This window comes from Parachlamydia acanthamoebae (assembly GCF_000875975.1).
GTDB classification, from domain to species: Bacteria; Chlamydiota; Chlamydiia; order Chlamydiales; family Parachlamydiaceae; genus Parachlamydia; species Parachlamydia acanthamoebae.
Genome location: NZ_BAWW01000025.1, coordinates 1 through 57,671, shown reverse-complemented (window position 1 = coordinate 57,671; position 57,671 = coordinate 1). Strand labels below are relative to the sequence as shown.

The 57,671-nt window shown below is 39.6% G+C and carries 45 protein-coding genes and 1 tRNA gene (1 of these 46 running past the window's edge); 24 read left to right on the top strand and 22 right to left on the bottom strand.

Features of this window, described 5'->3' with window-relative positions; translation table 11 throughout:
* Together AOM43_RS06450 and AOM43_RS06445 are read left to right on the top strand one after the other, a co-directional pair.
* A protein-coding gene (locus AOM43_RS06450; RefSeq protein ID WP_059359512.1) for a hypothetical protein crosses the window boundary here: on the top strand, positions 1–1,007 show its 3' portion. Its footprint begins 283 nt before the window's first position; the window shows 1,007 of its 1,290 coding nt (coding positions 284–1,290); the start codon falls outside the window, past its left edge; it ends in the stop codon at positions 1,005–1,007.
* A gap of 100 nt (positions 1,008–1,107) precedes the next feature.
* Entirely contained in the window at positions 1,108–1,452 is a 345-nt protein-coding gene (locus AOM43_RS06445) for a hypothetical protein (protein ID WP_006341415.1), read from the top strand.
* 1 nt (position 1,453) lies between these two features.
* On the opposite strand, the gene AOM43_RS06440 is transcribed toward AOM43_RS06445, so the two are convergent.
* The 4 genes from AOM43_RS06440 to AOM43_RS06425 form a co-directional block, all read right to left on the bottom strand.
* Entirely contained in the window at positions 1,454–3,910 is a 2,457-nt protein-coding gene (locus AOM43_RS06440) for an FtsK/SpoIIIE family DNA translocase (protein WP_006341416.1), read from the bottom strand.
* Between the two features lie 53 nt (positions 3,911–3,963).
* Complete coding sequence (locus tag AOM43_RS06435) at positions 3,964–4,734, bottom strand: undecaprenyl-diphosphate phosphatase (protein ID WP_006341417.1); 771 nt, start codon at positions 4,732–4,734, stop codon at positions 3,964–3,966.
* 139 nt (positions 4,735–4,873) lie between these two features.
* Positions 4,874–4,947: transfer RNA gene (locus AOM43_RS06430), tRNA-His, on the bottom strand.
* 362 nt (positions 4,948–5,309) lie between these two features.
* Positions 5,310–6,344 carry an FAD-dependent oxidoreductase gene (locus AOM43_RS06425; RefSeq protein WP_039377759.1) on the bottom strand — a complete coding sequence of 345 codons (1,035 nt, stop codon included), beginning with the start codon at positions 6,342–6,344 and terminating at the stop codon, positions 5,310–5,312.
* Positions 6,345–6,748: 404 nt separating this feature from the next.
* On the opposite strand from AOM43_RS06425, the gene AOM43_RS06420 reads away from it, so the two are divergent.
* Positions 6,749–8,122, top strand: coding sequence for a hypothetical protein (locus AOM43_RS06420; protein WP_059359508.1), 1,374 nt, complete (start codon positions 6,749–6,751; stop codon positions 8,120–8,122).
* A 216-nt stretch (positions 8,123–8,338) separates the two neighbouring features.
* Here AOM43_RS06420 and AOM43_RS06415 read toward each other — a convergent pair whose 3' ends face one another.
* Positions 8,339–10,570, bottom strand: a complete 2,232-nt coding sequence (locus AOM43_RS06415; RefSeq protein WP_006341420.1) for an ATP-dependent DNA helicase — start codon at positions 10,568–10,570, stop codon at positions 8,339–8,341.
* Between the two features lie 59 nt (positions 10,571–10,629).
* Positions 10,630–12,270, bottom strand: coding sequence for an RNA polymerase sigma factor (locus AOM43_RS06410; RefSeq protein WP_006341421.1), 1,641 nt, complete (start codon positions 12,268–12,270; stop codon positions 10,630–10,632).
* A gap of 452 nt (positions 12,271–12,722) precedes the next feature.
* Here AOM43_RS06410 and AOM43_RS06405 point away from each other — a divergent pair, with 452 nt between their 5' ends.
* Complete coding sequence (locus tag AOM43_RS06405) at positions 12,723–13,565, top strand: competence protein CoiA (RefSeq protein ID WP_059359506.1); 843 nt, start codon at positions 12,723–12,725, stop codon at positions 13,563–13,565.
* Here the strand turns inward: AOM43_RS06405 and AOM43_RS06400 are convergent.
* Genes AOM43_RS06400 through AOM43_RS06385 form a run of 4 tightly spaced genes read right to left on the bottom strand, consistent with a single transcriptional unit; the run spans position 13,562 to position 18,333 of the window.
* The gene (locus tag AOM43_RS06400; RefSeq protein WP_059359503.1) at positions 13,562–14,788 is read right to left on the bottom strand and encodes an ABC transporter permease; all 1,227 of its coding nucleotides are present in this window, start codon (positions 14,786–14,788) and stop codon (positions 13,562–13,564) included. The two genes, AOM43_RS06405 and AOM43_RS06400, sit on opposite strands and share 4 nt — an antisense overlap.
* Positions 14,778–15,455, bottom strand: a complete 678-nt coding sequence (locus AOM43_RS06395; protein ID WP_006341425.1) for an ABC transporter ATP-binding protein — start codon at positions 15,453–15,455, stop codon at positions 14,778–14,780. The genes AOM43_RS06400 and AOM43_RS06395 overlap by 11 nt, the downstream gene beginning before the upstream one ends.
* Positions 15,452–16,936, bottom strand: coding sequence for an efflux RND transporter periplasmic adaptor subunit (locus AOM43_RS06390; RefSeq protein WP_226987430.1), 1,485 nt, complete (start codon positions 16,934–16,936; stop codon positions 15,452–15,454). The genes AOM43_RS06395 and AOM43_RS06390 overlap by 4 nt, the downstream gene beginning before the upstream one ends.
* Positions 16,927–18,333, bottom strand: coding sequence for a TolC family protein (locus AOM43_RS06385; protein ID WP_158308670.1), 1,407 nt, complete (start codon positions 18,331–18,333; stop codon positions 16,927–16,929). The genes AOM43_RS06390 and AOM43_RS06385 overlap by 10 nt, the downstream gene beginning before the upstream one ends.
* Before the next feature lie 219 nt (positions 18,334–18,552).
* Here AOM43_RS06385 and AOM43_RS13940 point away from each other — a divergent pair, with 219 nt between their 5' ends.
* Positions 18,553–19,608 carry a collagen-like protein gene (locus AOM43_RS13940; RefSeq protein ID WP_013925563.1) on the top strand — a complete coding sequence of 352 codons (1,056 nt, stop codon included), beginning with the start codon at positions 18,553–18,555 and terminating at the stop codon, positions 19,606–19,608.
* Between the two features lie 56 nt (positions 19,609–19,664).
* Here the strand turns inward: AOM43_RS13940 and AOM43_RS06375 are convergent, their stop codons facing one another.
* Positions 19,665–21,197: an NADAR domain-containing protein gene (locus AOM43_RS06375; protein ID WP_059359501.1), complete on the bottom strand. Its 1,533-nt coding sequence runs from the start codon at positions 21,195–21,197 to the stop codon at positions 19,665–19,667.
* A gap of 241 nt (positions 21,198–21,438) precedes the next feature.
* Here AOM43_RS06375 and rpsT point away from each other — a divergent pair, with 241 nt between their 5' ends.
* The 6 genes from rpsT to AOM43_RS06350 all read left to right on the top strand — a co-directional run bounded on the left by rpsT (position 21,439) and on the right by AOM43_RS06350 (position 26,623).
* On the top strand, positions 21,439–21,729 hold the full coding sequence (gene rpsT, locus AOM43_RS06370; protein WP_006341433.1) for a 30S ribosomal protein S20: 291 nt from the start codon (positions 21,439–21,441) through the stop codon (positions 21,727–21,729).
* Between the two features lie 192 nt (positions 21,730–21,921).
* Complete coding sequence (pgtP, locus tag AOM43_RS06365) at positions 21,922–23,280, top strand: phosphoglycerate transporter protein PgtP (protein ID WP_006341434.1); 1,359 nt, start codon at positions 21,922–21,924, stop codon at positions 23,278–23,280.
* Between the two features lie 215 nt (positions 23,281–23,495).
* A complete protein-coding gene (locus AOM43_RS13935) occupies positions 23,496–23,672 on the top strand; it encodes an HAD hydrolase-like protein (protein ID WP_264358350.1) in 177 nt (58 codons plus the stop codon).
* Positions 23,653–24,171, top strand: a complete 519-nt coding sequence (locus tag AOM43_RS06360) for an HAD-IA family hydrolase (protein WP_264358349.1) — start codon at positions 23,653–23,655, stop codon at positions 24,169–24,171. The genes AOM43_RS13935 and AOM43_RS06360 overlap by 20 nt, the downstream gene beginning before the upstream one ends.
* 88 nt (positions 24,172–24,259) lie before the next feature.
* Positions 24,260–25,906, top strand: a complete 1,647-nt coding sequence (locus AOM43_RS06355; RefSeq protein ID WP_006341437.1) for a CocE/NonD family hydrolase — start codon at positions 24,260–24,262, stop codon at positions 25,904–25,906.
* Positions 25,907–25,921: 15 nt separating this feature from the next.
* A complete protein-coding gene (locus tag AOM43_RS06350; protein ID WP_006341438.1) occupies positions 25,922–26,623 on the top strand; it encodes a phosphocholine cytidylyltransferase family protein in 702 nt (233 codons plus the stop codon).
* Here AOM43_RS06350 and AOM43_RS06345 read toward each other — a convergent pair.
* The 4 genes from AOM43_RS06345 to AOM43_RS06325 all read right to left on the bottom strand — a co-directional run bounded on the left by AOM43_RS06345 (position 26,581) and on the right by AOM43_RS06325 (position 31,073).
* Positions 26,581–27,342, bottom strand: coding sequence for a lipoate--protein ligase family protein (locus AOM43_RS06345; RefSeq protein ID WP_006341439.1), 762 nt, complete (start codon positions 27,340–27,342; stop codon positions 26,581–26,583). The genes AOM43_RS06350 and AOM43_RS06345 overlap by 43 nt on opposite strands.
* A gap of 7 nt (positions 27,343–27,349) precedes the next feature.
* The gene (mnmG, locus tag AOM43_RS06340) at positions 27,350–29,188 is read right to left on the bottom strand and encodes a tRNA uridine-5-carboxymethylaminomethyl(34) synthesis enzyme MnmG (RefSeq protein ID WP_006341440.1); all 1,839 of its coding nucleotides are present in this window, start codon (positions 29,186–29,188) and stop codon (positions 27,350–27,352) included.
* 655 nt (positions 29,189–29,843) lie between these two features.
* Positions 29,844–30,614, bottom strand: a complete 771-nt coding sequence (locus AOM43_RS06330) for a hypothetical protein (RefSeq protein ID WP_059359499.1) — start codon at positions 30,612–30,614, stop codon at positions 29,844–29,846.
* A 132-nt stretch (positions 30,615–30,746) separates the two neighbouring features.
* The gene (locus AOM43_RS06325) at positions 30,747–31,073 is read right to left on the bottom strand and encodes a hypothetical protein (RefSeq protein ID WP_226987429.1); all 327 of its coding nucleotides are present in this window, start codon (positions 31,071–31,073) and stop codon (positions 30,747–30,749) included.
* A gap of 468 nt (positions 31,074–31,541) precedes the next feature.
* Between AOM43_RS06325 and AOM43_RS06315 the strand changes: the two genes are divergently transcribed.
* On the top strand, positions 31,542–32,414 hold the full coding sequence (locus tag AOM43_RS06315) for a hypothetical protein (protein ID WP_006341445.1): 873 nt from the start codon (positions 31,542–31,544) through the stop codon (positions 32,412–32,414).
* Here the strand turns inward: AOM43_RS06315 and rpoN are convergent.
* The gene (gene rpoN, locus AOM43_RS06310) at positions 32,394–33,896 is read right to left on the bottom strand and encodes an RNA polymerase factor sigma-54 (RefSeq protein WP_059359497.1); all 1,503 of its coding nucleotides are present in this window, start codon (positions 33,894–33,896) and stop codon (positions 32,394–32,396) included. The genes AOM43_RS06315 and rpoN overlap by 21 nt on opposite strands.
* A gap of 145 nt (positions 33,897–34,041) precedes the next feature.
* Here rpoN and AOM43_RS06305 point away from each other — a divergent pair, with 145 nt between their 5' ends.
* The 6 genes from AOM43_RS06305 (at position 34,042) to ptsP (ending at position 41,563) form a co-directional block, all read left to right on the top strand.
* A complete protein-coding gene (locus tag AOM43_RS06305) occupies positions 34,042–36,075 on the top strand; it encodes an anti-sigma factor antagonist (protein ID WP_006341447.1) in 2,034 nt (677 codons plus the stop codon).
* 80 nt (positions 36,076–36,155) lie between these two features.
* On the top strand, positions 36,156–37,361 hold the full coding sequence (locus AOM43_RS06300; RefSeq protein WP_013925559.1) for a hypothetical protein: 1,206 nt from the start codon (positions 36,156–36,158) through the stop codon (positions 37,359–37,361).
* Between the two features lie 107 nt (positions 37,362–37,468).
* Entirely contained in the window at positions 37,469–38,323 is an 855-nt protein-coding gene (locus AOM43_RS06295; protein ID WP_006341449.1) for an SMI1/KNR4 family protein, read from the top strand.
* Between the two features lie 253 nt (positions 38,324–38,576).
* Positions 38,577–39,527, top strand: coding sequence for an HPr(Ser) kinase/phosphatase (gene hprK / locus AOM43_RS06290; RefSeq protein ID WP_006341450.1), 951 nt, complete (start codon positions 38,577–38,579; stop codon positions 39,525–39,527).
* On the top strand, positions 39,524–39,793 hold the full coding sequence (locus tag AOM43_RS06285; RefSeq protein ID WP_006341451.1) for an HPr family phosphocarrier protein: 270 nt from the start codon (positions 39,524–39,526) through the stop codon (positions 39,791–39,793). The genes hprK and AOM43_RS06285 overlap by 4 nt, the downstream gene beginning before the upstream one ends.
* Positions 39,794–41,563 carry a phosphoenolpyruvate--protein phosphotransferase gene (gene ptsP, locus AOM43_RS06280; RefSeq protein WP_006341452.1) on the top strand — a complete coding sequence of 590 codons (1,770 nt, stop codon included), beginning with the start codon at positions 39,794–39,796 and terminating at the stop codon, positions 41,561–41,563. It abuts the gene before it with no gap.
* Between the two features lie 444 nt (positions 41,564–42,007).
* On the opposite strand, the gene AOM43_RS06275 is transcribed toward ptsP, so the two are convergent.
* A complete protein-coding gene (locus AOM43_RS06275; protein ID WP_006341453.1) occupies positions 42,008–42,322 on the bottom strand; it encodes a YbaB/EbfC family nucleoid-associated protein in 315 nt (104 codons plus the stop codon).
* A 14-nt stretch (positions 42,323–42,336) separates the two neighbouring features.
* The gene (dnaX, locus tag AOM43_RS06270) at positions 42,337–43,875 is read right to left on the bottom strand and encodes a DNA polymerase III subunit gamma/tau (RefSeq protein ID WP_013925558.1); all 1,539 of its coding nucleotides are present in this window, start codon (positions 43,873–43,875) and stop codon (positions 42,337–42,339) included.
* A gap of 177 nt (positions 43,876–44,052) precedes the next feature.
* On the opposite strand from dnaX, the gene AOM43_RS06265 reads away from it, so the two are divergent.
* Positions 44,053–45,873: an ankyrin repeat domain-containing protein gene (locus AOM43_RS06265; RefSeq protein ID WP_006341455.1), complete on the top strand. Its 1,821-nt coding sequence runs from the start codon at positions 44,053–44,055 to the stop codon at positions 45,871–45,873.
* Here AOM43_RS06265 and galE read toward each other — a convergent pair.
* Positions 45,870–46,841 (bottom strand): UDP-glucose 4-epimerase GalE, encoded by a 972-nt coding sequence (gene galE, locus AOM43_RS06260; protein WP_006341456.1) that lies wholly within the window; start codon positions 46,839–46,841, stop codon positions 45,870–45,872. The two genes, AOM43_RS06265 and galE, sit on opposite strands and share 4 nt — an antisense overlap.
* Positions 46,842–47,040: 199 nt before the next feature.
* Here galE and AOM43_RS06255 point away from each other — a divergent pair, with 199 nt between their 5' ends.
* From AOM43_RS06255 to AOM43_RS06240, 4 genes are all read left to right on the top strand, one after another.
* Entirely contained in the window at positions 47,041–49,200 is a 2,160-nt protein-coding gene (locus AOM43_RS06255; RefSeq protein ID WP_013925555.1) for an HD family phosphohydrolase, read from the top strand.
* 4 nt (positions 49,201–49,204) lie between these two features.
* On the top strand, positions 49,205–50,026 hold the full coding sequence (locus tag AOM43_RS06250; protein ID WP_059359495.1) for an SDR family NAD(P)-dependent oxidoreductase: 822 nt from the start codon (positions 49,205–49,207) through the stop codon (positions 50,024–50,026).
* 92 nt (positions 50,027–50,118) lie between these two features.
* Entirely contained in the window at positions 50,119–51,045 is a 927-nt protein-coding gene (locus AOM43_RS06245; protein ID WP_059359493.1) for a DMT family transporter, read from the top strand.
* Positions 51,046–51,151: 106 nt separating this feature from the next.
* On the top strand, positions 51,152–52,813 hold the full coding sequence (locus AOM43_RS06240; protein WP_059359491.1) for a hypothetical protein: 1,662 nt from the start codon (positions 51,152–51,154) through the stop codon (positions 52,811–52,813).
* Here AOM43_RS06240 and AOM43_RS06235 read toward each other — a convergent pair.
* The 3 genes from AOM43_RS06235 to AOM43_RS06225 form a co-directional block, all read right to left on the bottom strand.
* Complete coding sequence (locus tag AOM43_RS06235) at positions 52,773–54,137, bottom strand: multicopper oxidase family protein (RefSeq protein ID WP_059359488.1); 1,365 nt, start codon at positions 54,135–54,137, stop codon at positions 52,773–52,775. The genes AOM43_RS06240 and AOM43_RS06235 overlap by 41 nt on opposite strands.
* A gap of 61 nt (positions 54,138–54,198) precedes the next feature.
* On the bottom strand, positions 54,199–55,689 hold the full coding sequence (locus tag AOM43_RS06230) for an ABC-F family ATP-binding cassette domain-containing protein (protein WP_013925550.1): 1,491 nt from the start codon (positions 55,687–55,689) through the stop codon (positions 54,199–54,201).
* Positions 55,690–55,777: 88 nt separating this feature from the next.
* Positions 55,778–56,524 (bottom strand): SDR family NAD(P)-dependent oxidoreductase, encoded by a 747-nt coding sequence (locus tag AOM43_RS06225; protein WP_013925549.1) that lies wholly within the window; start codon positions 56,522–56,524, stop codon positions 55,778–55,780.
* 92 nt (positions 56,525–56,616) lie between these two features.
* Here AOM43_RS06225 and AOM43_RS06220 point away from each other — a divergent pair, with 92 nt between their 5' ends.
* On the top strand, positions 56,617–56,964 hold the full coding sequence (locus AOM43_RS06220) for a hypothetical protein (protein WP_013925548.1): 348 nt from the start codon (positions 56,617–56,619) through the stop codon (positions 56,962–56,964).
* Positions 56,965–57,671: the final 707 nt, after the last annotated feature.

The following is a 57,671-nucleotide window of genomic DNA, read 5'->3' as shown; positions in this document are numbered from 1 at the left end:
AAAAAAAATTATTAGAGGAGGAGCTTAAATTACTGTCCTCAGCCCCAGTTTCCGAAAAAACACCTTTCTTTGAAGAGTCAATTCAGCAACATCACGAAAAAAATATTGATGATTTTATAAATCTAGCTCTGTTAGCACAGCGAGAAAATGATAAGGGAACAGAACAAGTCAATGCGCTATTAGCACAGTTAGCGATTCTTAAAAAAACAAATGGCCAGCCGACAAAATCTGAAGAAGACAGAATTAAAGCGGAGCTCAATCAAATCATCCGTGCCCAATCTCAAAGTACAAGCCAAACGTATCCTGGCGTTATGCTAGAGGAAGATGAAAATGCTTTAGTTGAAGATATCGTTATCCAAGCTCAGCAATTAAGCGAGGGAATGAATGCAGCCTACAAAGATGTGGAAAGACTCCTGTTTCTTTGCAAAAGTTCGGGTGTCCCTTCTGAAAAAGATGTGAGAAGGGGGGCGGGCTATTTTAGTTCGTTTTTGAAGACTAAGAAAGCGGCCAAAGATCCAAATGCCGTCTTAAAATTGGCTGTTTATACGAAAGATCATGTCGTATTTGTTGAGGCTATGCAAGTAGTGGCTCAACTGGCGGAAGGGGTTCGTCTAAAGGCCTATCGTGAAGCGTTAATTAGTTCAGTAAAAAGTTGCTATTCGCCCTTCTTTGAAAAACTTCTCCAGGAAGTGACTATAGATGATCCCCTTTTAGCAAAAATATGGGATGCCGTTCTTAGTGGTAAATCTATTGATATTGGTTCTTATTTATTGAAAAATTATGGCGACGAATCAAAAAGGTATTTTTTACCTCTCTACGAAAAATTTCTTAACGATAAGGATTGGCTTGAATTAGTCATTCTTATGATTGAAAAAGATCCGGAACTATTTTTTAAGAAGACGCAAGGCGAACGCCCTTACGATATTGCACTAAAGCGAGGGGAGCTTGAGATTATTGGTATAGTAATGAAAATGGATTCAGTAAAGGCATATCTTTCTAGGATTTAAAATTTTTTGAGCATGGCGGTAATTAGGCCGTCATGCTTGTTTTTTTATAAAGTGGCATGCAATTTTCATAATTCTTAATTAAAAACCCGAGGTCTTTATTATGAAAAGTGAAAATATCACTCTCATTAATCACATCGAACTTATTCTAAGGGAGTTAGTTGAGGTGGCCGAAAAACTCAATGTTTTATCCACACAAGCTCCCCTGGAAGAAGAAATCAATCGATTACAGTTATTGGAATTCGATTTGCTTAGTAAATTACAGGAGTTGGATCAAGAATTAGCGCGTAGCCATCTATCACATAGCTTTGATGCTGAGACACAAGCACACATCAAGGCAATGCTGGAACGTTTTGAAAAACTTAACCAGCATTTCATTGATAATTTAGACTCGCGGGGGGGATTACTCAAGTTTGAGAAGAAAAAATTACCCGCTGATAAAAAATAACTTACTCATCATCGATAGCGATTGCATTTTTGTGAGAAATTTCTTCCCCCCCATTTTTTCTAGAGAGGAGAACTTTTCTTGGCTTGCTGCCTTCATTTGGTCCTATCACACCTTGACTTTCTAAAAGATCAATCAAACTAGCTGCCCTGGCGTATCCTATTTTCAATTTACGTTGTAAAAATGTTGTGGATGCATTGCCTGTGCTTAGCACAATTTCAAGGGCATTATCATAGAGTTGATCAGCGGGGGATTCTGCTTGACTTGCTTGAAAATCTTCAAAAGATCCTTGATCAAAAGAGTTAATGACGTAATTTGGTGGGGCTTGATCACAAATTTTCTTCACCACACCCATAATGTCTTCATCTCGAATATAAGCGCCTTGAGCGCGAATGAGGTGGGAGCTTCCTGGGGGAAGAAAGAGCATGTCTCCATTTCCAAGCAGAGATTCTGCACCTGTTTCGTCCAACACAATCTGACTGTTCACTCGGCTAGCCACTTTAAATGAAATCCGCGTCGGAAAGTTTGCTTTGATAATCCCTGTGATTACTTCGCGAGAGGGGCGTTGGGTCGCAAGAATTAAGTGAATGCCTACAGCGCGAGCCATTTGTGCAATTCTGGCAATTGGAGTTTCAATGTCACTGCTAGACACCATCATCAGATCGGCAAGCTCGTCAATAATCCCCACGATATAAGGCAGTTTTTCGGGGATTTCTTTTTCTAAGCTTTCTTCAAAAGCAATGTCACGTTTGCGTTGATTAAAAGATTCAATATTTCGAACGGATAAAATTTTTAAGAGCTCGTATCGATTTTCCATTTCTTTTACAAGCCAATTCAATGCGGCACAAGCTCCGTGCGGTTCTGTAATGACAGGGGCTAGCATGTGTGGTAAGCGGGTATAAGGAGTCAATTCGACTTTCTTCGGATCTACCATAAGCAATTTGATTTCATCTGGCTTTGCGTTGAGCAAAATCGACATCACAATGGTGTTAATGCAAACAGATTTTCCGGATCCTGTGGCACCTGCAATAATGCAGTGGGGCATTTTTGCTAAGTCGCTCATTACATACTCTCCGAGAACCGTTTTTCCCAGGAGTACGGGTATGTGAAATTTTCTGCCACCTTGCTGGTAAGCATGCAAAATATCTTTAAACGCAACTTCTTGAGGATTTTGATTTGGTACTTCAATTCCCACGGCGGCTTTGCCTGGAATAGGTGCAATAATGCGGATAGACTTGGCTTGCATATTGAGGGCTATGTCATTTTCAAGCGTGCGAATTTTTTGCACTTTGACGCCGATGGCAGGATGTACCTCGAACAATGTAATGGTTGGGCCACAGTGAATCTGTCCAACTTTTGCTTCAATGCCAAAACTATTGAGGGTTTCTTCAAGAATTTCGGCTTGGCGTTGTAAATCTTTCTTCAGCAGGGTTTGGTCAATATTTTTGGGATTTGTTAAAAGCGTGTCTTCTGGGACTTCGTAATTGGTGAAATCCCCGTTGTAAACTTTCTGAGCGGCTATTGCCGCGTCTTTCTTGTTGAGCTCAGATGTTTCAAAATCCACATTTTGCATAGAGGAGGGGGGCATCAGATCATCATCATTTTCTATGGGGGCATCAGGCATGGGAAGAGCCATGCGGGGGGCTTCTCCAAAGGTGTTTTTTAAGATGGGATCGAAGGCGTATTTCCGTGCAAAGGAGGGCCGATTTTTTAAATCATTTTCCTGAAAAGGAACGGTTTCTTCCTCTTCAGCTTGTAAAAAAGATGATTTTGAAGATTTAGAAACGGGTTCTTCCGCATATTCTCGAGGGGCAAATAGGGCATCCCACTTCTCTCTTGAGATTTCTTTTATAAGAGTAAAAAAGTTAGTCAGCGCTTGCAAGATTTGGTCTGGAGTGATTTTTGCCAAAGAAAGCAACGAGGCAACAAGGGTGCTAAAAAAGACTAAGCCGACTCCTGTTGTATTGAGCATGCGGACAAGATTAAAGGAGGGCATGTCGCGATAGAGGTAATAGAAAGGGGCTCCCCCCAAGTGGTAGCGTTGTTTTTTGAACCAGGAATACGTGTAAAAAGAGTGGCCCAAAAATGTGCGGATCGTAGGAAATTGCTCTTCAATGAGAGAAAGGAGAATGGATAAAGAGCCAACCACAATGGCAACAGCTAAGGCTTTTTTCGCAAGGCGATTAATGGGATGATTAAAGAGAAGGCGCCAGCTGATCCATCCAAGAAAAATGAGGATTAAATAGCTGCTTAATCCAAATAAAGCATGGAAAATCCATCCAATGGTATGTCCGATCAGGCCTAGCCAGTTTTTAGACTCTTGTCCATACGCGAAGCTTAAAAGGCTCAAAGCTAATATGATGGATACACTAAAAAAGAAGATGCCTCGCATTTCGGTATTATAGGGAGTGACATCTTTCGTAGATGCCGATGTCATTTTTATTTGTTTTTTTTTAGCCATTTTTTCCCTTAATGATTTTTACAAGGACGATCATCGGTGCGTCAATTTGTAAACTAAAAGTTGAAATAAATAATTGCAAATATTCCTAAAGCAAAACAGTACCATGCAAAATAAATAAAGCGGTGATGCATGGCTATTTTTTGCAAAAAAAATAAAGAAGCATATCCCACACAAAGAGAGGTGAGGAGTCCTGCTGCATATGCAGACAGAGAAATGGAAGGTGCTGCCGAGGCTGTGGTCATTAATTTGAGCGTTTCAACGGCAATTCCTCCAAGAATGGCGGGAATCGCCATTAAAAAGGAAAATGTCAAAGCATCCCGTATATTCCATCCGAGCAATTGTGCTCCAGAAATGGTCGCGCCACTGCGGGAAATACCGGGAAAAATTGCGAGAGCTTGAAAACAACCAATTAAAAATGGTGTTTTCCAAGGATGTTTAGGAGGTGTTTCTTTTTGGTAACGTACACCTAGAAATAGGAGAAGAGAGGTGATGAGAAAAAAGAAGCCGAGTAAATGAGGTTTTTGATAAATCGATTCGATCGGTTTAAGAAAAATCACCAGGGGAAATAAAGGGAGCGTGGCAAGTGTGATTTGTAATAAGCGTGTTCGATTCGATGTGAAGGTTTCTTTGATCTCTTTAGAGAAAAAAAATAAAATGGCGCATAAGGTTCCCAAGTGGCAGACTAGATCGAATAAGATGTATTGATCCAAATTTTGAAGCCCCATTAAAGTTTGCATGAGCTTTAAATGGCCAGAGGAACTGACGGGCAGAAATTCGGTTAATCCTTGGATGATACCAAGAAAAATCGCTTCAAGTGTGGACATCGGTTTATTCCTTCATGCGAGAAAGTCGGAAAACTTGCAACGCTTTCCCCATTTGGACGTGGAAGGCGTAGATAGCCCTTCAGGGTGCCATGAAAGGGATTTTTCAACAAGGATAATTTAATGGGGGGAGAAAAAAGAGGGCGAACGACGGGATTCGAACCCGCGACTTCTGGAACCACAATCCAGCGCTCTAACCAACTGAGCTACGATCGCCGTAAAAATGAAAAGATTGGCTGAAAAGACGATTTTCGTCAATAGCTTTTCTTCTTTTTTTATGAAAAAGAAAAAAAAGCTGCTGAAAGGGGCTAAGAAGCTGGCGTGATCAACACGGCTTGTAAAGGTGGGTTCACTCCCCAAAGTTCAAGATGAAAACACACAAGTGTGTAGCTATCCCTTTGGCGTTGTAATCCCTTAACAAAAAAAATATCGTTGATAAGCTTAATAGCTTCTAGTTATCCCAAGCAGCAGCAAATAAATACATTACTTCATTATCGAATTTTTCGCATTAAAATAATTGTAAAGTGTTAATTTTTAAAACAAAAGCCAATTAAATCTTACTATATCATGAACATCCATTAGGACGCGCATTGTGAAAATAAGTAGGCGCTGTAATCGAGCAATTGCTTCGATGCCGCTTCCATTTTTTGATTAAATTTTTTATAGGATCTATCTTTATAGGGTTTGCTAAAAAAATCTCCCGCATAGACTGCGCTTTGTAAGGCTGTATTTAATCCAATACAGTCAAAGAAAGTTGCAGATGCCGCGGCCTCTCCCACAAGAAGAATCCGACTTTCTTTGTTGGAGAAGGTTTGAGCTTTTTGCAAAAAGACACTCATATTATTTTCGTAAATAACATTAGGGTTTCTGGCTCGGATCATTTCTGCTTCCAAAGTCCAGCCTTGTGCCAGAAGCCTTTCTCGAAATTGTGCAAGTGTATAATTTGAAAAAAACTTAGGATCATAACATACACCCTGCAGGCTAATTGCACTTCCTCCAGGCAAAAGAATTCGACGGATATAATAATATTGCTGATCAATAATTTCTGACGTAATAGCCCCTCCCGAATTGTCGAATGGGAAGAAGGCCCAAGCTCCTACTGTTTGATAAGAGGGATCGCAGTCCATGCCTAATTGCTTGCGTAAGTGGCTTTGAGAACCATCGGCAGCGACGATAAAATCGTAAGGAATGAATATTTTTCCATTAAGTGTGTTTATCTCAGCAGTAAAATTACTTTCATCAACCGCGATGAATTTTCCCAATGTTCTTTCAATTCCTAGTTCTTTGACTCGATTTTTGAGAGCTCGGTTAAGATACTTAATTTGGACTAATCCGGTTGATTTGCCCTCAAATTGGACCATTGTCATTTCAGGAATTGTCACCTTCCACTTGTCTAGTAAAGATAAAGAAGCTTTTGTAAGAAAAACCCAATAAGCGTGGAGGCAGTCTTTTTCCTTTTCCACGACTCTCACATTCATCCCTTTTTGGTAGGCTTCAATGGCGGTACCAAGACCGGAGGGGCCTCCGCCAATGATCAGCACATCTGTGGAATGTGCGGCAATTGTATACATCAATAAAAAAATCACAAATAACATGTTCTTAAGCTGTGTCATCGGTTTCCTCTCATTTTTTTGTGATAAAATAGAGTCTAACAAAAAACTATAATCTTAAGAAAGAGGAGCTCGATGGACCGCTCACTTTTTGGAGGGTAGCAATCAATGTTAGATAAGCGTTTTCTGCGACTCATGTTTTACTTTGGAGGGGATTCAAGACATCCAGATGAGGAGTCTTCATAACTGTACGCAGATTATTTCCTAAGACTTAAAGGGGTCATGTGTGGTTATTGAAAAACATATCTTTTTTTTCAGAAATTTTTAATGTTAAATTCAATTAATTGAAAAATTTAAGAACTAGTCCGCTTTCTTATTGTTGGGTTTTTTGTAGTTTTAAGTTATTGTTATTTTATTTATAATCTTTATTATTATTTATCGTTTAACAATTAAAAAGGTGAATACCCATGCATAATTTTTCTGATTACGGTTCTTATTATCCTAAGCCAAGTTATTTTCCACCTGCAATTAATTATTCCTATTCTTTGCTTGAACGAGTGAAATCCTTTCGCAGTGAGGAAGATAAGCGTGATTTTATAAAACAATTGAGCGTTTATGAGGGCATTTATCTTTATGGAGGAAAAGAATATCTACTAGAGCAAGATCACGAAGGAAAAACCTTTATTGAGAATCCCCATCTGTCAATTGACGATCGTGTTAAATATTTAGAAATTTTATATAAAATTTATAAAACACATGAATTGAAAGATGTTGTTCTCTTGCGTGAAGTTCTTATAAAGGTTCTTAATTCTTATTTTCTTGATTCTTATCTTTATAATTCTTACGAAAAATGTCTGCCTTGTCGAGAAATGTTCCATGATCAAAGGCTTATACAAAATTATCAGATTGCGGAGTGTCCAATTAAACATCCCATTCCGGTTAATCCTGTAACACCTCTAGAATCTTTCACACGTATTCCAAATACTATAAGAGATGTGATTCATATGAGTGTTGATATTCGCCCATTTATGCAAGAAATGAGCCTCACTTATTACGAGCAAGGAAGATTTGAAGCCGATATTGCTTCTTTGCAAAAAGATGTGCGAGCAAGGTTGATAGATATGCATTTATTTTCTGAATTTGATTCCCATGAAAGACGTTATGTAAGAGAGGGTAACAATTTTGCGCTTGAAAATCTTTACAAGATTAAAGTAGATTTTTCTCTCTCGATTATGCATGAGGTTCGCTTAGCTGTTCTTCGAAAAATCATGAAATTTGATCAAAAAGGGAGAATCGATCGAATTGCTTTGCCTATGTTTGATAAACATTTTGAAGAAATAAATAAGAAAAAGCGGGAATTTGAAGTCCCTACTGCAAAAGTGGAGGACGACGTTATTGCAATCTGTCAGAGGAAAGGGGAATTTGAACGCTACATGGACGATGAGAAAGAAAGAATCAAAACTGGGATTAGAGAGCAAATCGGAGAACTGTACACGAAGATTATGCAAAACAAAGGATCTAGAATGTTTCAGTGCATTCTTCAGATGCCAGATCAACTCACCCCAAGAGTTGCTGTTCAGGGTCTAAGGCAAGATGCTTTTTTAAGATTGCCTCCCATTGCTCAAATTCAGAATTTGCATAATTCGCTTCACGAGAGTCGCTTTGAAGATGCTTCTTTAGCTGATTTATTCTCCATTGTTCAAAATCCTTCTTCTCTTCAAACTCAGCAAGAACTCCATGAATTCCAAGTACGTTTGGGCCAGTTAAAGCAGTTGCCAACAAGCTCGCAAGATTTGTTGCGCAAAATTCAAACTCATCTTGTTCAACGTATTCTTAACTAACCAAAGCGGGTCCATTAGTATTATTATTTCAGGCTTCTTTTTGAAGCCTGTTTCATTTTAATGGTTATGGACACTATCAAATGTTTGGCTTGGCTAGCAACTATTGATGAGTAGGCATTCAAAGGTGAAGTGAGCTTTTTTTTCTGGTGATATAAGAAATTAATTGAAAGCAAGAAGCTCGCACTAAGATAACGTCTTCTTGCTTAAGGAACTTAATTACTGCTTGTTTTTTACAAAATGGTAGGTTCTTTTATAGAACTCATCCAGCTTCATTTGTACATGCTCACTTTGTGTGAGCAATACCTGGCATGGAGGCAAGCTATTGATAAATGAAGAACCATAAGATTTTGATACTAACCGAGAATCTAGGCAAACCACACACCCGCGATCATTTTTATCCCGAATCAGCCTTCCAAAACCTTGCTTGAACTTCATAATCGCTTGAGGAAGGGCATACTCTCCAAAAGGATCACCTCCGCGCGCTGAAATAGCTTCGGCTCTTGCTTGAATCAATGGCTCATTGGGTACTCTGAATGGTAATTTCACGATGATGACACAGCGCAAGTCTTCGCCGATCACATCCACACCTTCCCAAAAAGAATCGGTTCCAAATAAAACAGCTCGATCGGCAGCTTTAAATTTCTGCAGTAGGGATTGACGATTGTCATCACCCTGTTTAAATAAGCGAAAGCGATTGTCTTCTAATCTTTTTTGCAGTATCTGATAGCATGTTTTTAGGTGTGTATAAGAAGTGAATAAAACAAAGGCATTTCCTCGGCTTGATTGAAGGGCTTGCCAAATTTTTTCACAGGCTTGTTCTTGGTACTTAGGATGGGCAGGTTCTGGCAAATCCACAGGTACAACCAGCATGGCTTGTTCTTTGTAGTTAAAAGGAGATCCATAGATTTCTTCTTTAATGGATCGACTGGCCAGAGCCTCGGCTGTGAGGCCAAGGCGCTTACGGATAAAATCAAAGCGATTATTGGTCGTTAATGTAGCGCTGCATAAAACAATGGTCGAAAAAGGTTTGAACAAATAATCTACAAGTGCTTGAGAAACATCTAAATCGGCATGTACAAGTTGAATGGATGGAATCATTCTCGTCGATTGAATTTCAATCCAACGAACCTTTGAGGGAGAAAATTCTGAAGAGGTAAAGGATTCTAGGGCTTTTGTGAAGAGGGAGAGGCGTTGCGATAATGCGGCAATGTCGAATCGAATCCCCTTGGTTTGTTCATTTAGCTGATCGTTATCTAAAGCTTTTAAATCCATTTCCAGACTTGAAAGAGCTGTAGTATAGCGTTGAGCTTCTTCTAGCGTGAGTTTAACATGCGGTAGAATTTTTTGATTCCAGTCTGGGTGCGTGACATGGAAGGGGAGAAGGCGTAGCTTATTTTCTTTCCAGTCTTGATCTTGGGAAGCGTAAGGAGATTGGAGCGTTTGCACAAAAGAACCAAAGATATGAAAAGCGTCGACAATAAATTTCAGCAAATCTTTTCGGAGCGCAGGCAAATCAATTTGAAGCCGATTTAAAAGGGAATTGACCTCATGCGTGGCATTTTTTTTGCAGCATTCTTGGATCTTTTCTTTTAGCAGTGGTAATTTACCATGCACTTTCCCTTGTTTTTCAGCTGTGAGTCGGGCCATGACGCGTAGAATGCCAATCTGTGAAACACGTGCGGCAAAAAAGTCTGTAGCAATATCCTCAATATGATGGGCTTCATCGATGACGATCCGATGGTAGGTGGGAAGCAATGCAGGATCATCAAAGTGCTCATTCTCACTTCTAAAGAGAAGATCTGCAAAAAGCATATTGTGGTTGGCAATTAACAATTGAGCTTCATTAGCTTCTCGTCTAGCTTTAATAAAATGGCAGTCTTTATAGTGAGGGCAGGCCATGTGATTGCACGTGTCGCTTTCTGCGCAAACCTTTTCCCATGTGGTAGACGAGGGGACAAAATGTAGGCTAGATCGAGAACCATCAGTTGTTTGTTCTGCCCAGGCCTCGATTTGTTCAAGTTCTTGGCTTTCCTGGTCGGGTAGTAGACGAAATTCCTGGCGAGCTTCTTCTAATTTTCTTAAACATAAATAGTTGCTCATTCCTTTAACCAAGACAGCATGGATTTCAACACCCAATGCTTTGACAAGAGTCGGGATGTCTTTCAAAAGGAGTTGTTCTTGCAGAGTAATTGTGTGTGTAGAAATCAGGGTGCGTTCTTTATTCTGAAGTGACCACAAAATAGCTGGGATCAGATAAGCCATGCTTTTTCCCGTACCTGTTCCCGCTTCAATGAGTGCAATTTCCCCTTGATTGTAGGCTTGGAGGATATTTTCCATCATTTTGATTTGAGGTTCACGTACCTCAAAACCTTTGACGCTACGGGCTAGCAAACCCTCTTTTTTTAAAAGAGAAAGGGCTTGTTCGATATCTAGTTTGCGGGAAGACATGGGAACCTTTGGGGAAATGGAGCTAAGCCAGGATACTGACTTAGCCGGAAATTCGATGTTTATTCGACATCTAACAAATCTAGGAACGCTTTCAATTGTTTAGAACGCGTTGGGTGGCGCATTTTTCGCAGGGCTTTAGCCTCAATTTGACGAATACGTTCACGGGTTACATTAAATTCAACGCCCACTTCTTCCAAAGTCTTGGGTTTGCCATCTAAAAGGCCAAAACGTTGAATTAAAACTTTGCGTTCGCGATCAGTCAATGTGGCTAATACTTCATTCATTTTGTCTTTTAAAATGGAATAGCCAGTTGCTTCCGCGGGTGAGTCTGCTCCTGTATCTTCTAGAAAGTCCCCAAATTGGCTTTCACCGCCATCACCTACTTCAGCTTGTAGCGAGATCGGATGTTGGGCAATTTTGTAGATTTCACGTACACGTTCAGCTGTAATGCCAAGTTCATTAGCGAGTTCTTCAGGGCTTGGTTCACGACCAGTTTCCATCATTAGTTTCTTTGCGCCGCGCAAGACCTTATTGATCGTCTCGATCATGTGCACCGGAATACGGATTGTTCTTGCTTGGTCTGCGATGGCACGTGTAACGGCTTGTCGAATCCACCAAGTCGCATAAGTTGAAAATTTGTAACCGCGACGATATTCAAACTTTTCAACCGCTTTCATCAGACCCATATTGCCTTCTTGAATTAAATCAAGGAAGGATAGGCCGCGGTTTGTGTATTTCTTGGCGATCGAAATGACTAAGCGCAGGTTGGATTCAACCATTTCTCTTTTTGCTTCTTGGCTTTTATCCATCCAACGTTGAAGCATGCGCACATCTTTTTTGAAATCTTCTAAAGAACGTCCCGCCGCTAATTCCCGTTTTTTGAGCTTGCGCTTGGCTGCATTCAATTTTGCAGCGGCATATTTATTACGCTCAGCACGTGGTTTAAGCTCATTGATATCTTTTTCAAGGGCTAAGAAACGGTCGTAAGCCCGTAAAATCACTTCACCAAAGTCTTCAATGACGTTATGTCGACAGTGGAGTCTACGTAAATAGGCTTGTGTGCGGATTCGGCATTTTTCAATGTCTTCTTCCAATGTTTCTGAGAGTGGCTTCAGTAAAAGCTGTTCTAGAATGGCATCTTCATCTTTTAAAAGATCACAAAGCTTTGGAAGGAGGTGCAAAAATTCTTGCTTATTGACCACTTCTTTTTCTGTAATGCATTTATCAAAGCGCTCTTTTCCTTGAATAAGGTAAGAGGCAATCGAAATGGCTTCGGCTGTGGAATAGCGGAAACGCATGATGATTCGTTCGATTTGAATTTGCGCTTTTTCGATCCGTTTGGAAATCTCCACTTCTTCTTCTCTGCTGAGGAGAGGAACAGATCCCATTTCTTTTAAATACATTCTAACAGGATCGTCCGGGGAACCTTCAGATCGCTTAGGAAGCCCTTCCATTTCTTTGGCTTCTTTCTTCTTCTCTTTTTGCCTCTCGACTTCCGCTTGATTCAGAACTTGAACATCCATCCCGCTTAAGAAAATCAGGACTTGGTCAATTTGATCTGCGTTGTCAAAAGTCATTGGGAGGATTTCGTTAATTTCCTCGTAGGTGATGTATCCCTGTTCTTTTGCAAGCGAGACAAGTTCATCAACTTTTTGTTGGTGATGCTGGGAGAATGTTTGTGAAAAATTTACTTTGCTCATGTTTTCCTAAAAGTTTTTGTTTCCAGGCGCAGTTCCTATTCAGGAATGCGAACAATAAATTCAAAAAAAGGGCGAAAAGTGCGAAAATAAGAAATCAGATCGTGTCTGAGTGAGAAATCGAAAGAGGAGGATTTAAAGTTAGACGCAAGTTTTTTGTTCAATTAACATCCTCAATTGTAGAAGAGACACAGCACCATTGTAGGTTACCATTATTCGAATAATTCTTTGAATATTCATCTTGACAAAATGCGATGAATCCTTCATCAATATACGTTTGTTTTTTCCGTTCGCCCGAAAAATCAGTAGAGCAATTTTGTGACGATTGGGTAGTTTTTGTCAAGGTTGAGCTGATTGCATTATAGAGAGTTGGAGATTAATCTCAAGATTATTTTAAGTATTTGTATAAAAGTTTTTGACTAATCGGTGTGTTTACTAGCCATATGAGGTGCATTATGCAACTTTTTGCGTTCAATCTTCACAATCAATTAGTAGCCGCGGTTCATGCTGAAAAACATTGCGATTATATTTGTTTGGAATGTCAAAAGGCCGTTCGATTAAGAGGTGGCCGTCACAGACAGAAGCATTACTATCATTTGCAAATCAATCAAGCCTGCTCTTTGCATCGCAAAAGCATGGAGCATATCCAGGTTCAAACCTACCTTTATCGCTTACTTCCCGAAAATGATTGTGTGCTTGAATGTCCTTTTCCTACCGTTTCTCGCATCGCGGATGTGGTTTGGAAATCTAAAAAATTGATTTTCGAAGTGCAATGTTCACCCATTACACAAGAAGAGATGCAAAATCGATGCCAGGATTATCGAAGTTGCGGTTATGAGATTATTTGGATTTTGCATGAGAAAACCTTCAATCGGTGGAAGTTATGTGCTGCAGAAGTTTTTTTACAGGATCAAACCCATTATTTTACCAACATGAATAAGGAAGGGAAGGGGATGATTTATGACTGCTATGCCTCGATTGAAAGGGGGGTACGAAAAAAGCGGATGAAACCAGTGGAAGTCCAGCTGAATTTGCCTACTTTACTCAACGAATCCGGAAAAAATCTTCCCCAATTCTTGAAAAAGCGTTTGGAAACGTGGCATTTACATTTCGAAGGAGATCTTGTAACCCGATTTTTTAATCAAGCTTATGATTTTCAAGAAATCATCTCAATCGAACAAAAAAATGAGACGAAACCGCTAACGTGGATTCAGGCCGCGAAATATGCACTATACTTCTGTATAATGCGCCCTTATCGTTTAGTTTTTCAGCTTTTCTTAGAAAAACATTCCAACTAGAAATGGCGCAAAGCATTAATCGGATTCATACGAGCCGCCTTAACAGCAGGATAAAGTGCAGAGCATAAACCCACAAGAGTTGCCATGCTAACGGCTAGCAAGACAGACCAAAGGGTGATCAAGGATTCCCATTCTGCATAATAGGTAATCAGTTCTGTGAGAGCAAGAGCACCCAAAATTCCTAAAAAAACTCCAGAAAGAGTTAAAAGCAGAGATTCCACTAAAAATTGCTTCGCAATATGGTACTGATTCGCTCCAACAGCTCGACGAATTCCGATCTCTCTGGTTCTTTCTGTGACGTTTGCTAACATGATATTCATAATTCCAATCCCCCCGACGAGAAGAGAAATCGCCGCAACACTCCCAAGAACAATATTGAATGTCATTTGTGTGCGATTAGCTTGATGCTGAAGCTCTTGGGGGATCACGACTTGATAATCCTCAATTCCTTTATGGGTGCGATTTAAGATATGGTGAATCGTTTTGGCCGTTTGGTTGATATCTTGATTACTTTTTACCTGAAAAGCGATCTCTGTAAGGGCATCATCGTGTAACCAAGTTTTACGCGGAAGCGTTTTATCAATGCCCAGTGGGACATAGATAATTCGATTTAAATTGCGTGAAGTCATCACGTTCGTTTTTCCAGGAATCCAGTGCTTGTGGTCTAGGATCCCCACAATTTTAAACGAAATATGATCGATCGAAATGTTTTGAGAAACGTGCCCTTTTTTTCCCAATTCTTTAGCCACATCATAGCCTAAAATGCAAACATGCTGTTTTTGTTGCTGGTCCAAAGGGCAAAGTAAGCGTCCTCGGTTAACGTCGAGGCCTTTGAGTTCAAAAAAAGAAGGGCTTACGGCTAAAATTTCGGGTGTAAAAGCTTGGTTTTCAATTTGCAAATTTCCCTTGAGGACTTTAAAACAGGCGTTTGCAGAGATGCAGGAGAGGTTGGAAATGATCTGGGCGTCCATGAGTGTTAAGCCTTTCACATATTGCTTTTGCCTTTCCTGCTGTTGTGCTTCTGTTAAGTCGGTTTGGCGCAAGATAATGTGATTCATCCCAAGCTGTTCAATTTGCCGCAATGTTTCTTGTTTTGCGCCTTCCCCAATTGCCAGCATGGCAATGAGAGCAGCGACACCAAAAAAAATTCCTAAGGCACTTAAAAATGTGCGTAAACGTTGTAAGAGGAGGGAACGGATTCCTTGCTTAATGTCATTGATCATGGATGATTTGTCCGTCCCGCATTTTGATTGTTCTTTGACAGTGTGTACTGACACTCGGATCGTGCGTAATGATTAAAATGGTGACCCCTTGTTGATTGAGATCTTCAAAAAGGGTGAGGATGGAATTGCCTGTTTCCGTATCGAGGTTTCCTGTAGGTTCATCTGCCAAGATAAAGGTTGGGTTAATCGCAAAAGCACGCGCAATAGCTGTGCGCTGCATTTCACCCCCAGAAAGCTGATTGGGACGGTGTGTCAGACGATGGGAAAGGCCGACTTTGTCAATTGCATATAAAACGCGCTCTTTGACCTCTTTCGGATGTGGTTGATATAAAAAAGGCAGCGCTACGTTATCATAGACGCTTAACTGAGAAATTAAATTAAATGACTGAAAAACAAAGCCAATCTGGGTTGCCCGAATGGTCGAAAGGGTGATGTCACTCAAGTGCGCGACATTTTGATCCATTAAAAAATATTCGCCTTTCGTTGGTGGATCGAGACAACCCAAAATATTCATTAGGGTGGATTTGCCCGAACCAGACGGTCCCATAATTGCGGTCAAAGTGCCGATATGTAGCTCTAAAGACACATTTTTTAAAGCATGGATCTCTGTGTCACCCATGACAAACTTTTTATCAATCTCTTTCAGAATGGCAAAAGGTTTTGTCATAATGGCTCTTCGGTTTTGGTATAAGAGGGAGGTTCACTTAGACAAATCACATCATTCTCTTTCAATCCATCTAAGATTTCTACCCATTGTTGATTGGCTTTCCCCACTGAAATGGGGTGGCAAAGATACTCGTCTTCTGACGAGAGATAGCAATAATGTTGTTTTTCCATTTCAAAGAGGGCATAGATTGGAATGGTTAAGGCATTGTCGATCTGATCTGAGTGGATGGTGACGTGAGCCGTCATTCCGGGTCTTAAGCGAGAGTCATTTTTATCGAGCGCGATGGTAACATCAAAGTATTTTTCATCACCCATTTTGGTGATATCTGTTAAAGCGAGGACCCCAATTGCATGTACTTTTCCGGAGAAGAAAAGATTGGGATAAGAGTCAATACTGATGGTTGCCTGTTTACCGATGCTTACCTTATGTAAATCGATTTCACGGATGCGCGTTTTAACGAGCATCGAATTAAGGTCGGGGAGGTCCATAATAGGCTGATTTTTTAAAACATTGTCTCCCACACGTGGTTTACGTCGTTGTCCTTGTCTAAAGTCTTCTCGATGTACAACCATTCCTTCATAAGGGGAGAGAATTTCGGTATGTTTGAGTTCTTTGCGAGCATTTTCTAGAGACTCATGCAGGTGTGTGAGCTGCTGTTCAGCTTGGGCGAGAGTGAATTGGGTCGTTTGGATATTATAAGCTGTTGAACGTGCTGCTTCTTCGGCCGTTGAGCGCGCCCGTTTTAAGGCGGCTTCTGCTTTCATGATTTGCATGGGGAGCACGTGATTAACATAGCTTTCGTACTGCATGCGTGCATTTTCGTAGGCTTCCTTCTCTTCATTCAGTTTTTTTTCTGCCTGCCTTTTTTCGCTAGGGTTTAGAAAACCTTGTTGCTCAAGAGATTCTAGATCATTGGCATACCCTTGCATCTCTTCGTATTTGATGGCCGCTTTTTGGACAAGTCCTTGCAGTCTTGCCTTTTCAAGGGGACCATCTCCTTCAATAATCTTTTTAATTTCTAAATGAGCCGTGTCTTCTTCGAGGGTAGCCATTTTTTGATCATGTTCGGCTGCGGAAATATCCCATGCTAGCTTATGCTTCAGGCCAAGAATTTTGCTTTCCTGCTCTTTAACTTGCTGTTCGAGGTCTTCAATAGTTTCTTCGAAAGGTGTGGCATCGAGCTTGACCAGCAATTTATTTGCAGGGACACTTGTTCCGTCGGCAATTAAATAGATGATTTTTCCTAAATCCCCTCTGACAGCGGAGGCGATTAAGGTGGATTGAGCAGCCTCTAGCTCGCCAGTGGTTTCAACATTCACTGCAAAACTTCTTTTTTTGACTTCATAAGTCATCATTTCTGGAAGATTAGATTTAGGAGGATAGGGATGCTCTTGAAGGGAAAGAAAATAGATCCAAGTCGCTAAGCCCCCTACAAAAAAGCTCCACTTGACTAATCCAAACAAGACTTTTTTCATCGACATGTCTCTTCTCTATCAATTAAAACCCCCATTGCTGCAAGGAGTCGATATTCTTCTATAATGTGTTCGATAATGGAACTGATCAAACCGTTTTGTGCCATACGTGTTGATTTTTCGGCTTGAATAACATCAAAGTTGTTGGCCATTCGATGTTCAAACTTTGCTTTAGCTAGATGATATTCTCCTTGAAAGTTTTTAATTTGTTTTTCTTGGGAGGCTATCCGATCTAGCGTACGGTCCAGTGCTCGCATCATTCTTTTGATTTCTAGGATTAGATTATTTTTAACCATAAAAAAATTACGTTTGGCATTATCGACATTCATTTGACTTTGTTCGTAGGCATTTTTCTCATGGAAATTGTCAAAGTTTGCTGTGGAAGTGGTCAATCCAATCCCCCATTTGCTTTCCCTTTTTCCTGAATATGTACGTGTTAAAATCTCATCTCGAGCAGAAGAGCTGTAATCGACTAAAAAATTAAAGTCTGGAGTTAGATTGATTTTGGCTATTTTTGCCATTCGTTTGCTTTCGCAGACATAATCATGTGCTTGCTCGAGTTCTAGACGCTTATTTAAAGCTGTTTTAATGGCTTCATCGATTGAGATATCAACTGGAGAGTATTCGAGAGAGACGTTGGCTTCAAATTCTTGATCGCAATCCAAAAACAGAAGTTCTCTGACACGATCTTTAGCATCTTGTAAACGTTCTCTGGATTGTTCTTTTTGATCTTGAGCATGTCGGAGTTCAATTTCGGCGCGATAGACATCGAGCGCGTCAGACAATCCAATGGATTCTTTAACACGTGTGGCATCGGTAAATTTTTTTAAACGTTCATAAGATTCCGTATCCAGCACCAACATTTTTTCTTGTTTAACCACTTCATAGAGTGACTGGATAATTTGAATCATGATATTGATTTGTGTCAGAAGCAAGGAACGGGTTGCTGTGCGTACAGAAAACTGGGATGAATGCAGAGGAGATAAAAAGTAATCGTAATTAAAAGCTCTAAAGAGAGGCTGAGAGATACATGCGCGGAAGAGAGAGTCATATTTATGAGCAGCCTTCATAAGAGATGGAGAAATGGTGATTTCAGTTCCAAAGGGGAATTTTTTAACAAGATCGATTCCTCCCCCGATGGTCGCGCCAGATCCTGTTTTACCTCCCCCTACATAGCCAATATCTCCACGTCGAAAAACTTTTAAGCCGAACTCCTTTTCGTGCAGTTCAACACCTAGTTCCGCCGATTCTAATTTGGCGTAAGCATCTAAAACATTTTGATTTCTCTCCCAGGCTAAGTTAATTGCATTTTCAATCGTTAAATTTAAAATGCACTTTTCGTCTCCATATAAAGGCATAAAGAAGCAATGAAAGAGCGCGATTAAGCAGATGTAAGCTTTGGTCATACGAAAGTTTTTCTTTTGTGACATTAATTAATGCGTATCCTAGAAATAAAACTGATTTTGTGTAAACTTTTTTGTTCTGGAATGCTTTTTTCAAATTTTTTTGTTCCATAAATATCTAGTTTTCAAAGGAAATGAAAAACTAAACGATAAAAATATTTTTTTAATTTAAATAATTCTTTATATGCTGGTTTACACAAAAGAAAAACAAGGAGGTTATGTGTGAAATTAGCCAAAATATTAAACAAGGGAATGGGGATATTAGCCATATGCTCTACACTTTGTTTAAATCTACCAACAAATCTTCATGGAGTTGAATACGCAACCCCGTACGATTGCGAATTTCGAGATGAAGCTCAAAATCCGGCGAATGTGCCGCCTCAATTTATGCATAATCCGGAATCTCAATCCACTGGATGTGAATATCCTTGTTGTCCTCAACCCGATCCTTGCTGCAGAAGTTCTTCTCGGTGGCAAATCATTAGTAGTATCATTTTAGGTGCCGCTGCAGGTGCAATTGCTGGGTATGCTTCAGGAAATGGAAGAAGGGGGAGCAGAGGTTCTGACGGAATTCCAGGGGCGCAGGGTGATCCTGGGGCACAAGGCCCAGCTGGAGCAACAGGTCCATCAGGCGGGCCCCCGGGACCGACAGGACCAGCCGGTGCCACAGGGTCTCAAGGGCCTGTAGGAGCACAAGGACCCGCAGGATCACAAGGATTGATTGGGCCTCAGGGACCTCAAGGGATTGCCGGTAACACAGGCGCGACAGGACCAGCTGGACCGACAGGGCCAACTGGACCTGCTGGAGCAGCGGGCGCTATTGGGGCGACAGGAGCTACCGGAGCAACAGGTGCGACTGGGGCAACGGGTGCTACAGGAGCGAATCCCTTTACACCGGATGTTGGAGCAAGCTTAACCTTTAACTTCAACATGACACTTGGATTAGGTTTATTTAGTGTTGGACCAACTCCCTACGTGGTGACACCAGATGGTACGGTATTGACTGCACTACCATTTGATCCGACCATCATTATTTTGCAAAACAGACAGATTGTCGTGAACAATCCAGTGTTTGGAAACTACACAATGGGTGTGCAAACAGCACCGGCGTTGTTAAACGTGAGCTTGAGCTTACAGAATAACGTTGTGGCCTTTAGACCGCCGGCATCAACAATCACTGTTGCAGTTCCCTTGGCGATTACTCTAGGTGCATTGGCGCCTGCAACACAATTTGCTGCCGAATATGATTATGGACCAGCGGGAACAGTTCCCCAATAATCCATAGAATGATAAAAGACCTCTTCTAACAGGTTTGTCAGGAGAGGTCTTTTGCTTTAGTGAATTGAGTAAGGGGGATTAAAGCTATTGAACATTTGCTTAGCCAAATTTGCATAGCCTGATACAGGATCTTCTGTATCTTTCAAGAATCGCTTTTTTTCAGGGTCAGCTGGATCCAGGGGGGCAAATTTAGGCATAGATTGACGATCTCGGATATGCATCAACATTTTTCCTAACATGTTAAAACCTTCTCCATTATTGTTGTCAGACCAGTAATAATCTTTGCCTGTCTTATTATTGTGTTCTAACAAATAGGCATCGTTTGTCGCGCGGAGTAAGCCGTTAAAAGTTGGATCTTTGAACTTATTCTCTAAGATTTCCCACATGGCCTTATCTCTTTCCCCATTTCGCCAATTGACCGGAGATATTTTATACTTTTTCCAGGCAATCTCATCTAGTCTTCTGCTAATTTGGAAGGCACCTTCTCCATCCGAAGTAAAGAAGTTGTTCTGCGTGGATTTCATCGCTTTTTCCAGTTCTTTAGCTACGGGTTGACCTTTATTTTGTTGAATGATCAGGTCAAACTTTCTCCATTGAAAAGCGGCTTCAGCACAATCGAATTTTTTTCCAAAAACAGATAATTTATTAGGGCAAAGGGCAAAATTTCCAAGAAATTCAGATGGCCCAGATTTATAAAACCCAATCCAACCATATGCTGCAGCTATGGTGCTAATTTCTTTTTCTTTTAGTGTTTGAGTTGGCACATTGGTACTCCTACTGGTGCTCGATGAGCTTCCACTTTTTAAAAAGGGATCGGGGTCTTCAGACTTTCCAAATAGCTGGCCAACAAGCTTATTTGTTTCATCGACCTCCAATATGAGAAAAAGTTCTTCCTTCATCCTTTGTATGGGATTTTCAGAATCTTTTACTTGGTTATAAACCTCTATAACATGCCCAATTGATCGAGGATCAATGTTTAAATCTTGGCAAATCTTTCTGATTTTATCTTCAGAGATAGCTGTTGGATTAACCGAGCTAAAAAGCTCAATGATTTTATGGTTTTTAATAGCGCGGTAATCTTTTGAGCCTATAATTAGTGATGAAAGGCCATTCTTCATTGTTTGCTGTGGGTTTTCGCTGGCAAATGCTTTGTCAACTAGCTCCATTACTTGATCATATGCGTCTTTGCCGATCTTTCCATCTAATTTCTCCTGGATCATTTCACGAATTTTAGGCTCAATCCCTCCAAAAGCATTTGCAAAAACGTTTGAGATTTTCACGAGATGTTTGGGATGATTTTTATTGTGAATCAGAATTTTTGTGCCGATTTTTGCGTAAAAATCATTCCAGTTCATTTTCTTGTTGTGATTTTCCAGTGAAATGTGGTTTTTTTCAACAAATTTGACAATCTTATCTAGGTTATAGCTTTTGAAGCCGAGAAACATTTTAAAGCGAGTAAAAGCATTTTTTTTCTCTGCTTTTAGTTGTTCATTACCGGTTTTATCTTTCGTCAGGCGCAATACATGGGGTTTATCATTAGAAGGATTAGTATATGTAAATATAGCGTTTACACTGTTTTGTATACTCATAAAATTATTGATCCTCATTATTATTAAATTATAATTTACATGTATTATATATTAAATTGTTGCCGTTTGTCAAAAACGAAAGTAAAAGAGAATGAAGTCAGCGATATATTTTTATTTGGAGTTTTCTTTAGTTGGAGACGTCGAGGAATTTTACACTTTGACGAATTTTGCAAATACGGGTATACTCAATTTCTTTAAATCCTAAAAAAATTTCATGATTTAACTAAAATTTAGAGGAAAAATGGCTAAAGAAGCTCCAGTTAAGAAAAAAGAAAGAGTCCCAACACCCCTAAAGCGTGATTTGCAGAACGAAAAACGTCGTTTGAGAAACAAAGCGTTTAAGTCTAGCGTTCGTACAGCAATTCGCCAATTCGAAGAAACTGTTGCGAAAAAAGATCCTGCTTTAATTACAGAACGCTTGAATGAAGTGTATAGCCTCATGGATAAAGGCGTAAAAAAGGGTGTGTACAAACTCAATAAAGCTAGCCGTACAAAATCTCGTTTGGCAGCTCACGCAGCAATTCCTGCATAATTCAATTTTAAGCCTGCATGTTTCTACATGCGGGCTTTATTTTTGTATGTCTTCCCCCTTCTTAAATTTCTTATTCTTTGACGTTTATTTCCTTCAGTTATTCGACATGAAAGACCAAAGTGCTTGAACATTATTAAGTATAGGGGCTAAAAAAGAGTACGATCATTTACCTTTAACTTTTTGGAGTTGTGCATGAGGTTTCTGCCCAAATTTTTGGAACCCGCCCCGATTCTTCCAGAAATTCAAGATCCTGAAGAAATTAATAAGCAATATAGATATTGGCGCATCCGCATTTTGTATTCGATGTTTATTGGATATGCATTGTTTTATTTCACTCGAAAAAGCTTTACTTTCGCTATGCCGGGTATGATTGCTGAGTTGGGCTATGACAAAAGTCAGCTAGGGATTTTAGCGAGTGTTTTTTCCATTGCTTATGGAACAAGTAAATTTGCTAGCGGAATTATATCTGACCAATCGAATGCACGCTACTTTATGGCAATTGGGTTAATGATTACAGGTGTGATTAACATTTTGTTTGGAATGTCATCGTCGCTTTTCTTGTTTGTCTTATTTTGGGGATTGAATGGATGGTTCCAAGGTTGTGGGTGGCCTCCTTGTGCGCGTCTTTTAACGCATTGGTATTCCCATTCCGAAAGAGGTTCTTGGTGGTCGACTTGGAATGTTTCTCATAATGTCGGGGCTTTTTTGATTCCATGGATTGTCGGTTTTTGCATTTATTATTTTGGTGGCTGGCGTGCGGGGATGTACGTACCGGGGATAATTTGTATCTTATCTGGCTTTTTTCTCATTAATCGACTTAGAGATACACCTCAATCTATCGGTTTACCTCCCGTTGAAAAGTTTCGCAATGAAGGGCAGGTTGATGAAAAAGATGAGAAAAAAATCTCGACAAAAGAAATTCTCGTTGAATACATTCTAAAAAATCCCATGATTTGGCTTTTATCCTTTGCTTATTTTTTTGTGTATTTTGTGAGAACGGGGGTTAACGATTGGACCGCACTTTATCTCATTGAAGTTAAGGGGTATACACAATTGAAAGCGAACGGATGTGTCTCGCTATTTGAAGTCGGTGGCTTTTTTGGGAATTTGGTGGCGGGTTGGGCCTCTGATTATTTCTTTTCAGCAAGAAGAGGGCCTGTTAACGTTCTATTTTCCGCTCTAATGCTCTTGGCAATTTTAGCTTTTTGGCTAGTCCCTGCAGGATATCCGTGGTTAGATTCCATTTCGATGTTAGCTCTGGGATTTGCGATATTTGGACCACAATTATTAATTGGCGTGGCATGTGCGGAACTATCTCATAGAAAAGCGGCAGCTACAGCGACGGGCTTTGCTGGGTGGTTTGCTTATATGGGGGCTGCAGCTTCTGGATATCCTTTAGGAAAAATTTCTCAAGATATTGGCTGGTCAGGCTTTTTTATCTCGTTAGCTGCTTGTGGTATTCTTTCCATCTTACTGCTTTTACCGTCTTGGTCGGTGACTGAGCGAGGAAAAGTTGTTGCAACGGATGATTCAGCGGCAGAAACTGCTTAAGGAGAGGCGTGTAAATTGATTTAATAAGGGCTCAATGCCATGAAGTTTAGATGTGCACGATAATCCAGGTGAATGCAACATGGGTGAGGGGTTGCTGGTCAGTCTATTATGCACTTGGATCTGCGTTTAATTCCTTGCTATAAGGAAGATATGGATGATCCACGGGGCGGAGTGCGCGGGGGGTATTCCACAAAAACAAAAATAGGGACATTGCGATGTATAAATTGGTTATTTTTGATTGCGATGGTGTTTTAGTGGATAGCGAGATGATTGCGAATCGTATTGATGCAGAGGCTTTCACAGCAATTGGTTATCCCATTACGGCAGAAGAAAGTATTAAGCAATTTGTGGGGATGAGCACAAAAAGTGTGTGTGAAAAAAATTTTGAATGAGTCCGGATGCCAGATTTCCCCTCATTTTTTCTCAGAACAACAAACGGCTGTTTTAGAAGCGTTTAAAATCGAATTGTGCTCGCTTATTGAGCCTGTTCTCGAATTTTTGACAGCGCAGTCAATCATGCGTTGTGTCGCCTCTAGTAGTTCCAAAGAGCGCATTTTTCGCAGCTTAGAAATCACCGATCAAATCCGATTTTTTGAAACCAAAGCGATTTTTTCTTCTCAGCAAGTGAGTCGGGGAAAACCGGCTCCCGATCTATTTTTATTGGCAGCAAATCAAATGGGATGTGCTCCCGCAGAATGCCTTGTGATAGAAGATAGCTCAGCCGGCATTCAGGCGGCTTTAACTGCCGGAATGGATGTAGTGGGTTTTATGGGCGGTAGTCATGCAGGCTATGATTGGTATCAACAAAAAGTCATACCATATGACATTCCCATGGTTTATCATCAAAATGAATTGCTTGAATGGATAAAAAAACATTTTCTCTCGTCATAAAAATTGACAAAATTCCACTTTTTTACGTGCTCTTTTGGGCTTAAAGATGGTATAAGAAGTTGTTTTCTTTTAGCATTTTGAGGTTATTGTGGATAAAAAGCGTTTGATTCACGTTTGTTTTATTTTATTTTTTTGTTTATCTGGAGCTTTTCTATGTGGAGAAGGCTTCAATTTTCCTGAGCCCGATCAAGTGATCATGATTAGAATGCGGGATGGAAGAGAGCTTCCTACTGCGATTTATTTCCCGTCCAACTATGAATCTGAAAAACTTCCTTGCGTTCTCTTGCGCAATCCAGCAGGACCGACAACGCCTTTTGCATTGGCACATGTGCCATTAAAAGAGCGTGGCTACGTAGTCGCCATTCAAACGACGCGCAGTGGATTAGATCCTGAAGGCAAATCTTTTCCTTTTCTAACAGACGGGTGGGGTGAATTGCAAGACGGCTATGACACGGTTGAAGGGCTAGCAAAATGTCCCTGGGCAAACGGGAAAGTGGGCACAATCGGAACATCAGCGATGGGGATCACCCAATTACTTATGGCACCTTCTGCGCCTCCCTCTTTAAAATGCCAGTATGTGCGTTTTGGGCTTGCGAGTATGTATCACCATGCCACTTATCCCAATGGGCAACTCTTAAAAAACCAGGCAGAACGTTGGCTTGGCTACTGTGCTCGTGATCCAGGTGTACACAGTTATGTTTGCACTCATCCTCACTATGACGATTTTTGGAAGCAACTGAATACCATGGACGTGGCTCATCAAGTCAACGTCCCAGGGGTATTGTATGGCGGGTGGTTTGATACATTTATTCAAGGAACGATTGATGCCTTTGTTTCTCGGCAAGAGCAAGGAAATGTGGGGGCCAAAGGTAAGCAAAAGCTTGTGATTGGTCCTTGGCATCATTTTTGGCCATTGACTATGGCTTTGGGGGACTTTCAAGTTCCTGTTGCAGGCATTGCTCCTCCTGTTGACGTCTCGCCAGAACGTTGGCTGGATTTTTACTTAAAAGATGAGAACAATGCCAATGACTGGCCAACTGTGCTTTATTATGTGATGGGGCCGTTTGATGGAACGCCTTCAAAAGGGAATACATGGAAATCAGCCGATCAATGGCCGCCTGCTGCAAAAGAAACGCCTTTTTACTTCACGCAAGATAAAGCGCTTAAAAGTACACTATCGACAAATCAGGGAAGTCTGACTTATTTTTACGATCCCAATCATCCTGTTCCGACTATTGGTGGAAGGAATTTGTTTTTGGAATCGGGACCTAAAGATCAACGTGAAATTGAAAAAAGAGACGACGTTGTGGTTTTTACTTCCGCCCCTCTTGAAGAAGATTTGGAAATTACGGGTCGATTAACGGCAAAGGTGTATCTAACTTCTTCTGTTTCTAATACGGATGTCTCCGTGCGTTTAAGTGACGTTTACCCAGATGGAAAAAGCATTCTGATTGCTGATGGTCAATATCGCCCAGGGATTCATTCAAAAGATGAAGTTTTGGATCCTTCTAAACCTTTAAAGGTTGAAGTAGATCTGTGGTCTACTAGCCAGGTTTTTGCGAAAGGCCACTCGGTACGTGTTGTCATTACGAGCTCAAATTATCCACGCTTTGAAAAAAATCCTAATATTGGGTTATTAGGAGAATATTCAGGCAAATCGACAATCGCGCGCAATGCGATCCATGTGGGAAATGAGTGTCCTTCATGCATCATTTTGCCAGTTGTGGATAAATAAACAAAAGGCGAGCGCATGAAAGCGGTTATTTTGGCTGCTGGAGCAGGGAAAAGGCTGGGAAGCGAACAGGGTCCCAAGCCTTTGACTAAGTTGTTAAATGGGCAATCGATTCTGGAGCTACAACTAGAGCGCTTAGCTCCCTATCTTTCCATCCACGATACATTAATCGTGGTGGGATATCAGAAAGAAAAGGTGTTAGATGCCTTTCCAGATGCCCTATTTGTCTATAATGCCCATTTTGCCGAGGAAAATACGGCAAAAAGTCTATGGCGCGCATTTCAAAAAATTGATGATGATGTTCTTTGGATGAATGGCGATGTGGTCTTCCATCCTTCTGTGCTTGAAAAGGTTCTAGCCTATCGTGCGACTTGCATGGCGGTCAATATCGAAATTGTGGGGAAAGAAGAAGTTAAATATCGTACCAAAGAAGGTCGTTTGATTATCGAAATTTCAAAAGAAGTGGAGTATCCCGAAGGAGAAGCGGTAGGGATTAATTTTGTCTCTAAGCAGGATTTGCCTTTGCTCCGTGAAAATCTTAAAAAGTGTCCAGATAAAGAGTATTTTGAAAAGGCCATTCAATGGAGCATAGATTCTGGGATGCGAGTGGCACCTATAGAAATTGCAGCCAATCGTTGTATAGAGGTTGATTTTCCACGTGATTTGCAAAAGGCTAATCAACTAATAGCAGATTGGATGAAAGAGGACAAATCCACATAATTTGTGGCCTGTCGATGAGGTTTTTTTTGGATTTCCAACAAATCTTCAAGGGGAATTTCAGTTACTTCATAGCGCTGATGCAATGTTGATAGCATTTGTGCTTCCATCTGTTCTTTTGTGGAAAATTGCTCTTTTAGGGTGCAGAGAAAATCGGTATGCGCGCGCGCGTTACGATAATTAGGGGTCTTTTTGGGTAGAAGTAAATAGTCCATTGCAAGCGGATCGAAGTCCCATAAAAAAGATGTGTGATGCGAGATGCGGTCACGTCGAATGTACTGTGCGTTGCCTCCAAACTTGCGAGTTCCAAATACGTAATCATTTTCGAGTAGTTGAAACTCTTCCCCACAAAAAACATTTGTATAAAAACGCTTAGCCCACTGGTGGATATGCTCAGGATAGGCGGGTGCTTGTAAAAGATTGTTTTGTACAATAAAAGAAACAAAATAGGTATTTGCATCCACATAAACAGTCCCTCCTCCACTATAGCGACGAATGACTGGAATGGGTGTTTCTTCGAGTTTAGAAAGATTGAGAAGATGCTCAACTTGTCCTGAAATGCCCATCACAATGGCCGGTTCAACAGACGCATTAAGCAAGCACCAATTGCGCGAATCTGTTCTTAACAATGCTTCTTCAATTTGCAATTGTTGAAAGATTGAGCAGCCTTCTAAAAAAGCGATGTGCATGAGTGGTTTTTCGAATGCACTTAATCCTTGCATGGATGCCTTAAGTTTCTATTGTGCGAGGTTTAGCGAGGGCAATCATCAAGATGGAAATGTCAGCAGGGGATACTCCTGAAATGCGGGAAGCTTGTCCAAGAGTAAAAGGAAAGTGCTTTTTCAGCTTTTCTTTTGCCTCATTGCGCAAACCTGAAACAGATGAGAAGTCGAATTTTTCAGGAATGCGGATATTCTCAAGATGCTCAAATTTGGCGACTTCTCCTTTTTGCCTTTCGATATAGCCGGCATAAGAAAGATCCAATTCGATTTGCATGTTGATATCTTCACCATGATCAATCACATCATCGGGATAGTCATTCAATAAGGATTGATAGGTGATCTCAGGTCTACAGAGAAGCTGTGCTAAAGAATAACCCTTACCATTTAACTGTTTAAAGACTTTTCCAAGACGTGCTGTTTCTTCCTGCATCATTTTTTTTTTATGTTGCAGGCGCGCATATTGTTCAGTATTGATAATCCCTTTTTCGTAGCCATAATGGCGGAGACGGAGGTCTGCATTATCTTGACGAAGTAAAAGGCGATGCTCTGCACGGCTGGTAAACATCCGATACGGTTCATCAAGTTTTTTTGTGATCAGGTCGTCAATCATGACACCAATGTAAGCTTCGCTTCTGCTTAGAATTAAAGGTGGTTGACTTAGAGCTTTGCTCGCGGCATTAATCCCAGCAATTAACCCCTGGCCCGCAGCTTCTTCATAGCCTGAAGTTCCGTTGATTTGTCCCGCTAAGAATAACCCTTCTAGGTGTGTTGTTTCTAGAGAAGCAGTCATCTGCCCACTAGTCACATAATCATATTCAATCGCATAGGCGGGGCGCATGATTTCTGCGTTTCTAAGCGCAGGAATACTCTGAATAAAAGCAAGCTGAACATCAAAAGGAAGCGAGGATGAGACACCATTGACATAGATCTCTTCTGTTTGCAAGCCTTCCGGTTCTAAAAAGATTTGGTGACGCTCTTTGTCAGAAAAGCGGACAACTTTATCTTCAATCGAAGGGCAGTAACGCGTGCCGATCCCTTTGATTTGGCCCGAATACATGGGTGAGCGATGAATATTCGCTAAGATAATTTGCTTGGTTTCTTCCGTTGTATAAGTAATATGGCAAGATACTTGCGGAAGGCGAGGACGCTCCACCTCATCAAACGAAAATTTAACGTTTGGATCACCAGGTTGTTCTTCAGTTAAGCTGAAATCGATCGAACGGCGATTGACTCTTGGTGGAGTGCCCGTTTTTAAGCGACCAAGTTTAAACCCGAATTTTTCAAGACTAGCCGAAAGTCCGACTGAAGGTTGATCTCCCGCGCGGCCACCCGAATAGTTTGTCTCTCCAATATGGAGAAGACCGCGTAAGAAAGTTCCTGAAGAGATGATCAATGTCGAGGTGTAATAGATGATACCTTCTTTAGTGATCACGCCTTGGATGCGATCATTTTCAACGATCAGATCCTCAATAGTGCCTTGTTTGATCTCTAAATTAGGTTGTTTCTCGAGGCGGTATTTCACTTCCATTTGGTAGGCATTTTTGTCCGCTTGTGCGCGGGGGGCCCATACAGAAGGTCCTCGAGTAGAATTGAGCATGCGGTATTGGATGCCAGTGACATCCGTCACTTTCCCCATGATGCCACCTAAGGCATCAATTTCACGAACGATGTGTCCTTTCGCAATTCCGCCAATGGCAGGATTGCAACTCATTTTCCCGATTGTATCGAGATTCATGGTGAGTAGGAGTGTTTGAGCACCCATGCCGGATGCAGCAAAAGCGGCTTCGCAACCTGCGTGGCCTCCGCCCATGACTATGACATCGTATTTTTTTGGAAATTTCCACATATTCAGTTACTTGATGCAAAGGAACGTTTTTCCTTCCCGCGCAGCATTAAGTCGTTTGCGGGAAGGAAAGACTACCTATTTGGTTTTATGACGATCGCGGCGGCTGCGTTTTTTACGCTTATGCTTGGATATTTTCGCCTTTCTCTTCTTTTTTACAGACGACATATTGTCTCCAGTTAGATCACGATTAAAATAAATCACAGAAATGCTGTGCTTGCGCAAATGAAGCAAAGTAAAGCATTTGTGTTGAATTCACCCCACGTATGGTATTTCAAACAATAATAAAAAGTAAAGGGCTATTTTTCCGCATATCGCCTCTCAAATACAAAATCTTTATCGAGGGAAAGAGGTAGTGTTAAAATAGGGAATATTTCTAAAATCTTTTGCATGTATGAAAGCTAAAGAAGAGCTACCCAAATGATGATCAAACGTTTTTTTATTTTATTTATGCTTTCAATTAGTCTCTTAAAAGCAGACGTCCAAAAAACGGAGTCTATTTCACAAGAGGATTTCAAAAAAACTTGAAAGTTTTTTTGATTCTCTCATTGCTGAGAAAAGCCTGTTTCGAAACTTTTCCTGTGCTTTCAAAAATTCTAGTTAACAGCACTATAAATATTTTTATGTCATCAGGGCTGCTCTAGTAGCTGCGAGCAGTCTATGCACCGTCGGTGAATAGCTTCACAAAAGTTTCAAAGTAATGTTTTTCTTTAAAAGCTTTTTGAAGATTAGATTGGGCGTTTCTAAAGCATTGCACAATCTTCTTATTTTCTTTTTCATTCGATTTGTGATCAATGACCATGCAACCGGGAATTAAATAAGTACTCAAATATCGATTCCATTCTGAGAAGTGTAAAGGAACTAACTTTTGAATAGGACTTCTGTTTGTAAAGGCTATCGCATTATTTCTTCCGAATCCTAGCAAGATTCCCAGCAAAATTGGATTACGGGCGCTGATATACTCTATTCTTTTTGGATGGCAGAGATCTTCTAAAAAATTATTAGCAGTTAGGTTTGAATTTGAATCTTTCTGAAATAAATCTAGATTTTTCTCGATCACTTTTTTTGCTGCTTTTTTGTTTATGATCACGAGGATGTTATATTCGGCTATAAATCTAAATGCAAAGTGCTTAGAAGAAAAAAGGTGTGCGTATTGTTTCCAGGTATTCCACCCATTCCTTTCAATCGAGTAGGTATATCGTTTAAAAAAAGCAGGGAGTATAAATGGTAACGGAATTTTCGAAAGGTCATAAAACTGTTCAATAGAAACAGGTTTTTCTCCACATAAGGTGTATCCAATCGTAGAATGATGGATTAAATAATCAAAAAATCTTTCAAGTTGTTGAAAATCTTTTTGAGAGACTTCCGAAGTATATGCTTGTAAAAAAACAATTTGTAAAATACTGGAATAAAATAAAAAATTTTTCATTTAAGAAAGTGCCTGCAGGATTTAACTTAATTACAGAACATGAGAACGCACAATCAGTGTTAAATACTTGCCCTCTTGTCTTCAGAAAGAAAGAGGGCTTTTCAAATGAGATAAGATTGCTAAAAGCTTTAGTTATTGTTTGCCTGGGCAAAGAAGATTAAAACAAAATCCACAAATTAGCGGAAATCCGCATCTCCAGCAATTTTCAGAAGACATTTTAACTGTGTCAAAATAGACCCCTTCTTCATCCATTTCTAAATGGTTAGTAGGAATTAACTGCTCTTCAAAATTGATGAAAATTCCATTTTTAGCAATTTGTACCAACCCTGGTTTTAAATAAATTTTATTGCCATCAATTTTAGCAATCGAGCAGTTGTCATTTGATGCATAAGAAAATGCGGAGATTGAAATAAAAATCATTAGAATAAAAAAAATAATTGGTCGATAAATCTTAGTCATAATGTTTCCTTTTTGTATAAATTCAAAAAAAAAACAAGTAGTATTTAAAATTTTTAATTTTAAATAGAGTAAGAAAAATAATCAACGCTTTTAGATTTTTTTCTTACTCTACGAATCGCAAACGTCTCATGTCTAGCAGATCTTTCTTATTAGAATGCCCTGATCTTTATGTATGGATACCCGACATTAATCTATAATTTGTATCCTTCTTCAGGATAAAAGGAATGCCAGCGAACTCATAATTGTAATGATGATTTTCGTTTACAATTTTAGCTGATCTTTTCAACAATCTCTTTTTTTGATAAAATTTTCCTTTTCTGATCCTCATTTAATCGCTGTGACCAATGTATTTCAGTATGGTAAGCCAAGATCCGATCAAAAGTGGGAGACGCAAGCTTTACAATGACTTTTTCCTTTCTGTTTATAAGAAGATGCATTAAAAGGGATGCATTGAAAAGGAAATCGATCATGCTAAGTACGAAAGAAAAATGGATAAATTGGAATGAAGAGGGTTTGCTTCCAGGTCCAGATGAAACGGAACAATCTTTTTTAGAAAGAGCTCATTACTGCCTCAATCTAAAACAACAGATTGCGCAAGCTTTAGGGTCAGCCATCCCATTCCAGGAAGAGGACCTTGCCAATCAATCTTTTTTTCAACCCATTTGGGAGAAGACAGATGCGCTATATGGGATGAAGCCTAGTTGGGTTCCTCTTTTTTTTAGCAATGTCAAACTCGCTCCTTGGCATGGAGGCTGTGCGTGGATTTTTCAGCTCAGTGAGACAGAACCTTTATCCGCCCTTTTGCAATTGCGCAAAAATTTTGCTTACCAACAGAAATACTTAGGCTTGTATGATCGCAATGAGCTCATTGCACATGAACTTGTGCATGTAGGAAGAATGGCTTATCAAGAACCCCAGTTTGAAGAGTTTTTCGCATATCAAACATCCGATTCCTGGTTTCGACGCCTATTTGGTCCTCTCATTCAATCTTCTTATGAAAGTTTATTGTTCGTTTTTTCTCTTTTTTTTGTGCTAATCCTTCAGCTTTGGATTCCGCAGGAACCTTTTGCGCAAATCGCGATGTTTCTGCCCATATTATTAATGGCTTATGCTTTGGGAAGGCTTGCTTTCCGGTGGGTGCAATTTAATCAAGCCAAGCAAAAACTTTTTCAACTTTTTCAAAATAAGGAAAAAGCCTGGCATGTCTTGTATCGTTTGACTGATCGCGAAATCAAAACCGTTGGGAAGTTGTCGCCAGAGAAAATCCTTGCCTATTTTGAAGAACACCAAGAAGATTCTTTCCGGTTAAAAGTGCTTTGGTTAACACGATTTTCGAAATAAGCGTCTTTGCTGGGTATTTCCGAGGTTTAGCTCTGCGCGATATTTAGAAACTGTGCGTCGTGCGCAATGAATGCCTTTAATCTCTAGGAGATCAGAGATTTTATGATCTGACAAAGGTTTAGATTTGTCCTCCTTGTCAATGATATCTTTTATTGCCTCTCGGACTGTTTCTGCCGAAATATCGGAACCTTCATCGGTCATGTAAGCATTAGTAAAAAAGAATCGAAAGGGGAGGAGTCCGCGTGGGGTTTCCACATATTTCCCCGCTACAGCACGTGCCACTGTTGATTCATGCAAGCCTAAATTATCTGCCACCGTTTTCATGGTGAGAGGGACCAGTTGCCCATCCGGATTTTGGAAAAAGGCATGTTGTTGCTGGGCCAAGAATTGGGCGATCCGATCGATGGTTGTATTTCTATGATGAATATTTCGTAGCAGCCACTTCGCAGAAATCACGCGCTGTCGAATAAAATCTCTTGTAGCATCAGATAGGCTTTCGTCCTCAAGCATTTTCATGTAGCGCTTATTGAGGCGAATGGGTGGCAGAAAATCTGAGGTGACCACGATATCCAGCTTGCCATCTTCTTCTTTAATCATCGCATCAGGAACAATCGTTTGAGCGATCTCACCTGAAAAAGACGCACCGGGGTGTAAATCCAATTTAGAAATATCTTTATCGATAGCCTTCTGAATATCTTCGATTGAACAATTTAAATGTTTTTTTATGATGGGTAGTCGATTATGGAGGAGATCTTCATAGCAATCTTCAATGATTTTATACGCTAGGCTATGTTCTTTTTTTTGACAGCGAAGCTGAATGAGAAAAGATTCTTGTAAGTCGCTTGCTCCGACACCAAAAGGATCGAATGTTTGGATGGTTTTTAAAACGCGTTGAAGTTCTTTCACTGAAAAATCATTTAACACAGCAATTTCAGTTAAAGATGTTTGAAGAAATCCTCGTTCATCAAAATTCCCAATGATCGATTCTGCTATTTGAATGTCTTTAGGATTGGCAAAGGTTTCTTGAGCGATAGTCATCAAATGTTCAAATAATGAAACATGTGCTTGGATGGAATTTAATTGGAAGTTTTTTTGCTTTTCTTCTTCTTCTGTGCGTTTTGTGTAATAATTTCCGCTTTCCGCAAAATGATCCCGAAAATCTTCATCGATTTGCTTCAGAATTTCAAAATCTTGTTCATCAAAAAGTAATTCTTTCTCAGGGGTTTGTTCTTCGTCAAGATCAGCTTCAGAATTGTCCTCTTCCAAGCGGGTCAGATCTTGATCTTCCTCGGGGTAATCTTGGATAGATTCCAAAATCGGATTTTGTTCGAGTTCTGTTTCAATACGATCAACTAACTCCATGAGAGGCATTTGCAGCAAATGAATAGCCTGCTGCATTTGCGGAGACATGATCATGCGCTGGGTTTGCTTGAGAGATTGCTGCATTTTCGCTTGTTGTTGGAGCGATAGAGGATAAACCATGGAAAAAAGGCTCCTTTAAAAATAAGCTACAAATTATTTCTATTTCATATCTAAGGAGTCTTGACAAGAAAAAAAAATTTACCAATCTAGAAGATATTGAAAAAAATTTAAAAATTCCTGCGAAATTCATTGAACTAAGATTTTCATGGAAAAAAAATTAGAAGCCGAACATGTTCTTTTAATTACCAAAGAACCTTTAATTTTTAAAGGTTTAATGAAAATTTTGGCTAAATATGGATATGCCGTCTTAGTAGCAGAAAGTGAACTTGAAGGGATTAAACTTTTTCAACAGCATCCAGTGGCAGTATTAATTTGCGAACATTCTTTGCCAGATGTCAATGCCGTTACCATTTATCAACAAACATCCCAGCATTCTTCAACAACGGCCTATTTGCTATTGCATGAACAGCAGGACACGTGTGTTTGTGAGCAAATACAAGATGAGCAGCATGCTATTTTGTGGATGTCTCGCCCTTGGAGCGAAGAGACTTTACTGACAGCCCTTCAGGTTTTGTTGAAACAATACAAAACTCAAAGCGAAAATATCCGATTAGGTCGACTTGTTTTCGAGCAACGGGAGGAACTCAAAAGAAATTATACGACATTTAAGAATGAGCTATTGTTGAGTGCTGCTATTCATCAAGAAATGTTAACAAGCCCTATCCCCAATAACATTCCTGGTGTAGAAATTGCCGCCTTAGCTTTGCCTTCTTCAGAAATTGATGGAGATTTTTTGGAATTTTACCTCCCAGCCGAAAAAATTTTTGATTTTGCTTTGGGAGATACCATGGGAAAAGGTGTTCCCGCAGCCTTATTGGGATTGACAGTCAAAACTTTAATCACCCGTTTTGCGATGCCCTTAAGCCATGTGCAAATCTATAAAAAAACAGCTATCTGGAAAGAAGATCTTTTTTCCCCGCATGAAATTCTTGAGCAGGTCGATAAGACAATTGGTCGGCAGCTAAATGGTTTAGAATATTTTGTTAGCTTGTTTTATGGGCGGTTTGATTTGAATGCGCAAACGTTTAATTTCGTAAATACGGGCTTTCCTCCATTTCTTTATTGCCGATCCATGACTAAACAAATTAAAGAATTTGATCAGCGAGGCCCACCTATCGGAGTGATTGAATTTGATCAAGATGACGTGGAAAAAATTGATTTGAGCGTGGGAGATGTTTTTCTGTTCTATTCGGACGGGGTAATCGAAGCGCGTTCTCCAACCGGTGAATTTTTCGGAATTTCACGATTAAAGCAAATTATCCAAAATGCCTTGGAATTACCATCAGAGCAGATTCTGAATCAAATTATCCATGCGCTTCTCGATTTTACACAAAAAAAGAGCTTTGCTGATGATTTGACATGGGTTATTGTCAAAATCAAAGAATTAATTCCACAAAGCCTCAAAAATGTTGGGTCAGCAAAATTTTCATGTGATCTTTCCCAATTACAGGCTGTAAGGGATTTTGTGGGGCGGATTTGCAAGCGGGCACCAGGAGATCATGAAAGATTATCTAGCCAATTGCAGCTTGTTATGAACGAAGTGTTTAGTAATTTAATACAGCACGCTTTTCAAGATTCTTTGCAAAAAGGAAAGGAATCGATTGTGATTGAAGGCTTTTTAGAATCTGATGGAGTGAGATTTGAGGTTTCTGATCGTGGAACTGCCATTGATCCTTCTCAAATCAGTGAGCCTTCTCTTTCAGGAGATAAGGAATCTGGATTTGGATGGTATATGATTCGTGTTCTCACTGATCAGTTAACCTATATTCCAAAGCAAACGGAACAGGGCTGGAATCACCTCCACATTTTTAAACGTTATTTAACAACAGAGGGGCAAATGAACCTTTCACATACGCTACAAGATAATGTTTTAATCATTACTCCTGAAATTGAAAACTTAGATACTAAAAATGCAGCAGATTTTAAACAGCAAGTGATTGAGCTCATTTCAACCTATGAAAATCCCAAAGTGGTGTTTGATTTACACCGATTACAATTTGTGGATAGCTCAGGGCTTGGAAGTTTTCTTTCGATATTGAAAGCATTGAATAAGCAGGGGGGGGATCTCAAACTTTCTTGCTTGAATCGGTCAACACGGGCTACACTGGAAGTTGTTTCTTTGCACAAGATTTTTGAAATTTTTAATAAAAATGAAGAAGCTATAAAGTCTTTTAAATAGAAATTGGATCTTTCTTTTATTGGCTTTTTTCTCCATATTAACCAATGTGATAGACTAATCGATAAAAAAATTCTAAAAACATGAAAGATTTGCTAAAACATCGTCACCAACTCATTGGCCTCGCGGTTGCACTATATCTGATCCCCTTGTTTGTTTTGACTTTTATGAGTTTGCAACATCTTCCTCTTTCAAAAAGTTGGACTTTTTTATCTGTTGGCCTTTTTTTAAGCCTTGCTGGATCTTTATTCCTTTTGTTTGTTTTGAAAGGGTGGGAAGACGCTTTAAAGCTCTATTTTGAAAATATCTATATCGAAAGCCAGAAGGCTCTCATTCCCGAAACTCCGGCAGAAGATTTTGCGATTCTCAAGCAGAAAGTAGAGGAGCTAACTGAGCAAGAAGAGCTTCTTGCTAGAGAACTTTCTCAAAAAGATACAGAGCTAGCTGAGTATCAAAATAGGGAAGAAGAGATTAAGAGATTGGTTCAAATTTCAGAAGATTTTGCTGAATTTCGACTGGAAATGGAGCAGCAAATCGAAGAACGTGAACAGCTCATTCATACATTACGCCAAGAAACACATGAGCAAAAAATTGTTCTTCAAAGTAAAGACGATCGCATTGAAGATTTAGAGAGCCAAGTGAATGATCGCAACTATGAATTGCAAACGCTTTTAAAATTTTCAGAACATCCCCAATTCAAGTCGGAAGTGTTTTCACCCAAAGATTTTAAATCTATTGAGCCTGTTAAAAATTCACCGGCGATTTATTCGATTCAAGAAGAATTGGAAAGAGGTGCACTTGCTTTTCATGATGATACAAAAATTAGCCATGCAGAGGGCGCTTCTCATCAATTAAAGCAATGTATTGAAATCGTTCAAAATATTACTGGTGTGAATCATTTTTCTTCTCAGTCCTCTTTATTTCGTGATCTCCCCGTGAATAGTAATGCTTTAGATTTGCGTCGTTTAGGAGATAGCCTAGGAAGTGAAAATATGGCAGCGTTGGCAGTCTATTCCAAAAAAGAGCATAAGCTATTGTATGCAAATCATCAAATCCGACATTTATTAGGCTGGAGTTCAGATAAATTCCTGCAGGATTTTCCTGAAATTGTTCAGGATGGATTGGCGGAATGGAAAACTCAGATTCAAGGATTATCCTCTTCTCATGAAGCCAAAATTCGTTTGGTTATGAAGACTAAGTTTGGTGAAAATCTTTTATTGAATTGTCACTTGGGTTTAATTCCTTCCGGGATTTTTTGCAATCACGTGATTGCCGTCTTCTATCCCTAGTCAAAAAATAGAATTCTGCATTTTGTTTTTAGAAAAAATCCATTGATTTGCTATAGGATATTTAGACAAAGACCGACAATGCCAAGTTGCGCTCACAGGGATAAAATATGGATCATCACATTCGAGAATTTTATTCGACGACGTCTGACGATGAATCACCAAAGGGGTGCTTTCATTCTGTTGTTGCATTGCATGATAATCCGAATGCGACTTGGGAAGTTATTTCTGAACAATGCTCGGAACTTTGCAAAGGTTGGTTTGAGCTGTCTCGTTTAAAGCCTGCTGATCGAATTGAATTTATCCGAGATTACTGGCTATCCATGCTCCCTTATCATCCAGGTCTAGACAAATTCTTGATGAAGTTTTTTGGAATGTTGGATGATATAGGTGTTTTCATTGTGCAAAAAAAATACGATGACCCCTATGAGGCTCATCTGGTGTATAGTTTGCGTGGAAATAGTGGTTTTTATCGGGGGCGAAGTGGTATTTCTGAAGCTAATTTGGCTGAGCTTCAAAAAATTTTCCCCAACCAAGCATTACCAGCTGACTATTTAGCTTTTTTGCGCATTCATGATGGATTTAATAAATCCAGTGATTGTACGGGGATTGCGCATTCACAAAAGTTATCCAGTCTCTATGAAGACTTTCAAAATATGCTTTCTCAGCATGAAGAAACGCTCGTGAGTGGTAAGGATACTTATGTCGATCCCAAATCTTTAATTCCTTTTTATGAATCTTTTGGAATGCCTTTTTATCAATGTTTTTGGACGGAATGGTATCCGGAAAATGAAATGGGCAATGTGTATTATTCTGGAATGACCAATTCGATCTCCGATATAACAGGTCCTTTATCAAGCATGGACAATATGGCTTTCTCCACATTTTTAGATTGGTTAATGTTTTATCTTGAACAAGTAGAAGAGCCGGTTGCAGATGAAGGCAAAGGGTCTTCGAAAGCCTGAATTTTTCTTCTCATTTTGTACGTTTAAAAATACGCTCTCTTTTTTCGAACAAAAATAACTGTTTTTGCATTTTCTCTTTCTCATCTGTATAATTTTCTACTTTATAATCTCATGCAACTGGTATAGTGTTATGTAACTTAATGCTAGCTTTACATGATGATAGGCTCTGTATGCAATGTAAATCGGTTTTTTCAAACGGTAGAAAATTCTACTTGAACCTCATCTGTCTAAGAATATAAATTTTTCAAGTTTTATGTATTTGGTTGAAGACCTTTATAAAAGGCATGCGGACAAGCTTGGCCTTGAGCTTATTGCCGGAAAAACTGGAATGAAAAGATGCATACGAGTGCCAGAAGCACATCGTCCAGGATTAGCCCTTTCTGGATATCTTAAAAGTCATGCCCATAAACGCATTTTAATCTTTGGCAAAGTCGAAATTGAGTATTTATTAGATCTCGATTCCGAATTAAGAATTGCTCGCCTAGAATCTATTTTGACAAAATCTACTCCTGCGGTTATTGTCGCAAGACGCTATCGTCCACCAAAGGAATTGTCGGTTGTTTGCGAAAAATATCAAGTTCCACTTTTTCGTGCTAATATGACAACGATGAATTTGTTAAGTAAATTAACACTTCTCTTGATGGAAGAGTTTGCTTCTAGCATGAGTTGTCATGGGACATTGGTTGAAGTTTTTGGCGTAGGAGTTCTTATTCAAGGCGATTCCTCCGTGGGTAAAAGTGAAGCTGCGTTAGGTTTAATTGAAAGGGGCCACCGTTTAATTTCTGACGACATCGTTAAAGTGAAAAAACGAGAGGGAAGTTACTTGGAAGGTTCAGGTGCTGAATTAACGCGGCACCACATGGAAATCCGAGGAATCGGAATTATCAATGTCGCTAAGTTATACGGAGCTGTTTGTGTCAGATATCAAAAAAGTATTGATATCGTTGTGAAATTGGAGGCCTGGGATGAACAAAATTTTTACGATAGAGTGGGATTAGACGAAAAATATTGTGATATTCTCGATGTAAAGCTTCCTTTTCATATCCTCCCGGTCAAACCCGGACGAGATGTGGTTTTGCTGCTAGAAACGATCGCACTAAATCATCGATTAAAGCGGATGGGATATAATTCGGCCCAAGAGTTTAGTACAAAATTGTATGATGTGATTTCTGAAAAATCAGGAAAAAGGAGTAGAGACCAGTGAAAGAAGTCTTTCAAGTTCATGTGAAAAATTCTATGGGTTTACATACGCGTCCTGCAACTGTCATTGTGAAATTATTACAAAATTGTAAAAGTAGTGTGCATTTTACCTGTAGAAAAGAAACCGTGAATGCAAAAAGTGTTTTAGGTATTTTAATGTTAGCAGCTCCGAAGAATTCGAAAATTATCGTGACCGTTGATGGCGGGGATGCGGAACAAACGAAATTCAAGTTAATCGAGGCTTTTGAAAACAAATTTTGGGAAGCGTGAATGAAGCTAAATGCGAAAGAAGTTCATCTAAGAGGAGCTGCTCTATGTCGAGGAATCGCTATTGGAACACCTTTCTTCTTTACGGTAATAGAAGACGTCCTTCCGGAATTTACGCTTTCTAAACACGAAATTGAGCAAGAAGTTCTCCGCTATACTTGTGCGGTGAATCTCTGCAGAAAAGATATTGAAAAGTTGCAGTCCAAGCTGGAAAAAGAAGGGATTGTAGAAGGAGCTTCAATTCTTGAAGCTCATTTGCAGATTATTCAAGACCCTTTGATTACGACAGAAATTGAAAAAGAAATTCGGAAGACACAGAAAAATTCTGAGCATGTTTTCCAAACCGCTATAAAAAAATATGAGCAAAAATTTAATTCCATTCGCGATCCCATTTTTCGTGAAAGATTTAAAGATATTCAGGACCTTTCTCGAAGAATTTTAGGGTATTTACGGAATTCAGTACGGATCATTTTAACAGAAGTTCCTCCAGGATCTGTTGTTTTTGCACATGAATTGACCACTTCAGATGTCGCAGAAGCGAGGCCTGAAAATATTGTGGCTTTTATAACCGAAGCGGGTGGAGAAACGTCTCATGCCGCGATTGTTGCAAAAGCTAAAGGGATTCCTTTTGTTTCAAACATTAAAATCGATACCTTGGATCCTCGAGTCATCGAACGTGTGATTGTGGATGGTCGCACAGGTGGTATTATTTTAAATCCAAGTTTAGAATCTCAAGAATATTATCAAAATTTATCGACACAACTTTCGACCCATTTTAGAGTCCTACAGCGAGCCGCAAGTTATGCTCCTGAGACTATCGACGGGTATCAGGTTATTTTGTCAGCCAACATTGATACGCCTGAAGAAGTGGATACAGCGAAAAAATATGGCACCAGTGGCGTTGGCCTTTTGCGAACTGAGTATGCTCTTCTGACTCGCGACGGCTTGCCGGATGAAGATTCACAGTTTGCTCTATACCGACAAGTTGTTGATAACATGCCAAATAAAGCGGTTGTTATTCGAACATTTGATGTCGGTGGCGATAAAATGTTGATTAATTTCCCGCAGGACAATGAAGCCCAAACTTTTTTAGGTTGCCGAGCGATTCGTTTTCTTTTGAAAGAAAGAGACATATTTAAGACCCAACTGAGGGCAATTTTGCGAACAAGTGCTTATGGGAGGGTTAAGATTTTGCTTCCGATGATTTCGGCTCTTTCTGAATTAGAAGAAGCTAAGCAAATTCTACGCGAAGTAACCGAAGAGCTCCACCAAGAAGGATATCAAATTCCTCATACAGTTCCTTTAGGGTGTATGATTGAAGTGCCTTCAGCGGCAATTATTGCAGACTTACTCGCGCAACAATGTGACTTTTTATCGATCGGAACGAATGATCTCGTGCAATATTCCATGGCTGTGGACAGAGGAAATCAGCATGTCAATAGTATCTATGCCCAAACCGATCCTAGCGTAATCCGTTTAATCAAATTGATTGCGACAGAGGCGAATCATTATGGAATTCCTGTGACAGTTTGTGGGGAAGTTGCAGCTGATCCCCGTTTTACGCCTTTATTACTAGGATTGGGAATTCATGAATTATCAGTTTCTCCTCGTCACATTCCTGTGATTAAGCATGCGATTCGCAGTACAAGTATCGTGGCTGCAAGTTTACTCGCAGAAACCATTCTTTCCCTTTCAACAGCTCAAGAGATTATGGAATTGCTTGTCAGCGAATACCAAAAAAATGTCCCAGAGGATTGTTTTTACAATTATTAGGCTTCCAAAAATAAGTATGTAGTTTGCGGATTATTTACTTACTCGAAGGTAAAATGATTAAAAACTTTCTGTCTTTTGTAACGATTGATGTTGGATGAACAACTTCGGCTGATCTTATTCTCTAGATTTAATTAATACTCGTTATAGCTTTTATTTTTGCAAATCTTAGACTTTGCCGCGTGCTGGGGAAATCGATAACTTGATTGTTGAAGGGCATTTCTGTGGGCAAAATTTTTGGTGAGCGGGATGAATGATCAGAAAATCCAAATTTAGCTTTTTTACGCTTGAAGAGTGCATAAAATTATTTCAGGATAGCTTTGTAGGGAATATCTACAAATAGAAGAAGGCTTTTGTGCCAGCTGCCAATGATCATATGAAACACAGGTGTTTTTTTTAATAAGTATAGGCTTATCCCGTCTTGCCAAGATAAGCCTAATTGATAAATTAGAAATTCAATCCGAAGCTTTTCAGATCAGGAAATCCTGGTGGTAAGGAAGGGGTGTCTTGTTGCATTTTGCTTAAGGCATCTTCATAAGCTGCTTTAATAAGGTCTTGTAGTCCTTCTACATCTTCAGGATCGACACATTCAGGCTTAATTTTGATGTCTTTCATGGAGTTATCGCCAGATAATGTGATAGTTACCAGGCCATTTCCTGCTGTTCCAGTTACTTCCGTTTCTTTCATCTGGTTTTGCATTTGAGAAAGTTGCTGTTGAAGTAATTTTGCCTGTTTTTTTCTTTTCGAAAAGCCTGTTCCCATGTTTTCTCCTAGATTTAGAATTTAGTAAAAGGTTTTTTTTGGAGTTTTCCCCCCAACTCAACAGCAGCAAATTGTAAACGAGTATCGTAAGCACTTTGATCTTGCTTGGAAATAAGTTGCGCTTCAGGAGTTGGGCGAGAGCCCAATTCAATTGGAGCAGGAAGCTTTTCATGAATGGGTTCAGTTTTTGGTATAAATTCTTTTGGTTTTTGAGCAGCTGAAGTCGCTTTAATCCCCAAATCTTGTAACGAAGGAGAAGGGTCTTCGCTAATTGACACAGCTGGAGTCGGTTTTTGTGCCACTGGCATTGGTTTTGGAGCCACTGGTACGGTAAATTGATTGGTTGTAGCTTGAGGCGTTGTGGGTGGAGGTGCAAAAGATTCGGGACCAGTTGGATTTTTAGCAACAGCCTGTTCTAGTTCTCCTAAACGATGGACTAATACTTCAATAGGAAGGCGCTGATGGCTGCGCATGGCGTGTAAAAGACCTGCTTCAAGAGCAATGCGTGGCGATGGGGCAAAGCGAATTTGACTTTGCAGTTCAACAAAATAATCTAATAAGTTTAAACACTGCTCTTGCGAGTAAAGCTTAGCCGAAAGTTCATAACGGTCCCGTTCATGATCGGAAAGGGCTAGAAAGGGGGCTTGTTTTCCAGATAGTTTAATGAGCAAAAGGGTGCGGAAATGTTCAACCAGTGTTTCACAGAATTGCTGCCAGTCTTTTCCTTCTGTAAAAATATGGTGGGCAATTTCAAATGCCGCAGCAAGGTGTCCTTCTTTACCAGCTTTATCAAAGTCAAACAGGACTTCTTTTGGCATAATGCCTAAAACAGAAGCCACAGATTGGGTACTCATGGCACCATCGTGAAAGACCAAAACTTGATCTAAGAGAGATTCTGCATCCCGAAGTCCTCCTTCGGCTCTTTTCGCAATAATGTGGAGGGCTTCTTCTTGAGCCTCAATCCCCATATCTTGCGTAATGTGGCGTAACTTTTCCACAATTTTTTCAAGAGGAATGCGGTTCAAATTAAAACGTTGGCATCGACTTAAAATGGTGGGAAGAACTTTATGCGGTTCTGTTGTTGCGAAGAAGAATTTAACGTTTAAAGGAGGTTCTTCTAACGTTTTAAGCAAGGCATTGAAAGCTTCTTTTGTTAGCATGTGCACTTCATCAATAATATAAATTTTATATTTTCCCGATGCAGCTGCATATCCCACTGTTTCGTTAATTTGCCGAATGTCATCGATTCCACGGTGGGATGCACCATCAATTTCTAAAACATCTAAAGAATGTCCTGTTGAAATTTCTCGACAGGAAGCGCACTGATTGCATGGCTCATGTTCAGGCGAAGGGGTAAGGCAGTTAAGGGCTTTTGCAAATAAACGAGCTAAAGTTGTTTTCCCTGTTCCGCGTGATCCGCAAAATAAATAGGCATTGGCAAGACGTCCCATCTGAATGGCATTTTTTAGGGTTGTAATAATAGGATCTTGTCCAAGAACTTCTTGAAATCTTTGAGGGCGATACTTTCTTGCCGAAACTTGATAATGGGACATGGTAAACCGATAAAAAAGTGAATGCGAATTTAATATCTAGTGTATCGAATGTCGCATAATTTATGCAAAACTTAATGTCTAATTTTGCATAGAGATTTCTCAGCAATTAGTTTATTATGCTTGTTTTGTATTAAAAAATAGTTTATTGTTTGTTGATCAATATTGAGGTTATTAATTATGATTAAGTTGAGTTTATTGCGTCAGGATCAATTTCTATCTACCAACATTAAAGAGGTTGCTGATGCAGTTCAAAAAGATGGAATATGCATAAGTACCAAATTGCAGACCCGAGAGAAAGATGGCTGCTTTTCCGATTTTATAAAGCAAATCTTTGCATGTATCGGCATTAAATTTGAAAGAACTCATACCCCACATGTGGCAAAAAAAATCCAAGCATTCGTGCAAGAGAAAAAGAGTGAATTATTTGAAGGGGATGAGCGCCAGCAAAACATCACGAATTTGACAATTATTTTTCAGCAAATATTTAAAACGGATGGATTGAGCCAAAAAAAAACGGCAAGAAACCAGAAAATTTTAAATGACTGTTTGCGATTACTTCCGCAAGCAGCTCCTACTTCAAGACCTCAAGAGCCACAAGATTCTGAGGAGTCACAGACAACCGAAGATCTTGAAAGTTCCTCAGAGTCTGATGATTCTGAAGATCACCTAAGTTCTCAAGACTCTGAGGCGCTTGATGTTTTCCAGGGTACACAGAATGATTCTCACAATCTACAGGAACGCAAACAAATCGCCATTGCAGCTGCCCTCTCAGAAGATGAAAAAATACAAGCAGACGGAAATGCGTATGTTTTTAATGGAGACGAAATTCGAGAAAGATGCGCACATTGGGGAGCTCTTCTTCGTGCCGGAGAAGTTGGAGTTGTTCAAATTTTAGAAGATCCAAATTTTGTTTCAACGATACGTCATTTTACTGCTCCCATAAAGCATTTTTTTGGAGATCATTTTGATGAAGGTACGATGGCGAGAGCTTTGGGAATGATCAATACTTTTATTGATGAAAAGCAAGAAAAAGCCGACCGAGAAACAGCTGAAATTCTTAGAGCACAAAAGCTTCAACAGGAAAAAGAAGCATTTGCAAAAAAAATTGAAGCAGAGAGCTATTCTTTAAATGACGCCTATGACCAAACAGTCAAATGGGAAAATTGGATTAAGAGTTGTGCTTCTGATAGGATGATTCAATCGAGCCTTCGCATTGAGCCTTTAATTGTTCGATATCTAGCAACTGTTCCATTTGATGAAACAGAAAAATCAAAGATCACTTTAAAGAATTTATTATATCTCTCGATCATTTTAAATTCGGAAGATTTGCTTTTAACCATTATGCATAAAACCGCTTTGTTTTCAGGAAGAACACAAAAATTTATATTTACAAATGTTTTATCGGCAGCGCTCAATCGGGATCATGTCTTTTTTTTAAGAAAGCTAGACGAGATTACAGGACGAAATTTTTTGGCAAAAAATATTTATAATCTCTGGCGATCTTTATTTAATGTTGGTAGTGAAAAGTGCATCGATTATCTGTTGGAGAAAAAGCTACTAAGCTATCAAAAAGAAGGTAAGCAGAGTCATGTCCTTGAGCTTTATGTGGAATCTGATCCAGATCTTACTGGGTTCGACGGAAAAAATATTGCCATCGCCGAAAAGCTGAAAAAAGGTGCTTTTGAAGTGATCAATGTGCCTTTTAAAGTGGATGATGAAGAACAAACTGCGTTAACTTATGCTGTGCAAAAAGGGAATTTCCAACTATTTGCGGACTTTCTCGGATATGAGGGAATGGATTTAATGGCCCATAACCAAGGTCAAAGAGCTTTACGTCTTGCCATTCAAGAAAGAAATGTGAATATAGTGGAAGCACTTCTTAGAAGCGATTCTAAAGAAGTCCTCTGGGAGGAAGCTAAGAACTTAATTCCTGGAGTCATAGCTACAGATACTATTGACATCGCTCTTGATAAGTTTGAACAAGCTTGTCGAGACTAGTTAAGAGCTAACCAGGCATGTTCAATCATGATTTCTAAGTCTGGATAACGGGGGACCCAGCCTAATTTTTGTGCAGCTTTATCGGCATTTGCAACAAGAATCGCTGGGTCTCCTGGCCTACGATCAGCCTCCACAACTCGAACATTAAAACCTGTTACAGTTTCTGCTTTTTCGATGACTTGTCGAACTGAAAAACCTTGTCCATTACCCAGGTTATAAGCATCGGATGGTGCTCCATTAAATAATTGCTGCATGGCTAAAATATGGGCTTCTCCAATATCCGAAACGTGAATGTAATCCCGGATGCATGTCCCATCTGGTGTGGGATAGTCTGTTCCAAAAATAGAGATAAAGCCTTCCGGTTTTTTGAGGCTGCGTAGGACAAGAGGAATGAGGTTTGTTTCTTTTTTCTTAAAATTTTTGATTTCCCCATCAGGATCTCCCCCAGCGGCATTGAAGTAACGCAAGCACGTCGATTTAAGTCCGTATGCCAATTCAAAATCTCGCAACATTTTTTCGACTATCCATTTTGTTTCTCCATATGGATTGATGGGGAGGCATGGATGTTCTTCATTGATAAAAGTTGTTTGTGGAGTGCCAAATATCGCAGCAGAGGAAGAAAAGATAAAAATAGGGATCTGATGCTTATGCATCGCCTCCAGCAAATTTAGGGTATTTGCGACATTATTACGATAGTATAAAGCAGGGGAATGCATCGATTCACCCACATCAATAAGGGCTGCAAAATGCATGACGGCATCGATGGGATAACTGGAGAAAATGAAGTCTAGGCATGCCCTGTCTGCAAGATCGCCTTTAAGAAAGGTTCCTCGTGTAACGGTCAATTGTGTGCCTGTGCTTAAATTATCTAAAACAATTGTGTGATAACCTGCTTGATGCAGCATTTTATTGACGTGTGAACCAATAAATCCAGCACCTCCAACAACCAAGACTGTTTTTAGTCCCATGTGAAGCCTTCTTTGACGCATTTATAACTTTATTTTGATTTATACCACATATACTCAACTCTTAACTTGAGCTATTATGTTGTCGAAGATTATTATAAATACAGAATTAATTTTACTTGGCAAAATGTTTAATTATTTTCAATAATGTTGTCTAGTAGAAATAAAGCCGAAATTCATCGGCTAAGGAAAATACATTTCAATGAATGATCAATCTAGTGAGCTTGAGAACTATAACGAGCTCAAATTTTCTCGCGAGCAGGGCTTTTTTGACAAAAATCTTGGCATAAGATTCCTGATCGGCTTAGTGTTTATGATCCCTTTGTTTATGATTCTTCATTTTCGAGAAGTGAGAATCGAAACATTGGACCTCAATCACTATGCCCCTAGCTACATCGTCGCACAAGTTGATACAGACTTTTACAACGAAGAAGCGACCATTCTTCTCAAACAAGAAATGGTTAAAGATTTAGGGAAAATCTATCGCATTTCAGAAAAAGAAATCAATGAAAGACGTTTAGAATTCGAAAACTTTCTCATCTTTAATCAAGACTGGCGCAAATCTGCTCCTGAAAGTTCTTTTGAAGATGTCTATAAAGGCGGTGATAATCTTGTTGAAGCTCTAATCAAGCTTCGCTTGACGGATCCTAGGACGCTCCAAAAAACCAAAGAAAATGAAATCAACGCAGAAAATTATCAGATCTATACTCCTGCGGATTTGTCAGAGCCCGTTAGCCTTCCTCCTCAAATCTGGAAAAAACTTCAAACCATTGCATTGCCTAAAAGTGAATTTCACGATGGAACAATTACATTTTTGATCGAATACTTTCAGGAAAAATTTTGGATTTTAGAAGAGGATATTGCAGCAGAACGAGAGCTGCGCAAGCGCATTCAAGCAAAAGTACCAGATAAATACACCCACATTAGTGCTGGAAGTCGCATTATTGATCAGGGAGAAAAAGTGAATGCACGGCATTTAGCCGTTCTCCAAGCCATGAAAGATGCTTTACGTGAGCAACGTAACCTTTGGAGCCCGCTTACCTTATTGGGAAGCCTTTTGATGACCCTCTTATTGACGGGAATTTCTATCCTCTATTTTCGAGCGAACCATCCCAATATTCTTTCTTCCAATCGAAAGCTTTTCCTTCTTGTAACAGTCATCATTTTAACGTTTGGATTAGCCAAGCTGGCTGAATTCTTCCTGCTAAATACGAAAACCCATTTGATGGAAGCGGTGCGTTATCCGTTGTTTGTTCCATTTGCGGCCATTTTATTGTGTAGTTTGATGAGTCCGGCGGTAGCGACATTTACGAGCGGTTTTTTGGCAGTTGTGCTTGGAATGACTTTGGCGTTCGATCGACAGGGCTTTTTATTGCTTAATTTAATCGCGGCCATTATTGCCGTTTTGAGCACCCATTCTCTTCGTCGGCGAAAAGAAATTTTTGTGGTGTGCGGGAAGGCTTGGTTGGGGTGTGCGATTACCATACTGGCGATGCATCTGTACCAAAGTACGCATTGGAGTACAGGCCTTTTAGCTGATTTATTGAGCACGGCTATCTTTATGCTATTGACGGCTATTTTGGTGGTCGGTCTATTGCCATTACTGGAGTCAGCTTTCCGCATTATGACGGATGTTTCGCTAATGGAATATATGGACCCAAATAATGACCTCTTGCGCCGTTTAACTATTGAAGCACCCGGAACTTATCAACATTCCATTGTGGTGGGGAATTTGGCAGAAGCTGCCGCCCTGGCCATTGGAGCAAATGGGTTATTTTGCCGCGTCAGCACTCTCTATCATGACATTGGAAAGATGGCTACGCCCCAGTATTTTACGGAAAATCAACAAGGTGGAATGAATATTCACCAATTGTTAACCCCACAAGAATCTGCCCAGGTGATCATGGCACACGTTGCAGAAGGGGTGGCGATTGCCCGAAAAGCGGGCCTTCCAGAGCAATTTATCGAAGTGATTAAAGAGCATCATGGAACAACCTTAGTTTATTACTTTTACCGTAAACAGCTTGAAAAAATGGGTGGTGACAAAAGTTTGGTAAATGAAAAAGAATTCCGTTACGCTGGGCCAAAACCACGCAGCAAGGAATCCGCAATTATTATGATTGCCGATACAGTTGAGGCTGCCTCTCGTTCATTGGAGCAAATCAATGAAGAGTCTTTAATGGAACTTGCGAATCGACTTATTCGAGAAAAAGCCGATGATGGACAATTTGATGAATGTTTATTAACGTTTGAAGAATTGGCAAAAGTCAAAGAAACTCTCGTGCATACCTTGGTTGCCTATAGTCATTCTCGCATTAAATATCCTAAACGAGAGGCTCCTAAGGAAGAACACTTATGTTAACCTCATGACAAGCATAAAATTTACGAAAGCTTTTATCACGGGGGCCTCTTCAGGAATTGGAGAGGCTCTTTGCAATCTTTTGGCTAATAAAGGAATCTCATTGTTGCTGACAGGGCGTAATGAGGGACGATTGCAGCATTTGCAGCAAGCTTTACAGCACCAAGTGGAGGTTTCTTTTTTCGTTGCCGATCTTGGAACGCAAGAAGGGCGTCAATTAGCAATAAAGAAAATGCATCAAGAAAAACCTGATTTAGTGGTTAATAATGCAGGTTTTGGTCTTTATGGAGAGGCTTTAACATACGAAACATCAGAGCAAATGGAAATTGTAAATGTGAATCTGCTCGCGCCTTTTGAACTTACATTAGAAGCTGCGCGCACGCTCATTTCGTCTCGGCAGAGAGGCGTTATTCTAAATGTCTCTTCTGCGGCCGCATTTGAAATTTTTCCTACTTTTACAACCTATACAGCAACAAAAACCTTTATCAATGCCTTCTCCCAATCTTTGGATTTTGAGACACAGCCTTATGGGGTGCGTGTATTCGCGTCGTGTCCTGGAATGGTCAGTACATCTTTTGCTCAGCGGGCCTCAGGAGGGGAGCTTTCTTCTCAGCTTGAAGATGAACGTTTATCCATGACTTCGGCATATGCTGCAGAGCAAATTTGGCAGCAAATCGAAAAAGAGAAGATCATTCATATTTTTGATTGGCGTTATCGTGTGGGGATTTTTTTAAGTCATTTCTTTCCACAAAAATGGTTAGCAGGCTATTTAAAAAAACGAATTAGTGCTCGCTTTCCACCTCGTTCTTTCCTTTCCATTCACGAATAAGACGCCTCTTTGTCACGAAAGGATGTATCAAAATTATCTTTAAATATATAGTAGGGATTTCCACTTCTCTAATATTATTTGGAGGTCATCAAATGATTGTAGGAATAGCCTATATGATAGGAGCATGTTTATGCTGGGGGCTTGTATTTGTAATTCCCAATCTTTTTCCAGATTTTTCCCCTTTTGAGATAATGCTAGGGCGCTGTTTCTTTTATGGTATGCTTTCTATTGGCATCTTGTTAAGTCTAAAAAGAGATCTGATTTTTTCTCTTAATCGTAGAATTTGGATTGCTGGGGCAATTCTGGCGTTAGTTGGATCACTCATCCATTATTGCAGCCTTGTTTTAAGCATGCGTTATGTGAATTCTACTATTCCTACATTGCTGCTTGGCTTAACACCTGTATGCATGATTTTAATTGACATTCGGAAGACAAAGACAAAAAAGTTAAGGGATTTTTTCGTGCCATGTACGCTCATTTTAGTCGGATTTATCTTTGTTAATATCCCTACATTGTCCTGGGATACGAACGTGAGTATCGAAAATTATGCTTGGGGATTTTTCTGGAGTTTGGTCTCTCTAGCAACATGGATTTGTTTTATTGCGGGGAGTGCCAATTTTCTTAAAAGCACTTCTTCGTTAAAAGCAAGCGATTGGATTACTGTATTGGGTGTTGCCACTTTTCTTTGGACCGTTCTCTTATGTACATCCAGCCTCTTCTTTGTTAACACATCGATTAATCATTATTTTATTATGTCGAATGGATTTTTATTAGCAACAGCTCTCCTTGGAGTCTGTTCTTCCTGGCTTGGTTATTACATGTGGAATCAAGCAACTCTGCGTTTGCCTTTGTCTTTAGCTGGTCAACTGAGTGTATTAGAAATAGTATTTGGCTTAAGTTTTATTCATTTAGCTAATTGGAAATTTCCTGAAAACATTGAGATTCTAGGGATAATGACTATTTTATCAGGTATAGTTTTAAATTTATTCATGTTCCAAGAATCCGCATATCAATCTTAATAAATTCTTACGAAATGTAATAATGTTTGATCATTATGATCAATACTGATATGTATTTTGTGATCTAAAAAAAAATCCCACATTTTATCTATTTTTGAGAGCTTTTATGAATATTACTTCTGCACGTCAGAATTCATCCCGTCTTTTTCCTATTATGCTTCCCCAAGTATTTCCTCGACATGTGTCAGGAAGCCGGATTTTGGAATTATTGCGTCCATACAATCCGAGATTAAAAAAAATAGAGTGCTTAATGAAGACAACACAACTCAATAACTTACCTGCAGTGCCTTTAGAAAGGGATTGGGAAGAAAACACTAAAGTTTATATCAAGCAAGCCTCAAAGAGTGATTCTAGTTTTGGCGATACTCACTATTTTGTAGGCGGACTGCCTGCGCTGATGCAAGCTGCACGCAAAACAGAAAAAATAGCGGAGGAAGAGGTCAAAGAAAAGGTCGTTTATGTTAATGATGGTCTTGTCCCAAAATCTTTGCAGTCTGGACATCAGGCTCATGTTCATCCAAGTGAATGGCCTTGCTATAACTTGCCAGAATTATTAGCAGGTTTTGGCCCAAAGATGCTTCCCAAACGTAATCCTGCGAATTTGAAGGAATATTCCTATTTAAAATTTTCTTTTGAGGAAGCTAAGCATGCACCTTTCAAAGTTGCATGTTTATATGGACATTTTGCTAAGCAATTTCTCAAACGTAAGCTTACGGATGCCCGTGGTATTAGTGCGGAAGATAGATGGCTCTGTGCGGCTGTCGTGGAATCTTTAGACTATCACGAAGCCTTGAGCAAACGGATTCTTGCGCACCAAGGACAACCCTCCTTTTCTAGAACGGGCCGCGTTTACTGGTCCCCCAATCATGAAGGAATGCAAAATAAAAAAAGACTATGGAATGAATTGGGAATTGATTGTGAGTTCGCGAGCGCCGATGAAGTCATGCGAGAGACATTCCTTAAGCAAAATAGTGGCTTACAAGTTCTTAAAATTCCTCAAGATGGAAAGTTTTATCCAGAGACTCCGCGGAGGATTGCAAGTTATCTGGAAGAAAACTATCCCCATATTTTTTCGACGTATCAGGCGAATCTAAAAGCACTTTATTTGGAAGGCTCGGGGGCTCCATGCAAAGTTTTGGAGGAGTCACTCGATAGAAAAATGCGTAAAATTGCAATTAAGAGTTTTTTCGGTTCTCTTGGTCATAACCAAGTTTTTAAGTATAGCAGTACAACACCTCTATGGCGTGAAGTGCCAGTAACAGGCAACAGCGTTTTATGGGAATGTTCCATTGATAAGCATGAATTAGCCCAACGCTTTGGACAAGATACCATTTCGGAGGAAAAATTTGCTGAACTTATGAATGGTATTTTGCCTGCAGCGAATCTCAGCAATTTGCATTTGACAATGTGGAAAGGGGATATATCCGACACATGTGTATTATTTTATGTTAGAGCTAGCCAGGGAGCCCATTTTAACGACTTGGTTGCCAATAAAGATGATTTAGAAAATATGTGTCGAAATATCGAGGCTTATTGTATCGGAAAATGGACGATGATCTCCGCAGGGAGTTGCTCGCGAAAAACAGATGTCAGCAATGTACCTGAATTTGTGGAGTTGTCTTCCGATCTTAATCGTCCTGCAACATTTATCCATGGGTTATCTGGTATAGGATACAGCTTTTCTGCGGCTTCTTTCGAAACATTAAAAAATAAGCCTAAAGTTAGCTTTAAAGAGGTTGTTCAAAATCTTTATAGCGGACGATGGTAAACATACCGGCCTCTAAATGATAAAGGATGTGGCAGTGCAAAGGCCATACGCCTGGGTTATCTGCATCAAATTGAATGGACAAAGTGGAATAGGGAGTAATTAAAACTGTATCACGCATAGCTCCACTAAAACTTTGTCCATTGATTTGAGTGACTTGAAAGACATGTCCATGTAAGTGCATAGGATGTGACATCGAGGTGTTATTTTTAAAGAGCATTTCAACGCGTTGTCCCTTTTCAACGATGATGGGTGTCACTTCAGGCCATGTTTGACCATTTAATGTCCATATGTACTTCTCCATATTGCCCCCAAGCTCAACTGTAACTTGATTATCCACCTTTCGATTTGATAAAGAATATTTAGCATGTAAGTTAAGCTCTTGAACATTTGTCAGGGCCCCAGCTTGCTTAGAAGCTTTTTCGGGTAGTTTGATGGGATTTGCATTTTTTGTCGCTAAAACGAGCCCTGTTTGTCTGTCTGTCCCTTCTGCTTGGGCAAGAATGGGGAAAAATCCACCTTGTGAGGGGATTGTAACTAAAATATCGATTCGTTGTGCGACAGCTAATTCAAATCGTGTATTTTGCAAAGGCTGAATTTGATTGCCATCGACAGCAATGGCTGCACCGATTAAATTTTCTAACGAAATGAAGAAATTTGTGGAGCTCGCCCCATTAATGATGCGTAGCCGAATTTTTTTATTTGCTTCCACATCTATGACTTCTGGACTTTCTAGCGTATGGTAATTGGTCAAAAAAGCATCATACTCAACTTCTACAATGTCTGATGTGTTTTTTTTCATGTCTCCCGATATGGTTTTGCACTGCAGTTCTTTGTAAATCTCTGAAGGTGTTTTGAAAGAGAAATCTCCGAGAAAAAGAATGACTTCTTGATCCGCAATTTTCTCATCTTCTGGTGCATAAATGATGAGGGGTGCTCCCAAAAGCTTTTGTTCTTGCAAACCAAAATGGGAGTGCATCCAAAATGTGCCGGACTGCAGAAGAGGAAATTTGTAATGGTAGAGTTGTCCTGGATAGAGAGGAAATTGAGTGACAAATGCAACGCCATCTTGGTTATTGGGTAAGATCAACCCATGCCAATGAATAGATGTAGGTACCTGTAAACGATTTTTAAGAATTACATCGAAAGCGAGGCTTTTGTTTGTTCTAATCCCCAGTGTTCCGTCAGGTTGCGAAATGGTTAAAATTTCGGCTTCTTTGTTGTTAACGATAATCTTTTTTGATGATGTGGTTAACTCTATGACGGACTTTAGTTCTAAAAAAAGAAAAAAGCAGGCGATGCAGAACAAATAGGCCCATATTTTCATTTGTTAACCTCATGAAGACATTAATGGAGAATTAACAAAAAAAAAGTAAAACGTCTATCTTTTAGTCTTGCCAACCATGCTTATCTAGGAAATCTTCGTAAGTCCCTAAGTGTAATTCTTGTTTACCTTGGTGACAGACCACAATTTTATCCAGTTGCATGCGCTTTAGGATTAATTCACTATGTGTAACGATGATGACAGCACCATCAAAATCTTCAATGGCATCAATCAAAGCTTCAATGGATTCCATATCTAAGTGGTGTGTTGGTTCATCAAGCAACAATAAATTGCAAGGAGAGGCAATGATTTTGCCAATCAATACCCGGCTTTTTTCTCCACCCGATAGCACGCCATTGAGTTTGCGGGATTTATCTCCGCTGAACATCATCAATCCACAAATCGCTTTGATTTGTGTCAGATTAAGTTTGGGATTCGCTGCTGCAATTTCTTCTTCGATCGAATGGCGCGGGTGTAATCGGTCAATATTTGTTTGGCCAAAATAGCCGATCGAAAGATTATCTGAACGTTTGGTAAACCCCGAAGCGGGATTTAGTTCATCGGCCAGTAGTTTTAAAATCGTGGATTTCCCCCGTCCATTTTTCCCAATAATGGCAATACGATCTCCTTTTTCGATCGTTAAGGAAAAATCTTCAATTAAAGGGCGGGGAGCATTTGCGTCGTAAGAAAACGAAAGAGATTGAGCTTCTAACATTTTCTTGCCCGGGAAATTGGCGATATTAAATTGAAAATCTAACTGCAGAAGTTTTTTTAAGTCGTCAAGTACCGGAATACGGCTTAATAATTTCTGCTTGGATTGTGCTTGCGTTGCTTTGGAAGCTTTTGCACCAAACCGATCAATAAACCCTTGAAGATGTTCCCGTTTTTTTTCGAGGTTTTGACGGGTTTTTTCATGGATTTCTTCTCGTTGCATAATTTGTTCGAAGAAATCGAGCGTATTTCCTTTGACTTTCGTCACTTTTTGTCGATGGATACCCATAGTGTGTGTGGAGATACTATCCAAGAATTCTCGGTCATGGGAAATTAAAATAAATTCGCCTTTCCATTCTTGTAAGAATTTCGTAAACCAGCGGATGGAGACAATATCCAAATAGTTAGTTGGTTCATCCAATAATAGGCAATCTGGCTCCCCAACGAGAACTTTTGCAAGGTGAAGTCGAAGCTGATATCCTCCGGAAAATTCGTTAGGAGAGCGGTCGAGATCTTCTTCTTTAAAGCCCAATCCAAATAGAATGGCCTCAGCTTTATAAATATAGTCTCGTTCGTCTTCACGTAGACCCAATGCGGCTTCTTCGATTAATGTGGGTTGAGTAAAGACAATGTGCTGATCGAGAACTCCAATGATGTAGTTTTTGGGTTTCGAGATCGTTCCTTTGTCAGGAACTTCTTTGCCTGTTAATAAGCGAAAAAGGGAAGACTTACCCGCTCCATTGCGTCCGACGAACGCACATCGCTCTCCAGGTTGAATACTGAAAGAAGCATTTTCGAATAAATTGATACCATGATAGGCGAGGGATAAATCATTTACTTGCATAACGACAACTTTTATTGAAAAAAGTATTCATGATATCACAAGTTATAGAAAAAGTAAAAACTAACTTTTTGTTAGGGAAATTTGAAAGCTAAAGAGGATATATGGAACTCGCTCCTCCATCAACAACTAGGTCAACCCCTACAATATAAGTGGCTTTTGAAGAAGCTAAGAAGGCGACAGATTCAGCTATCTCTTCCGAATTAGCGAATCTTTTTAAAGGAATTCCCTTTGTGAATTCTTCCAATTGCTTGGGATTGACAGCTTTCGTTTCATCAAAAATTGGTGTATCGGTAAATCCTGGTGATACAGCATTTACACGAATCCCTTTGTCAATGAGATCTGCTGCGAAATTACGCGCAAGCATACTCACAGCCGCCTTTGTGGAGGAATAAACACTATGAAAGCGCCAACCTTTATGAGCCGCTGCTGAAGATATGAGAATAACGGAAGAATTTGTATTTAAGTGGGGAATGGAGCGTTGAACGGTAAAATAAACGCCCTTATAGTTAATGGAGACCATTTCATCAAATAGTTCTTCATCGACTTCCTCGATTTTTTTTCTGGTCGAAATGCCCGCATTTGCCACTAAAACATCGATTTTCCCAAAGTTTTGAATCGCCGTGGCAAATAACTTATCTAAATCAGGAATAAGACGCACATCTCCCTGCACATAAACAGCTTGATTTAGTTCTTTGCAAACAGTCTCTAATCGATTTTGATCGCGTCCAAAAATCACAATTTTGGCGCCTTCTTGATCAAACTTTTTTGCAATGGCTTCTCCGATACCGCTATTGCCACCCGTGATAACAACCACTTTGTTTGTAAACTCACCCATGTCAATTTTCTCTTTAAATTGGATAATTTGGACATTATCCAAAATTGTTTATCAAATCAATCATTGATTTTTGCTGTCTTGTGCCTAATTGTATGTATGCGTTTTCTCAGAGAAAAATAGTTTCTCTCGGTAATTTAGGTTGTGAAGATAAATTTTGTAGTTGTGCTACAAGCATAAATGACTCAAAGCAAGTTGTTGGATTATCTGAATTAAATATTAAGAAGGAAAATAATAAATATTCATATCATGCTTTTTTATGGGAAAATGGTTCATTATTTGATCTGGGAAATTTGGAAAACGACGAAGATTCCATTGCTTATTCAATTAATAGGAATGGAGATGTTGTTGGAATCAGTGGGAATAGAGATGTAAATGATTTTTACGATTGGGATATGGTTCCAGAAGAGCGTTTATCTGGACAAAACAGAGCGGAATGGTAGATTTAAATGAGTTAATCGATAAAAATCTCAATTACAGTCTATTAGAAGCTATTGATATTAATGATCATGATCAAATTATTTGCTTGGCAAAGATATGATTAATTACGATTATCATCTTATCTCGCTCAGTCCAGAATGTAATTGATGGTATGTATATTTTAATAATTTTGGATCTTCGTTACATTTTAGCCCCTACAGGAACAGCTAGAAATGCATATCGTCTTCTCAAGTAGATTGTTTCAGAATCACCGACAACATATCCTTGAGAGTTTTGCCCATATATACATAGATTTTTGCCAGTTTGAAACCAATAGGGAAGCTGTAGTTTGATTTTTTATTTTGCCATAGCAAGCTCTCGTTCTTCTCTTTCTCTCTATTCTACTTTTTTTACATAGTCGTCCATTTTTCTCCTAAATATAATCTTGTCATACAAAGTTGCAGTAATACAGAAACGCTAGTGTGTTCGATCGTTTTTTCAACGTCTTGGAGGGCTTGGTTGGATCCTTTAAAAAATGTTATCTTGTTTTTCTTTCGCTTAAGAAAATGGATTAGCGATTCCGATGTGTAATCGGAGGTGTTAATATTTACATTTAGGCTCTATTGATCTACTGGTGGAGATATTGTCAAATGTTGTGTTTTGAGCATCTAATAGCGCATCCAATTTTTTAAAAATTAAGCTGTGTATTTCACGTTAAAGACTTCTTCCC

Excerpts from the sequence above, each read along its gene's own strand:
- AOM43_RS06385 (WP_158308670.1), bottom strand. The coding sequence starts at position 18,333 with ATGACCAAAGCTTACATCTGCTTAATCGCGCTCTTTCATTGCTTCTTT.
- AOM43_RS06440 (WP_006341416.1), bottom strand. The coding sequence starts at position 3,910 with ATGGCTAAAAAAAAACAAATAAAAATGACATCGGCATCTACGAAAGAT.
- AOM43_RS06405 (WP_059359506.1), top strand. The coding sequence starts at position 12,723 with ATGCAACTTTTTGCGTTCAATCTTCACAATCAATTAGTAGCCGCGGTT.
- AOM43_RS06265 (WP_006341455.1), top strand. The coding sequence starts at position 44,053 with ATGATTAAGTTGAGTTTATTGCGTCAGGATCAATTTCTATCTACCAAC.
- AOM43_RS06435 (WP_006341417.1), bottom strand. The coding sequence starts at position 4,734 with ATGTCCACACTTGAAGCGATTTTTCTTGGTATCATCCAAGGATTAACC.
- AOM43_RS06390 (WP_226987430.1), bottom strand. The coding sequence starts at position 16,936 with ATGTCGATGAAAAAAGTCTTGTTTGGATTAGTCAAGTGGAGCTTTTTT.
- AOM43_RS13935 (WP_264358350.1), top strand. The coding sequence starts at position 23,496 with ATGTATAAATTGGTTATTTTTGATTGCGATGGTGTTTTAGTGGATAGC.
- AOM43_RS06350 (WP_006341438.1), top strand. The coding sequence starts at position 25,922 with ATGAAAGCGGTTATTTTGGCTGCTGGAGCAGGGAAAAGGCTGGGAAGC.
- AOM43_RS06415 (WP_006341420.1), bottom strand. The coding sequence starts at position 10,570 with ATGTCTTCCCGCAAACTAGATATCGAACAAGCCCTTTCTCTTTTAAAA.
- AOM43_RS06295 (WP_006341449.1), top strand. The coding sequence starts at position 37,469 with ATGGATCATCACATTCGAGAATTTTATTCGACGACGTCTGACGATGAA.
- AOM43_RS06445 (WP_006341415.1), top strand. The coding sequence starts at position 1,108 with ATGAAAAGTGAAAATATCACTCTCATTAATCACATCGAACTTATTCTA.
- AOM43_RS06275 (WP_006341453.1), bottom strand. The coding sequence starts at position 42,322 with ATGGGAACAGGCTTTTCGAAAAGAAAAAAACAGGCAAAATTACTTCAA.
- AOM43_RS06425 (WP_039377759.1), bottom strand. The coding sequence starts at position 6,344 with ATGACACAGCTTAAGAACATGTTATTTGTGATTTTTTTATTGATGTAT.
- AOM43_RS06305 (WP_006341447.1), top strand. The coding sequence starts at position 34,042 with ATGGAAAAAAAATTAGAAGCCGAACATGTTCTTTTAATTACCAAAGAA.
- AOM43_RS06325 (WP_226987429.1), bottom strand. The coding sequence starts at position 31,073 with ATGACTAAGATTTATCGACCAATTATTTTTTTTATTCTAATGATTTTT.
- AOM43_RS06255 (WP_013925555.1), top strand. The coding sequence starts at position 47,041 with ATGAATGATCAATCTAGTGAGCTTGAGAACTATAACGAGCTCAAATTT.
- AOM43_RS06330 (WP_059359499.1), bottom strand. The coding sequence starts at position 30,614 with ATGAAAAATTTTTTATTTTATTCCAGTATTTTACAAATTGTTTTTTTA.
- AOM43_RS06240 (WP_059359491.1), top strand. The coding sequence starts at position 51,152 with ATGAATATTACTTCTGCACGTCAGAATTCATCCCGTCTTTTTCCTATT.
- rpsT (WP_006341433.1), top strand. The coding sequence starts at position 21,439 with ATGGCTAAAGAAGCTCCAGTTAAGAAAAAAGAAAGAGTCCCAACACCC.
- AOM43_RS06420 (WP_059359508.1), top strand. The coding sequence starts at position 6,749 with ATGCATAATTTTTCTGATTACGGTTCTTATTATCCTAAGCCAAGTTAT.
- AOM43_RS06375 (WP_059359501.1), bottom strand. The coding sequence starts at position 21,197 with ATGAGTATACAAAACAGTGTAAACGCTATATTTACATATACTAATCCT.
- AOM43_RS06220 (WP_013925548.1), top strand. The coding sequence starts at position 56,617 with ATGTATGCGTTTTCTCAGAGAAAAATAGTTTCTCTCGGTAATTTAGGT.
- mnmG (WP_006341440.1), bottom strand. The coding sequence starts at position 29,188 with ATGTGGAAATTTCCAAAAAAATACGATGTCATAGTCATGGGCGGAGGC.
- ptsP (WP_006341452.1), top strand. The coding sequence starts at position 39,794 with ATGAAGCTAAATGCGAAAGAAGTTCATCTAAGAGGAGCTGCTCTATGT.
- AOM43_RS06395 (WP_006341425.1), bottom strand. The coding sequence starts at position 15,455 with ATGACAAAACCTTTTGCCATTCTGAAAGAGATTGATAAAAAGTTTGTC.
- galE (WP_006341456.1), bottom strand. The coding sequence starts at position 46,841 with ATGGGACTAAAAACAGTCTTGGTTGTTGGAGGTGCTGGATTTATTGGT.
- hprK (WP_006341450.1), top strand. The coding sequence starts at position 38,577 with ATGTATTTGGTTGAAGACCTTTATAAAAGGCATGCGGACAAGCTTGGC.
- dnaX (WP_013925558.1), bottom strand. The coding sequence starts at position 43,875 with ATGTCCCATTATCAAGTTTCGGCAAGAAAGTATCGCCCTCAAAGATTT.
- AOM43_RS06250 (WP_059359495.1), top strand. The coding sequence starts at position 49,205 with ATGACAAGCATAAAATTTACGAAAGCTTTTATCACGGGGGCCTCTTCA.
- AOM43_RS06300 (WP_013925559.1), top strand. The coding sequence starts at position 36,156 with ATGAAAGATTTGCTAAAACATCGTCACCAACTCATTGGCCTCGCGGTT.
- AOM43_RS06410 (WP_006341421.1), bottom strand. The coding sequence starts at position 12,270 with ATGAGCAAAGTAAATTTTTCACAAACATTCTCCCAGCATCACCAACAA.
- AOM43_RS06225 (WP_013925549.1), bottom strand. The coding sequence starts at position 56,524 with ATGGGTGAGTTTACAAACAAAGTGGTTGTTATCACGGGTGGCAATAGC.
- AOM43_RS06315 (WP_006341445.1), top strand. The coding sequence starts at position 31,542 with ATGCTAAGTACGAAAGAAAAATGGATAAATTGGAATGAAGAGGGTTTG.
- AOM43_RS06400 (WP_059359503.1), bottom strand. The coding sequence starts at position 14,788 with ATGATCAATGACATTAAGCAAGGAATCCGTTCCCTCCTCTTACAACGT.
- AOM43_RS06230 (WP_013925550.1), bottom strand. The coding sequence starts at position 55,689 with ATGCAAGTAAATGATTTATCCCTCGCCTATCATGGTATCAATTTATTC.
- AOM43_RS06245 (WP_059359493.1), top strand. The coding sequence starts at position 50,119 with ATGATTGTAGGAATAGCCTATATGATAGGAGCATGTTTATGCTGGGGG.
- AOM43_RS06235 (WP_059359488.1), bottom strand. The coding sequence starts at position 54,137 with ATGAAAATATGGGCCTATTTGTTCTGCATCGCCTGCTTTTTTCTTTTT.
- AOM43_RS06345 (WP_006341439.1), bottom strand. The coding sequence starts at position 27,342 with ATGCAAGGATTAAGTGCATTCGAAAAACCACTCATGCACATCGCTTTT.
- rpoN (WP_059359497.1), bottom strand. The coding sequence starts at position 33,896 with ATGGTTTATCCTCTATCGCTCCAACAACAAGCGAAAATGCAGCAATCT.
- pgtP (WP_006341434.1), top strand. The coding sequence starts at position 21,922 with ATGAGGTTTCTGCCCAAATTTTTGGAACCCGCCCCGATTCTTCCAGAA.